This is a genomic window from Polaromonas sp. P4_H1, assembly GCF_056400945.1.
In genome coordinates, this window is record NZ_JBFUKG010000001.1 from 1 (window position 1) to 56,104 (window position 56,104).

A 56,104-nucleotide genomic window follows, 5' to 3' on the forward strand; every position below is an offset into this window, starting at 1 on the left:
TCCATGGCGAGCTTGGCGGAGCCGTGGATGATGGGGGTCTTGTCGCCGGGGAAATCGTACTTGTCGAGCAGCTCGCGCACTTCCATTTCGACGAGTTCGAGCAGCTCGGCGTCGTCGACCATGTCGCACTTGTTCAGGAACACGATGATGTAAGGCACGCCGACCTGGCGGGCCAGCAGGATGTGCTCGCGGGTCTGGGGCATGGGGCCGTCAGCGGCCGAACAAACGAGAATGGCGCCGTCCATCTGGGCCGCGCCGGTGATCATGTTTTTGACGTAGTCGGCGTGGCCGGGGCAGTCGACGTGGGCGTAGTGGCGGTTGGCCGTCTCGTACTCGACGTGGGCGGTGTTGATGGTGATGCCGCGGGCCTTTTCTTCGGGGGCCGCGTCAATCTGGTCGTAACCTTTGGCTTCGCCGCCGAACTTGGATGCCAGCACGGTCGTGATCGCCGCCGTCAGGGTCGTCTTGCCATGGTCCACGTGGCCAATCGTGCCGACGTTGACGTGCGGCTTGGTCCGCTCAAATTTGCCTTTTGCCATTTTCAACTCCGAAAAGTTACAAAACCAGTTACTACTACGACCGGCAACAGCACACAGCGCGCCGCGCCAGCTCAAAAATGTGGTGCCCTTTGCGGGAATCGGACCCGCGACCTCTCCCTTACCAAGGGAGTGCTCTACCACTGAGCCAAAAGGGCTGAATTCAATCCATCCATCACTGCAACTTGCTACAACTTGCCGCAAAACCGACCTGCAGAACCATAAAAAGCTTTATGGAGCGGGAGACGGGAATCGAACCCGCGTCATTAGCTTGGAAGGCTAGGGTTCTACCATTGAACTACTCCCGCGCAGCTCTGCCAAATCGACTCGCACTCAACAACTCAAGCAACTTGCAACAAATTCCACAACACAAAGCCTGCTTTACAGCACCGCCCTGCATCGGCCGCTTACCCAAAATCAACAAAAATCTGGTGGATGAGGCTGGATTCGAACCAGCGTAGGCGTTAGCCAACAGATTTACAGTCTGCCCCCTTTAGCCACTCGGGCACCCATCCATTAAGCGAACCTCGGATTATGCCACGGTTTTATGTCATCGGGAATGCCGGGTGACTGCAAAAACCTTTAAAAAGCATAGACCGCCCCACCTTCGCAAGCGCCTGCAGGTCGCGGGCCAACAGCGCCCACGCTCCCTCAAACGACCACGGCGATGCAGGTTGACGAAGGTCAGAACGTCCAACAGACAGTGTGCACTAACTTATAAAACCCCATCCGCGAGTGGCCGTAGCCGGCCGGGCGGTTTTCAGGACTGCTGGCTCTTGTCCCGCCACTCGCGCGCCTGCGAAAAATGCCCGCAGCCGATAAAAGGCAGGGGCGGCCGCAGCGCCGACAACGGTGACGGGTGGTTGGCCACCAGCACCTTGTGCCGGTCGACGTCGATCAGCGCACGCTTGCTTTGGGCATGCGCCCCCCACAGCATGAACACCACCGGATGGTCGCCCTGCGAAACCTGCCGGATCACCGCATCCGTCAAGACCTCCCAGCCGCGCCCGGCATGGCTGGCCGGCAAGCCCTCCTCGACCGTCAGGCAGGTGTTGAGCAGCAGCACGCCGTCAGTCGCCCAACGCACCAGGCTGCCGCCGGGCACCGGAAACGCTGGCGGTGGCGTGCCCAAGTCGCGCTGCAGCTCCTTGAAGATATTGCGTAATGACGGTGGCAGGGGCACGCCTGGCGCCACTGAAAAGGCCAACCCTTCCGCCTGGCCGCGGCCGTGATAGGGATCCTGGCCGAGGATGACCACGCGCACCTGCTCCGGCGAAGTGAGTTCCAGCGCGCGCAGTGGCCGGGGGGGGAAGATCACGGCGCCGTCCGCCAGCCGGCCACGCAGAAAATCCAGCAGTTTCTGGCCGGTCGGGCTGGAAAAAAATTCTGCCGTGACAGCCACCCAACCGGGCGCTACCGGCCAGGCCGACGGGTCTGCGCTGGTCAGGTGGTCCGCCGCGCCCGCGGCTGACGCACTGTCCAGGAACAGGTCGTTCATGGCCGGAACTATTCCTCGCCAAAAAGCTGCGCCAGGGCGACACCCGGGTCGTCTGCCCGCATGAAAGCCTCACCGACCAGGAAGGCGTTGACCTTGGCCTCACGCAGGCGCTTGACGTCGGCCGGGGTGGAAATGCCGGATTCCGTGACCAGCAGGCGGTCTGCCGGCACTTTGCCAAGCAGGCCCAGGGTCGTGTCCAGCGAGACCTCAAAGGTCTTGAGGTTGCGGTTGTTGATGCCGATCAGCGGCGTCCTGAGCTTCAGCGCCCGCTCCAGCTCGGCCTCGTCGTGCACTTCGACCAGCACCGCCATGTCCAGCGAGAAGGCCAGCGCCTCCAGCGCCTTCATCTGCGCGTCGTCCAGGCAGGCGGCAATCAGCAAAATGCAATCGGCCCCCATCACACGCGCCTCATACACCTGGTAGGCGTCGACCATGAAGTCCTTGCGCAGCACCGGCAGGGCGCACGAGGCCCGGGCCTGTTTCAGGTAGTCCACACTGCCCTGGAAAAACTGCCGGTCGGTGAGCACGGACAGGCAGGCCGCGCCATGCTCCGCATAGCTTTGCGCAATGTCGGCCGGAATGAAGTCGGCCCGCAGCACGCCCTTGGACGGGCTGGCCTTTTTGACTTCGGCAATCACCGCCGGCTTGCCCGCCGAGATTTTGGCGCGCAGCGCGCCGACAAAGTCCCGCGTGAGCACACGCGATTCGGCGTCTTCACGCATCACGGCCAGCGGCTTGCGTTTGATGGCTTCCGCGATTTCTTCGCGCTTGACGGCAATGATTTGGTTCAGGATGTCAGACATTGGCTTATTGTTGCAGATGCGCACCGGCGTCGGTGCCGGGGCCAGGCTCAGCCCATGCGAACCACTTGCCCGCTGCGCAGGGACTGGGCCGCCGCATCGGCAAGTTTTTGCGCCGCCACGCCATCAGCCACCGTGGTGCGAAACGCGGCGCCGGATTGCAGGCACTCAAAAAAATGCACCAGTTCCAGTCGATAGGCCTCGCGGTAGCGTTGCAGGAAGAAGTTTTCAGGGGTGTCGGACCGCACGCCATGGGCATCCGATTGCACGACCTCACTGGGCCTGTGGTTGCCGCACTGCAGCATGCCGGTGGAGCCCAGCACTTCAAAGCGCTGGTCGTAGCCGTAAGCAGCGCGGCGCGAGGTGTTGATCTGTGCCAGGCGGCCTTTTTGGGTGCGGATGGTGACGGCCGCGCAGTCGATGTCGCCGATGAGGGCAATTTCTGGGTCGATCAGGCAGGAACCTGTGGCATGCAGGGTGTCGGCCTCGTCGCCATCAGCGCACAGTATCCAGCGAAAGATGTCGAAATCGTGAATCAGCATGTCCCGAAAAATCCCGCCCGAGGCCTTCAGGTAGTTGGCCGGCGGCGCGCCGGGGTCGCGGCTGGTGACGACCAGCATCTCCGGATTGCCGATGTCGCCCCGGTCCATGCGGCTGCGTGCCTCATTAAAGGTGGGGTCGAAGCGGCGCTGAAAACCAATCATGCAGGCCACGCCCGCCGCCTGCACGGCATCGGCGCAAGCCTGTGCACGGGCCACCGACAGATCTACCGGTTTTTCGCAGAAGATGTGTTTGCCGGCCTGGGCGGCGCGGGTGATCAGGTCGCTGTGGGTGTCGGTGGAGGAAGCGATGGCCACCACGTCGATGGACGGGTCGGCGAACACCGCGTCAGGGGTGGCCACTTGCGCGCCATGTTGCTGCGCCAGTTCGGCAGCAGCTGCGCCCATCGGGTCACAGACATACTTGAGTCGGACACCCGGCAACGCGGCCAGGTTGGACGAGTGGATGCGGCCGATTCGGCCGGCACCAAAAATGGCGACATTTTTCATGGCTGAACTATACTGGCGCCGTCAAATTTTGGAAACAAAATTCCACTACATTTGATATTGAAAGTTTTATTTCGAGAAACCGGCCTGAGTCCCGTTCTTTCACTTGGCATCGTCTTGTCCAACGCGCAGCCCATGACCCAGAAACTCCAGCTCGCCGTCAACCGCATCAGTGCCAGGGCGCTACCCTTTGCCGCTTTTGCGGCGATGGTGCAACGCCTGGGCGTGCAGGCCATTGAAATTCGCAACGACCTGCCCGACATTGAGCTGGCCGATGAGACACCGGCACACGAAATCGCCGCGGCGGCCTCGGCCCACGGGCTCACCATACTCTCGATCAACGCCTTGCAGCGTTTCGAGCAATACGACGACGCCCGCGAGGCGCAGGCCCTGGCGTTGATGCGTTACGCGGTCGACTCTGGTGCCCAGGCGCTGGTGTTATGCCCGACCAACAGCCGAAACGACCTGCGCAGCGCAGAGCAACGCCATGCCGATCTGGTGCATGCGCTGCGCAAACTGCAGCCCCTGCTGTCAAACCATGGCCTCACCGGTCTGGTGGAACCGCTCGGCTTCGAGGAATGTGCCCTGCGCCGCAAGTCACAAGCCGTACGCGCGATCCGGGAAGTCGGCGGCGACAACACTTTTGCGCTGGTGCACGACACGTTTCACCACCACCTTGCAGGTGAAGAACTGTACTTTCCCGAGGTGACCGGGCTGATCCACCTCTCTGGCGTGGAAGACCGCTCGCTCGACGTGTCCCGGATGCGCGACGAGCACCGGGTGCTGCCAGGCCCGGCCGACCGTCTGGGCAACATCGCCCAGCTGCGCACGCTGCTGGGGGCCGGTTACCGCGCTTATGCGTCGTTTGAACCGTTCGCGGCCGGCATCACGACGGCAGCGGATATTGAACAGCGCCTCGCCCGTAGCATGGCTTATCTGTCTGCCGCCGTGGCGGCGTCCGACGGCGCATAAAGCAGTTCGGCCCGGTACGCCAGCGCAATAAACAGACTTTGCGCCAGGCACATCGTATTGGTGAGGGAGCGAAAACCAAAGGTGCTGCTTTCGTGCACCACCAAGGTGGCAGCGGCCAGGGCCGCCGCCGGGCTCATCTGGCTGTCCGTGATCGCGATCAGCCGCGCGCCGCGCGCCACCGCGACACGAGCACATTGCAGCGACTCTTCGGCATAAGGCGCAAAACTCACGACAATCATCACGTCGCCCGGTGCAAGGCCGCGCATCTGCCCCTCGTTCATGCCGCCCAGCCCGGACAGCAACTCCACGCGTTTGTCGGCGTGCTGCAGCGCATAGGTCAGGTAGGAGGCCACCGGGAAAGAGCGGCGCGTGCCGACAACCCAGATCGTGGGCGTGTCCGCCAGCAAGGCCACCGCCTCATCAAACACGGTGCTGTGCAGGTCGCGCTGGAGCGCCTGCATCCCCGCAATGCTGCCGCCAATGAACTCGTGCGCAATGTCAGCGCTGGACAACTGACCCTGGGCGGCCTCGATCAGGCTGCGGATGCGGCCCTGGTAGTCGCGGTTCGGCGCAATCTGTTTGACGATGCCGTCACGAAAAATCTTTTGCATTTCGGTGTAGCCCGAAAAGCCGAAATGTTTGGCAAACCGGATGACGGCGGAAGGCTGGACGCCGCAGCGCCGTGCCACGTCCTGAATGCGTTCCAGGCCGATGTGGTCGCGATGCTGCTCGATGTGGCGCGCGATCAGCTTGAGCTGCCGACTTAATGTTTCAAATTCAGCGGTGACGCGCTTGAGCAACTGATCCGCGCTGTCTTGCGGTGCCAGGGGAGTCGACGGACTGGATGCGGCAACAGGCTTGTTCATGGGGAATGACGAGAATCGTCAGGAAAGCAAAATGGAAAATATATTCTAATAGTTTCTACCAATGCAATTTATTCTCCGACTCCTAGAATCGAGCGCAACCATGCAACATCCACGCCGCGCCGGTCATGAACACGCTCATTGCACCTGAAGGTCGCCGCTACGATTTGGTCTGCCTGGGGCGGCTGGCGGTTGACCTGTACGCGCAGCAAGTGGGGGCTCGCCTGGAGGATGTTTCCAGTTTTGCCAAATACCTGGGCGGCAGCTCCGCCAACATCGCTTTTGGCGTGGCGCGCCTGGGTTTGCGCGCCGCCATGATCTCGCGTGTGGGTAACGAGCAGATGGGACGGTTTTTGACGGAGACGCTGCAGCGGGAGGGCTGCGACATCTCGCAAGTCCAGATCGACCCGCAGCGCCTGACCGGCCTGGTCTTGCTGGGCCTGAAAGACCGCGACACGTTTCCACTGTTGTTCTACCGTGAAAACTGCGCCGACATGGCACTGGACGCGGCGGCCATCGACGAGCCGTTCATCGCCCAGTGCCGCGCCCTGCTGATCACCGGCACCCATCTGAGCGCGCCGGCGGTACGTGCCGCCTCGACCACCGCACTGGGTTTTGCCCAAAAACACGGCGTGCTGCGGGTGCTGGACATTGACTACCGGCCGGTATTGTGGGGGCTGACCGCGCGCGGCGAGGGCGCCACGCGCTTTGTGGCCGACGCCGGCGTCACGGCCCAGTTGCAGGCGCTGTTGCCGGCCTTCGATGTGCTGATCGGCACCGAGGAAGAGTTTCTGATCGCCGGCGGTGTCCCCGATGATCTGCTGGCTTCCTTGCGGGCCGTGCGGGCCGTCACCGCCGCCGCCTTGGTCGTCAAGCTGGGCGCCGCCGGATGCTGTTTTATTCCGGCCGAGGTGCCTTCTCATATCAGTGGCGCGCTCACCGTACAGGGCGAACGCATCGAGGTGATGAATGTGCTGGGCGCAGGCGATGCCTTCGCCGCCGGCCTGATGACCGGCCTTTTGCGCGGCCAGGGCTTCGAGGAAGCGGCCCGTCTGGCCAATGCCTGTGGCGCCATCGTGGTGTCGCGCCACGCCTGCGCGCCCGCCATGCCGACCCCGGCCGAGCTGCAGCACTGGTTCAGCGGCAGCCGCAAGCCCAGGGTGGATGCCGATATGCAATTGGCGCACCTGCACCGGACCACAGCGGCCCGCGCCGACTGGCGCGAACTCAACGTCATGGCATTTGACCATCGCAGCCAGTTTTTCGACATGGCCCGCGCGGCCGGGGCCAGCGAGGCGCGCATTCCCGTGCTCAAGAAACTGCTGGTTCAGGCCTTTGACAAGGGCGCGGACAGCCGCCAGCTGCAAGGCCAGGGCGGCGTGCTGATCGATGGCGGCAGCTACGGGGCCGACGCACTGGCCAGCGCCACCGGCCGTGGCTGGTGGGTCGGCCGTCCGGTCGAGTTGCCTGGGTCACGGCCCTTGCGGTTTGACGGCACCTGGTCCATCGGCAGCGTCCTGCACCACTGGCCGTCCGAGCAGGTGGTGAAATGCCTGGTGCATTACCACCCCGACGATGCGCACGAGTTGCGGCTGGAGCAGGAGCTCAAGCTGCGCGAGTTGTGGGAAGCGACACGCGAAAGCGGCCACGAACTGCTGCTCGAAATCCTCTGCCCGGGCGCGCTGACACAGGCCGGCGCCGAAGACGCGGTGGTGCTGCGCGCCATCCGGCGCCTGTACAACCTGGGCATCCGGCCTGAATGGTGGAAACTGGCGGCGATGCGTGAAACCGGCTGGTCTGCGTTGGCAAGCCTGATTGCCGCGCGCGACCCGCAATGCCGCGGCGCCGTCATTTTGGGCCTGAACCAGCCGCTGCACGAACTGGTCGAGAGCTTTCGCCAGGCCACGCACCCGGTCGTCAAGGGTTTTATGGTGGGCAGGTCTCTGTGGGCCTCGGCCTCACTGCGCTGGTTGCAAAACAGCCTTGACGATGCCGCCCTGGTCGACGAGGTGGCCGGGAATTTCGGGCAGCTGGTGGATGCGTGGCGCGCCCGCAGCGCCCCGGCACAGGCAACAACCTCATGAAAACCCAACGCCTCACCATGGCGCAGGCGCTCATCAAGCACCTGGCCGCGCTCCAGATCAGAAAGGACGATGGCACGCTGCAGCCCTACTGCGGTGGTGTTTTTTCCATCTTCGGGCATGGCAATGTGGCCGGCCTGGGCGAAGCGCTGTGGGCCGAGAGGGCAACACTGCCCACCCACCGCGCGCACAACGAGCAGGCCATGGCCCATGCGGCCATTGCCTACAGCAAGGCACAGTTTCGCCAGCGCATCATGGCGGTCACCACCTCCATCGGCCCGGGTGCCACCAATTTGCTGACCGCGGCGGCCCTGGCCCATGTGAACCGCCTGCCCGTGCTGCTGCTGCCGGGCGACACCTTCGCTTCCCGCGCGCCTGACCCGGTGCTGCAGCAGCTGGAGGACTTCCAGCAAGGCGACGTGAGCGTGAACGATGCGTTTCGGCCCGTGACCCGGTATTTCGACCGCATCACGCGGGCCGAGCAGATTCTCACCGCCCTGCCACGCGCCATCCAGGTCATGACCGACCCTGCCGCTTGCGGTCCGGTGTGCCTGGCCTTGCCGCAGGACGTGCAAACCCACGCCTTCGATTGCCCCGAGGATTTCCTGCGGCCCGCCGTCATCCAGGTACGCCGCCCGCCCGCCGATGCGCATGAGCTGGCACAGGCCGGCGCGCTGCTGCGCAATGCCCGGCAGCCGATGATCGTGGCCGGTGGCGGCGTGCTCTACAGCCAGGCTTGGGACGCACTGCGCGACTTCGCCCAGGCGCACGGCATTCCGGTGGCCGAAACACAAGCCGGCAAAAGCAGCCTTGCGTGGGACCACCCCTTAAACCTTGGCGCCATTGGCGTGACCGGCTCGCCCGCCGCCAATGCGCTGGCCAGCCAGGCGGATGTGGTGCTGGCCATTGGCACGCGGCTGCAGGATTTCACCACCGGCTCGCACAGCCTGTTTGCGAACGCCAGGCTACTGAACCTGAATGTGCAGGGCCTGGATGCCGGCAAATGGCATGGCACGGCGCTGCTGGTCGATGCCCGCACCGGTTTGCATCAGTTGTCCGCCACCCTGGCCGATTGGCGGGCCCAAGCCGCCTGGACCCAGCGCGCCACCGCACTGGCGCAGCAATGGCGTGAGCGCGTCACCGCGCTGACGACGGCAGACCCTGACCCCGAAAAAACCGGCGCGCTGCCCTATGACGCTGACGTGATCGGCGCGGTGCGCGATTCGGCAGCCGACAGCGACCAGCATGACATCGTGGTCTGCGCGGCAGGCACCCTGCCGGCCGAGCTGCACAAGCTGTGGCGTGCCGCGCAACCGGGCAACTACCACGTGGAATACGGCTACTCCTGCATGGGCTACGAGATCGCCGGCGGGCTGGGCGTGAAGATGGCAAGGCCGCAGCAAGAGGTCATCGTGATGGTAGGCGACGGCTCCTACCTGATGCTGAACTCCGAAATCGCCACCTCCGTCATGCTGGGCTGCAAACTCATCATCGTGGTGCTGGACAACCGCGGTTACGGTTGCATCCAGCGCCTGCAGGCCGCATCGGGCGGCGCCGGCTTCAACAACCTGCTGGCCGATTGCGGCGCCCAAGGCGCCGCAGCACCCGCCATCGACTTCGCCCTGCACGCGCGCAGCCTGGGCGCAAGCGCTGTGCATGTGGCCAACCTGGCGGCGCTCAAAACCGCCATGACAGAGGCGCGTGCCGCCCTCAGCACCCAGGTCATCGTGATCGACACCACGCACACGCGAACCACCGACGATGGTGGCTGCTGGTGGGAGGTGGCGATCCCCGAGATCTCCGAACGGCCCGAGGTGCTGGCCGCACACACCCGCTACCTGGTGGCCAAAAAAGACCAACGCCCCTGATCATGACTGAGCAACCAGGACCTGCCCCATGAACTGGAATGTACGCATCGGTATCAACCCCTTGAGCTGGATGAACGACGACCTGCCTTCGCTGGGCGGTGAGACCCCGCTGGAAACCGCGCTGGCCGAGGGCAGGGAGATTGGCTACGAAGGTTTCGAGCTGGGCAACAAGTTCCCCCAGGAGGGGGCCGCACTGAAGGCCAAGCTGGACGCGTTCGGCCTGGCCTGCGTGTCGGGCTGGTACAGCGGTTTTCTGGCCGAGGACACGCTGGCCGCCGAGATCCAGCGTTGCCAGGCCCACATGGCCAAGCTGCAGTACAACAACGCCCGGGTGGTGGTGTACGGCGAATGCGCCGGCACCATCCAGGGCGACATGGACACCCCGCTGGCCAGGCGGCCGCGTTTTGCCAGTGAAGCGCTGTGGAAGGCTTACGCCGCGCGCCTCAATGCCTTTGGTGCGCACCTGCAAGCCACGTATGGCATCACGCTGGCCTACCACCACCACATGGGTGCCTACGTGGAGTCGCCCGACGACGTGGACCGCCTGATGGCGCTGACCGATGCGGACAAGGTGGGCCTGTTGTACGACACCGGTCATGCCTATTTCGGGGGCGCCACCGACCCCAACGAACTGCTGAAGAAACACGTGGCGCGTGTGGTGCATGTGCATTGCAAGGACGTGCGCCCCGAGGTCATCGCGCAGGCGCGCAACGACGGCTGGAGCTTCCTGAGCGGGGTGCTTTATGGCACGTTCACGGTGCCGGGAGACGGCGTGATCGATTACGACGCCCTGCTGTCCACCCTGCATCAGGCAGGCTACCAGGGCTGGCTGGTGGTTGAGGCCGAGCAGGACCCGGCCGTCGCGCCCAGCTACGCCTACGCCCAAAAGGGCTACCAGACACTGCGCGCCATCGTGGACCGCCTCAACCTGGCGCGAGGGGCCTGAGATGGTCAGCCCCCTTCTTGTCAAAGCCGCCGCCCAGGGCCGCGAGATTGTGAACATCACGCCGGAATGCGCGGGCTGGACCTATGTCGGCTTTCGGGCGCTGCGCCTGAAAGCCGGCGAAACCGAAACGCTGACCACGGGCGCGCGCGAGTTATGCCTGGTGGTGCTGACGGGCACTGTCGATGTAACGGTGCAGGCGCAAACCTTCAGCCATCTGGGCACGCGCGACAGCGTGTTTGACCAGATCTCCCCCGCAGCCGTTTATGTGCCTGGCGGGCAGTCCGTTACTGTGCGGGCCGTGCGCGATGCCGAAATTGCCCTGTGTACCGCGCCAGTCGGCGCCCAGGCCGATCAAGGGCCTGCTGCCCGTCAAGTCCGCGTGATCGATCCGGCCGGCATGCGGCGCAGTGTGCGCGGCACCGGCAGCAACACCCGCTACATCTGCGACATCCTGCCGCACGACGACCCGACCGCCGACCATCTGCTGGTGGTGGAAGTCATCACCCCGGCCGGGCACTCATCGAGTTACCCGCCGCACAAACATGACAGCGAGACGCCGCCCACCGAAACTCAACTGGAAGAAACCTATTACCACCGGCTCAACCCGCCGCAGGGTTTTGCGTTTCAGCGGGTGTACACCGACGACCGCAGCCTGGACGAGGCCTGCGCCGTGGAAAACCATGACGTGGTGATGGTGCCGCGCGGCTACCACCCGGTGGTGGCACCCCATGGCTACGATCTTTATTACCTCAACGTGATGGCCGGCCCGCACCGCCTCTGGGTGTTCAAAAACGACCCGGCGCACGAATGGATGCTGGCGAAATAAACCTTTGAACCACTAGCCATGAACACACTGACCCAAGCCATTGAAGAAATTGCCCGTGCCGCCGGCAGCATGATGCGCGACGCCTTCAACGACCCCGACAAACCCGCCTACTCGCTCAAAGGCCGGCAGGACTACCTGACCGTGACCGACGGGGCGGTCGAGCGTTTTGTACGCGCCGAAATCGAGCGGCGCTTTCCCGGCGATGCTGTGCTCGGCGAAGAAGATGGCGGCGCAGTGAACGCCCAGCGGCTCTGGATTGTTGACCCGATCGATGGCACGGCGAATTTCGCGCGCCAAATTCCGCACTTCTGCATTTCCCTGGGCCTGCTGGTCGAGGGGCGGCTTGAAGCCGGTGCGATTTATGAACCCATGCACGATGAGCTGTTCATCGCCCAGCGCGGCCAGGGCGCATGGTGCAACGGCGAACGCATGCATGTGAGCGAGCTGGCGGAACTGCCGGCCGCCACGATGGAAATTGGCTGGTCAGCCCGGCTGCCCGCCGCGCCCTACCTGGCACTGGTTCTGCGCGGCATGGAAGCCGGTTGCTCGGTGCGCCGGGCCGGCTCCGGCGCCCTGGGCCTGGCCTATGTGGCGGCGGGGCGCAGCGAGGCCTATGCCGAGGCGCACATCAATGCCTGGGACGTGGCCGCCGGCCTGCTGCTGGTCGAAGAAGCCGGTGGCCGCGTCAATGACTTCTGGACGCCGGAGGCGCTGAGCCAGGGCAATCCGGTACTGGCCACCAACCAGCGGCTGGCGGCCGAACTAAGCGTTTTAACGGGCATCGACTTGAAGTGATGCTTGTTAACCTGCGTTCATCACCTGGTGTGGGTGACAGACGTGTCCCTTCGAACGATAAAGAGGCAAAACCATGAAAACTTCCGGATTAAAATCATTGGCACTGGCTGCGATGGCCGTCGGCTTTTTCACCACCCCAGGCGCCCATGCGGCGGACGAACTGGTGGTGTATTGCAATGTGCAGGAAGAGTGGTGCCGGCCCATGGTCGCAGCCTTCGAGAAGGCCTCCGGCATCAAGGTGTCCATGACACGCAAGAGCTCCGGCGAAACCTATGCCCAGATCAAGGCCGAAGCCGCCAACCCGCGCGGCGACATCTGGTGGGGCGGCACCGGTGACCCGCACCTGCAGGCGGCAGAAGAAGGCCTGACCGAAGCCTACCGTTCGCCCAAGCTGGCCGACCTGCACCCCTGGGCCGTGCGCCAGGCCGAAGCCGCCAAATACCGCACCGTGGGCGTTTACGCCGGTGCGCTCGGCTACAGCTTCAACACCGTCGAGCTGGCCAAACGCAAACTGCCCGAGCCCAAGTGCTGGGCCGACCTGATCAAGCCCGAATTCAAGGGCGAGGTGCAGGTAGCCAATCCCAATTCCTCGGGAACGTCTTACACCATGCTGGCCACGCTGGTGCAAATCATGGGCGAAGACAAAGCTTTTGACTACATGAAAGCCTTGCACCGCAACATCAACCAGTACACCAAGTCGGGCGCCGCACCAGCGCGTGCCGCCGCCACCGGCGAGAGCATCGTCGGCATCACCTTTCTGCATGACGCGGTGACCAATGCCGTGGCCGGCGCGCCGGTGAAGGTGGTGGCACCGTGCGAAGGCACCGGCTACGAAATCGGCAGCATGAGCATCATCAAGGGCGCCAAAAACATGGAAAACGCCAAGAAGTGGTACGACTGGGCACTGACACCGGAAGCCCAGGCAATTGGCGGCGCGGCCCACTCCTACCAGGTGCCGTCCCACAAAAATGCGGCCTTGCCGCCCCAGGCGCCCAAGCTGACGGACATCAAACTGATCGACTACAACTTTGCCAAGTACGGCGCGTCGGCCGAACGCTCACGCCTGCTGACCAAATGGGACAAGGAAGTCGGGGCCTTGCCTAAATAAACCCGGTCAATCCATCGCAATGATTGATGCCCCCATGAAACGCTGCCCTTGAACACCCTCGTTCTCCCCCCTGCGGCAAAACCGAAAACTTTTGCCGACCCCTATGGCTGGCTGCTGGCCGTGCTCGCCACCGGTACCGCCATTCTGTTGATGCCCTGGACCCTGGCCTCCGGCTATGTGGCCGTAGGCTGCCTGCTGGCCGGCCTGGCCAGCTGGGTTGCCACGCGGGCCGGTGCCTTCAAGAGCGACTCCACCATCTCGGCCACCGTCTGCGTGGTCTCGCTGCTGCTGCTCATTTTTGTGGTGTACCCCATCGGCCGCATGCTGCTGGCAGCCTTCATCGACAACAAAGGGCAGTGGGTGGTGCAGAACGCAATGGCGCGGTTCTTCAGCGACGACGTGTGGGGGGCGGGCTGCATCGCCGGCAATGTGCGCTGCGGTGTGGCCATCAACTCGATGGTGCTGGCGATTCTGGCCGGGCTCGGCAGCACTTTTTTCGGCTTTGCGCTGGCCTTGCTGGCCGAGCGCGGCGGGCGCCGCTTTCAAGCCGGGCTGCGCGTGCTGTCCATCCTGCCGGTCGTCACGCCGCCTTTTGTCATTGGCCTGGCCATCATCATCCTGTTTGGCCGCACCGGCATCGCCACGCAACTGCTGAGCGACTGGTTCGATGTACCACGCTCACGCTGGATCTACGGGCTGCCGGGTGTGCTGCTGGCGCAGGTGATCTGTTTTACGCCGCTGGCTTTTTTGCTCATCAGCGGAGCGCTGCGGCTGGTGAGCCCGACGCTGGAAGAAGCCGGGCAGGTGCTGCGCGGCTCGCGCTGGCATGTGTTTCGCACCGTGACCTGGCCGCTGGTGCGCCCGGCGATTGCCAACGCCTTCCTGCTCGGCTTTGTCGAAAGCCTGGCGGACTTCGCCAACCCACTGGTGCTGTCGGGCAACTTCGAAGTGTTGTCCACCAAGATTTTCTTTGCCATCGCCGGCGCGCAGCACGATGCCTCACGCGCGGCGATTCTGGCGCTCACGCTGCTGCTGCTGACCGTGGCCGTGTTCGCGCTGCAGCAGCGCTGGCTCGGCAACGCGTCCTACACCTCGGTAGGTGGCAAAGGTGACAGCGGTTTTCCTGCGGCGCTGCCCACAGGTGTGAAATGGGGCGCGATTGCGCTGGTGCTGCCCTGGACTGTGCTCACCGTGGTTTGCTACGGCATTATTTTGCTGGGCGGAGTGGTGAAAGACATTGGCCGCTTTGACCTCACGCCCTCGCTCGCGCACTTTGCGACCGGCTTTGGCATCGACTGGGGCGTGCGCGGCCTGGTCTTTACGGGTTCTGCGTGGGACAGCCTGTTCACCACGCTGGGCGTGGCGGCCGTGGCCGCGCCGGTGACCACGGCGCTGGGCGTTCTGGCCGGCTATGTGGTGAGCCGCCATGCGTTCAAGGGCAGGCGCACCTTTGAATTCCTCACGATGGTGAATTTTGCCGTGCCGGGCACAGTGATTGGCGTGGCCTACATCGTGGCCTTCAACGTCCCCCCGCTGGAGTTCACCGGCACCTTTGCCATCATCGTGCTGTGCCTGACCTTTCGCAACATGCCCGTCGGTGTGCGGGCCACGGTGGCGGCCCTGTCGCAGCTGGACCGCTCGCTGGACGAGGCATCGGCCACCCTGCGTGCCAGTACCTCGCGCACGTTTTTGCGCGTCATCCTGCCCTTGTTGCGTCCGGCCATCATCGCCAGCCTGGTGTTCAGCTTTACCCATGCCATCACGGCGGTCAGCGCGGTGATTTTTCTGGCGACGGCCAGACACAACATGGCAACCGTCTATATTGCGGGCCGCGTGGAGATCGGGGAATACGCGCTGGCCATCGCCTACTCGTCGGTGCTGATGGCCATCATGCTGGCCTGTGTGCTGATGATCCAGCGTTTCGTGGGCAGCGCCGAACTGGGTCGGCGGCCGCTGATAGCAGCTTGAGTGTTAACGCTTAAAGGGGCGCAGGCCCCAGTTACAGGAACAACAACCATGGCCCAGTCATCCACCGCGGTGGAGTTCAAGCAGGTCGTCAAGCGTTTTGGCAAGGTCGTGGCCCTGCACCCGCTGGACCTGACCATTGCCAAAGGCGAGCTCGTGACCTTGCTGGGGCCGTCGGGCTGCGGCAAGACCACGCTGCTGCGCCTGATTGCCGGACTGGAGCTCCCTTCGGAAGGCACCATCCGCATCAATGGACGCAACGTCACCGGCAGCTCGGCCAACCAGCGCGATGTCAGCCTGGTGTTTCAGTCGTATGCGCTGTTCCCGCACATGAGTTCGCTGGAAAACGTGTGCTACGGCCTGCTGGCCTCGGGCATGAAGAAGACGCATGCGATTGAGCTGGCGCTGGCCAAAATGGAGCTGCTGGGCATCGCCGACCTGGGCGCACGGCTGTCATCGGAGCTTTCCGGCGGGCAGCAGCAGCGCGTGGCGGTGGCCCGCTCACTGGTGCTGGAGCCGGCCGTGCTGATGTTCGACGAACCGCTGTCCAACCTGGACGCGAAGCTGCGCCGCAAGGTGCGCCAGGACATCCGCGATTTGCAGCAGAACCTGAACCTGACCGTGGTCTATGTCACCCACGACCAGGAAGAAGCGCTGGCCGTGTCCGACCGGATTGTGGTGATGGAAAAAGGCCGCATCATCACCATCGGCAGCCCGCGCGAGCTGTATGAATCACCGGCCACACGTTTTGTGGCGGACTTCATTGGCGACGCCAACCTGATCGATGGGGAACTGACCAGCGCAGGCGGCCAGCGGGTTTTTCGTGCGGAGAATGTTGAAGTGCCCGTGCTGCCTCCGGCAGACATACCAGACGGCCCGGTGGCCCTGGCGATACGGCCGCACCGCATCCGCCTGGGCGCGGTCGCCGACGGCGTGCTCCGGGGCACCCTGCTGCGCCAGGCCTACCTGGGCAGCCGCATCGAAAGCCTGGTGGCCACGCCGCTTGGCGAGTTGCTGGTGTTTAGCGATGCCTTGCTGGCCGCCCCCGAACCCGGGGCCGCCGTGGGTGTGTACTTTGCGCCGGGTGATGCCCGTGTGACGGCGCGCGGCTAACTTACTGCGTTACTGAGGCTTATGCACCGCGGTTGCTTGCCGCCACCAGCTGCGCCAGTTTGGCTTTGGCCGCGCCAGATTCGATGGCGGCACGCGCCTTGACGATGCCTTCCTGCATCGAGGAAGCCACATTGGCCGCGTACAGCGCTGCCCCGGCGTTGAGAATGACAATGTCGCGCGCCGCGCCCGGCTGGTTGTCCAGCACGCCCAGCAGCATGGCTTTGGACTGCTCCGGCGTTTCGACGCGCAGCGCGCGGTTGCTGGCCATGGTCATGCCGAAGTCCTCGGGGTGGATTTCGTATTCGGTGATCTCGCCGTTTTTCAGCTCCCCCACGATGGTGGCGGCACCCAGGCTGACCTCGTCCATGCCGTCCTTGCCATACACCACCAGCGCATGCTCGGCGCCCAGGCGCTGCAGCGCACGGATCTGGATGCCCACCAGGTCGGGGTGGAACACGCCCATCAGGATGTTCGGGGCGCTGGCCGGGTTGGTGAGCGGCCCGAGGATGTTGAAAATGGTGCGCACGCCCAGCTCCTTGCGGATGGGCGCGACGTTTTTCATGGCCGGGTGGTGGTTGGGAGCAAACATGAAACCCACGCCGGCTTCTTCAATGCAGCGGGCAATCGCTTCGGGCGACAGGTTGATATTGATGCCCAGGGATTCCATGACATCGGCACTGCCCGACTTGCTGCTGACGCTGCGCCCGCCGTGCTTGCTGACCTTGGCGCCCGCCGCCGCCGCCACAAACATGGAACAGGTCGAGATGTTGAAGGTGTGCGAGCCGTCGCCACCCGTGCCGACGATGTCCACCAGATGGGTCTTGTCGGCCACATTGACCTTGGTCGAAAACTCGCGCATCACCTGCGCGGCGGCCGTGATCTCACCGATGGTTTCCTTCTTGACGCGCAGGCCGGTGATCAGCGCCGCCATCATGACCGGCGACATCTCGCCGCTCATGATCAGCCGCATGATGTGCAGCATCTCGTCGTGAAAGATCTCGCGGTGCTCGATGGTGCGTTGCAGGGCTTCCTGCGGGGTGATTTTGTGGGTGTGCGGCATGAGGGTCTCCTTACTTGCTCGGATTGTCGGACAAAGCCAGCTTCAGGCCAAAGCCGATGAACATGCAGGCAGCGACCCGGTCCAGCCAGTGCATGCCGCGCTGCACGGCATCGCGCCGGGCCATCCAGGCGGCGGCCAGGGCCCAGCCCGAATTGACCGGGATGGCGTTGAGGTTGAACAGCAAGCCCAGCAGCACAAAGGCCAGGGCCTTGTTGTCAGCATCCGGCGCAATGAACTGCGGCACAAAGGCCAGGAAGAAAATCGCCACTTTGGGGTTGAGTACGTTGGTCAGAAAGCCGCCCCGGAAAATCGCTTTCAGGCTGAGCGGTTTCTCAGCGGCGGCCGCAGCGATCAAGTCCGGCGCGGCCTGCGGTGCCTTGGCCAGCAAAATCTTGATGCCCATCCACAGCAGGTAAGCCGCCCCGATGTACTTGAGCACAGTGAACGCGGTGGCCGAAGTCGCGAGCAGCGCGCTCACGCCCAGGGCCGCTGCGAAGATATGGACGAAGCAGCCGGCCGTGATGCCGAGTCCGGCCACCACGCCCACGCGGGCACCGGAGCGCAGCGAATTCGTCACGATGTAGAGTACATCGGGCCCCGGCGTCAGGTTCAGCAGCCAGCCGGCCGCGATGAACAACAACAGGTGCTGAAAGTCAGGCATGGCAAAGCGTCCTTATGCGTTGAAAAACTGACGGATGGCCGCCACCGCGCGGTCCACCCCTGCCGCGTCTACATCGAGATGCGTGACAAAGCGCAGCCGGTACAGGCCCGTCGCCTGAATGCCGTGATCAAGCAGGTGCTTGAGCAGGGCTGCAGATTTGTCCCGCGCCGCGCCGGTCAAGTCCACAAACAGGATATTGGTCTCGGGCGCTTCCACCTGCAAGCCCTCAATGCCAGTCAAGCCATCGGCCAGGCGCTTCGCCAGCGCGTGGTCCTGCGCGAGCCGCTCGATGTGGTGGTCCAGCGCATGCGATGCAGCCGAAGCCAGCACACCCGCCTGGCGCATGCCGCCCCCCGCCATCTTCCGGATGCGGTGGGCCCGCGCAATGAAATCCCGCGAGCCGCACAGCGCCGAGCCCACGGGCGCACCCAGCCCCTTGCTGAAACACACCGACACGCTGTCAAAACACCGCGCGATGCGGCGCGCTTCAGTTTGGGCGTCGCTGCCGGTCAGCGCGGCTTGCGCCACGGCGGCGTTAAACAGCCGTGCGCCGTCCAGGTGACGGGCCAGGCCGTGCTTTTCCGCCAGCCCGGTGGCCTGCTGCAGATAGTCAAAAGGCAACAGCTTGCCGCCCAGCGTGTTTTCCAGTGCCAGCAGGCGGGTACGCGCAAAATGCGGGTCGTCGGGCTTGATGGCGGCTTCGATGTCAGCCAGCGCCAGCGTACCGTCGGGCTGGTGGTTCAGCGGCTGTGGCTGCACGCTGCCAAACACCGCGGCCCCGCCACCTTCCCAGCGGTAGCAGTGCGCCATCTGGCCGACGAGGTACTCGTCGCCGCGCTGGCAGTGGCTCAAAATCGCGCAGAGGTTGCTTTGCGTGCCGGTGGGCACGAACAGCGCGGCTTCAAAGCCCAGCATGCCGGCAATTTTTTCCTGCAGCGCATTGACGCTGGGGTCGTCGCCAAACACATCGTCGCCCAGCGGCGCGGCCTGCATGGCTGCGCGCATGGCGGGGGTGGGCTGAGTGACAGTGTCACTGCGAAGATCAACAGTCATTTCAGCCTTTCGCCAAGTTAGAACGGGGACTAACAGCTATCAAATATATAGCTGACGAGGTCATGCCCGCTGCACCAGGAAGTTCTTCAGCATCGCATGGCCGTGCTCGGTCAGGATGGATTCGGGGTGGAACTGCACGCCTTGAATAGGCAGTTCCTTGTGGCGCACGCCCATGATCTCGCCGTCGTCCGTCCACGCAGTGACAGCCAGCACGTCCGGGCAGGACGACTTTTCAATGGCCAGCGAGTGGTAGCGATTCACGACAAACTGCTCCGGCAGGTCGGCAAACACACCCTCTTGCGTAGTGGTGATCACGCTGGTCTTGCCGTGCATGAGCTGCTGGGCCCGGATGATCTTGCCGCCGAAGGCCGCGCCTATCGCCTGGTGGCCCAGGCAGACACCCAGGATGGGCAGCTTGCCGGCGAAGTGCTGGATCGCCGCCACCGAAATGCCGGCCTCGGCCGGCGAGCAAGGCCCCGGCGAAACCACCAGGAGATCAGGCGCGCGCGCGGCGATGCCCTCCAGCGTGATCTCGTCGTTGCGAAAGACTTCAACCTCGGCGCCCAGCTCACCAAAGTACTGGACGATGTTGTAGGTGAAGCTGTCGTAGTTGTCGATCATCAGGAGTTTCATGATCCTGCCCCTTCTTTCAGGCGCGCGAATTCGCCATGCTCAAACTCGATAAACGCGGCAATCATGGCGCGGTAGGTCGCCTCCATGACGGCCTCGGGAGCGCCGGCCTGCCTGGCCTGCGCACGCACGCGGTCGATGATGAAATCGATGCGCGCCTGGTCGTAGACCTGGTCCGAGCGCTGCTTGATGCGCGCGGCCTGGGCCACATAGCCGCTGCGCTCGGCCAGCAGGGCCACGATGCGGTCATCGAGCGCATCGATGTGCCGGCGCACGTCGGCCATGGTGTCGCAGTGCTGGACAGTTATCTTGCTCATTCCAGACCCTCCTCAACCAGTTCGGAAGCCCGCAGCAGCGCGCGCGCCTTGGCTTCGGTTTCTTTCCATTCCAGCTCGGGGACCGAGTCGGCCACCACGCCGGCCGCAGCCTGCACATACAGGGTCTGGTCCTTGATGATGCCGGTGCGGATCGCGATGGCCACGTCCATGTCGCCCGCATAACTGAGGTAGCCGCAGGCGCCGCCATACAGGCCGCGCTTGGTGGGCTCCAGCTGGTCGATCAGTTCCATCGCGTGCACCTTGGGCGCGCCGGTCAGCGTGCCGGCCGGAAAGGTCGCCTTGAGCACATCCATGCTGGTCATGCCATCGAGCAGCACGCCTTCGACGTTGCTCACGATGTGCATCACATGGCTGTAGCGCTCGACCGCAAAGGCTTCGGTCACCTTGACAGTGCCGGTTTTGGCGATGCGGCCGATGTCGTTGCGCGCCAGGTCGATCAGCATCACGTGCTCGGCGCGCTCTTTCGGGTCATTGACCAACTCCTGCTCGACCGCCTTGTCGGCCTCGGGCGAGGAGGCGCGCGGACGGGTGCCGGCCAGCGGACGGATGGTGATTTTCTGCTCGAACATGGCCCCCACGCTTGCCACTGCGTGTGCTGCGCTGCCCCCCGAGGGGGCCGTGCCTTGCTCGGGGCGGCCCTTCGCGGCGGCCGCCGCCAGGGGAACCTGCTCCTGCCGCACCAGAATCTCGGGCGACGCCCCCACCACATGGAAATCACCGAAGTGGTAGTAATACATGTAGGGCGAGGGGTTGAGCGCGCGCAGCGCGCGGTACAGCGAGAGCGGCGACTCGGTGTAGCGCTTCTTGATGCGCTGGCCGACCTGCACCTGCATGAAATCGCCGGCCTCGATCAGCCGCTTGGCGCGCTCCACCGCGGCAATGTAGTCGGCCTTGGCAAAATCCCGCTCGGCCGGATAGCCCTGCGAGGGCTTGACGACCGGCGCGCTGACGGAGTATTTGAGCTGCTCCCTGAGTTCGCGCAGGCGTTTCTTGGCGTTGGCATAAGCCTCGGGCTGGGCCGGGTCCGCGTACACGATCAGGTAGAGCTTGCCCGAGAGGTTGTCGATCACGGCCAGTTCTTCGCACTGCAGCAGCATGATGTCGGGGCAGCCCAGCGTGTCCGGCGGGCAGGAGGCTTCGAGTTTTTTCTCGATGTAGCGCACCGTGTCATAGCCAAAGTAACCGGCCAGCCCGCCGCAAAAGCGCGGCAGGCCGGGCCGAAGCGCGACCTTGAACCGTTTTTGGTAGTCGCTGATGAAGTCCAGCGGATTGTCCCGCGAGGTTTCAATGACCTGGCCGTCCTTCACCACCTCGGTGAGCATGTCGGCCCCGAAGCCCGAGCAGCGTATCAGCGTTCGCGCGGGCAGGCCAATAAAGCTGTAGCGGCCAAAACGCTCGCCACCCACCACCGACTCCAGCAAGAAGCTGAACTTGCCCCCGTCTTTGGCATTGGCGAGCTTGAGGTAGAGCGACAGCGGGGTTTCGAGATCGGCAAACGCCTCCAGCATGAGCGGAATGCGGTTGTAGCCCTGGCTGGCCAGGCTTTTAAATTCGAGTTCAGTAATCACAGTGGGTCCTTCATCAGGGCGGCGCGTTGTGGGCGCCTGCGCCTGTCATTCAAAACGCCCCGAAGTCCGGGGCCGGGATGCTCGTTGCGTGGCGCACGAGCGCATCAATTCAGGAGGGCGCGGGGACTGCAGCAAATGCACGGTCAGGCGGTACGGCTGACACGTGTACGCCTCAGGCGTGCGCGAGATGACAGGTACGCCAGGGCCAGGCTCCCCGGCCTGCACAACCTGTTTGAATGATGCGATGAATGAACATGTAGCCCAAAGTGTAGCAAAGAAGACCCTGACCGAAAGGGCCATCGTGGCAATTCGGAGAGTCCGGGAAATTCCGGTAAATGGGCAGACTCCCCTAATCAGCGGCAGGTAGCCCCATCCATCTGGCAAACCCTATAGCCGCCAGCGCGTCGCGGGCTTGAAAATAGCCCCACGAAAAAGAACGATCGTTCTATTTAACCCCGCTGGAGACTTTCATGACTTTGTCTTTGCCTTTGTCTTTGTATAAGCAGTGCATCACCGGCCTGGCCGGGCTGATGCTGTCACTTGGCGTGCTGGCCGCGCCGGTGGAGATTTCGGGGGTCAAACTGGATGATCCGGTGGACCTGCATGGCACGAAACTCCAGCTCAATGGCGCCGGCGTCCGCTACAAGGCGGTGTTCAAGGTGTATGTGGCGGGCCTGTATCTGGGCAAGAAGGCCGCCACGCCGGAAGAGGTGTACGCGGCACCGGGCCCCAAGCGCCTGAGCATCACGCTGCTGCGCGAAATTGACTCCAACGAGCTCGGCAAGGCATTCACCAAAGGCTTTGAAGAAAACACGCCCAAAGGCGAGATGTCCAGGCTGATCCCGGGCCTGATCAGGATGGGCCAGATCTTTGCCGACCAGAAAAAGCTGCTGCCCGGCGAAAACTTCACCATTGACTGGATCCCCGGCACGGGCACCGTACTCACCGTCAAGGGCAAGCAGCAGGGCGAGCCGTTCAGGGAAATTGAGTTTTTCAATGCCCTGATGCGCATCTGGCTGGGCCCGCAGCCCGCAGACTGGAGGCTCAAGGACGCCTTGCTGAGTAAAAGCTAAAGCTCAAGCGATTGAAGGGTGCATCGGACTGCGCACACCAGGGGCGGGCCGCCAGACCACCTGCCTCCAGCCGGCGGCAGCCCGCCAGCTGGAGGCACTGCGCTTATATCGCGACGCCCGCGGTGCTCGCCAGGTATTTCTCCAGCACGCCCAGTTCTTCCGCTGTGGGCGCGCCTTTGCCGCTGATGACGGCATAGATGTTTCCCCGGAAGCCATCGCGCGGGTAGTAGCTGAGGTAACCCCAGCCGATCAGCATCTGGTTGAAGGCGCTTGGCGAAAAACTTGCGCTCGCGCCCGCCACCAGGGCAGAGTTCACACGCAGCTTTTGCGACCCTGGCGCGCAGGTGAAGGACACCACGGAGGGCACATTGACGGGCAGCTTCGTCGAGCTGGCCAGTTGCACGGTCTGGCCGCTGGCATCCACCCATTTCGCGCCAGGGCAGCTGTTGGTGAAATTGAGCTCTGACGTGAAGCGGGCCTCGGCCTGTGACGCCTGAAACAACACACCGGTGTTGTACTGGCCGGGCACGCTCACCGCCGCGATGGCAAAGTGCGAATCCTCCAGGTTGTACGGCACCCGGTTTCTGGGATTGGGCTGTATGCCGGGCATCTTGAGCGACTTCTTGCACCAGAAGCCCCAGGTGTTGTAGACCGCATGGTCCGAGTTCTTTTTGCCGTTGGTCACGCGCATCACGGGCACCGACATCGTGCCCATTCCACCATTGGCCTTGTTGACCCAGTTGATCATTTCCAGGGCGTTGCCGGCGCTGGAGCCAAAGCCGGAGTCGGAGATGGCGCGCACCGGCTCGCCGGCGGCGGCGGGAGCACCCTGCAGGTAGTCGGTGTACCCGTCGGCGAGATCCCATTTGGCGGCGTTGTATTTTGCGAGGATCGCCATCGCGGCACCCGGCAGGCTGGTGGCTGCATAGGCGACCGGGTCATTGAGCGAATAGATCTTGCGCTGGGGCGGCACCTGGCCTGACAGCTGGCCATCGCTGGTATAGGTCAGCGTCGCTATGCGGTTGGACTCGGGCACGTAGGTGAATGTGTCCTGGCCGTTCGCGCCGGCGGGAATGGTCAGCACCGTTTTGCTGAACGTGCCGCCGTTGTTCGAGGACACCCCAATGCTCACGGGCGCCGCCAGATTGCCGCGGGCATAGACCGTGATGGTGATGGGCGTGCCCGCCAGCGCATAACCTGGGCCGTCGTCAAACAGCACGGCTTTGGCGATCCCGGCGGATGCCTTCATCGGGCCCGAGACCGACGGCTCCAGCGTCTTGTTCTGGTGCCAGCCCGGCACATGGTTGATCGCGTAATTGCGGATGGGCCAGTGGTTGCCACCCATCCAGCTGTAGATTTCGCAACCGGCTGCGCGTGCATAGCTGACGGCCCTGGAGAACATGGCCTGCCACCGCAGGTCATCGATCGGCATGCCGGTTTCGGTCAGCGCCAGCTTCACACCGTTGGCCTTGGCCCAGTCCGTGGCAATCTTGATGCGGTCGGCGCCGGTCGACTCCGTGATGGAGCCCACGCCAAAGCCCGCGCTGTAGTTCTTGGCCACTTCGGTGTCATAGTCAAAGGCAGCGCCATTGCTGTAGGCATCCAGGTACATGTGGACTTCGTAGATGAGGTTGCTGCCCATCAGCGGGAAACCCGGATTTTTGCTTCCGACAAACATGGCCGAATCCCACAGGTTCCCGGCAACATAGATGGGATTGCCAGCGTCGATGGTGCGAATCGCGTTGATGGCGGCCTGCGCAAAGACCGGCCAGATCGTCAGGTCTTCGGCGGTTTTGACGGCGTCTTCATTCCACGCAACGATGCCGCCCGGCTGGGGCATATCGTGCGGTTCGTTCATCAGGCCGTAGCCGCCAAAACCGGGGTGGCTGCCCCACTTGGCCGCAACACGTGTCCAGAAATCCGTGAAATGGGCTTGCGTGAGCGTGGCGCCTGCGGCCAGTGCAAAAATCCGCGTGCGCACCTGCGTGTTGTCCGTTGTGTAGGGCCTGATCAGCGGATCCGACGGGACCGTCAGGCCAATCACGGAGCCGTCAGCCTGGTACTTGAAGTCCTGGTAGCGGCAGTAGTTGTGGTTGTCGATGATGCACTTGGTACCCGCCGCCGCATGTGCGTCGAGCACGCCGGTGATGTAAGACTCGTAACCCGGATGAAATGCGCCCGGGCTGCCGATGGCAGCGATGGCCGCAGCATTGGCATAGGTACCGGGCAGCATGGGCTGCAACAACTCCCACTGGATGGGCAGGCGGTTCTTGGCGTAGCCATTGGCCGCCAGGTAAGCGACGTCCTGCGCGCGCGGCACGGTGAAGTTCAGGTTGGGCGCCGTGCTCATGCCGAAGCGCAAACCGGGCTTGGCCCACTCCATGCCGGAAAGATTGGTGCCCATGGGCACGCCCGAAATCGTGGGCGCTGGGGGGGGCGTGGTGGTACCGCCCGGGATCGTCTTGATGGGGCGCCCGGCCGAGGCCACGCCCAAGCCACCGAGAGCGGCCGCCGCAACGGCCGCCTTTGAAAATTCACGTCTTTGCATGGGGAATCCTTCAATTTGCAGGTGGGCGCTTCCTGCGCCAGGGGCCGGCCTGACAAAAAAAGAACAAGTCGGCAAATTCACGCTTGTTACAGCGGCGGGTGTACTGTGAAGCGACTCGCGCAAGCTCGGCAGCTGTGTGTGCTGGCGCACACTATTTGTAAGAATTCACCTACGTGCATTAAGGTGGTTTTGACATTGGCGAAATGCCAGGTTGTAGGAAGACTCCTACGGCCAATTTGAAGCTTTCGTGCTCGTTTTACCGTCACAAGCCTTCTTCCACGCACCACAAAGTTTGCGGATTTCAGAAAATTGTTTGTAGGCGCATTCCTACAAGCCACGTTGTACCGCAAAGATTGAAACGAGACCATGAATGTAGGACGAGGCTTACAGCAGGCGAGCCGCAGCAAGCTCGACAATAAAGTCGTGAAAAACGAGCCAAATGCGGGAAGGCAAACCCCGATGGCGGTCGGAAGCAACAGGAAAAATGTTAAAAATATCCCGTAGTCGAAACACAAAGTAATGCATTGATTACAGATTTTTAACCTTTTCACCCCACCCTGACCACTTTCCGGGGTCGATGGCGCGCACCGGGAGAGGCTTCCATCAAGCAAGGCTTCAACGAGGGGCAGAATGCCCAAGAATGTGCCACCCGTTCAGGCGCATAGCCCGCCCGAAGGACAGCCGGGGGCACGCGCTGTTGGCGCGCCCGTTCAGGCCGAGGCAGCACCCGTCATGGCTGCCATCGCTATTGCCATTGCAACTGCGCCAGCGAGTCGATAAACCCGTCGGCATCCACGGCACGCACCGGCTCGCCGTGGTTGTAGCCGTAAGTGACCAGCACCACGGGACAACCGGCCGCGCGGGCAGCCTGGGCATCATTGCTGGAGTCGCCAATCATCAAGGTGCGGCCCGGTCGGGTTCCCAGGGCCTCGCAGGTTTTCAGCAGCGGCAGCGGGTCAGGTTTCTTGCGCTCGAACGAATCCCCGCCAAACACCTCGGCAAAAAAATCCTCCAGCCCCTTGAGCTTGAGCAGCGGGCGCGCAAAGGCCGCCGGCTTGTTGGTCACGCAGGCCAGCTTGAGCCCGGCCCGCTGCAAGCCCCGCAGCCCTTCCGGAACACCCGGATAAACCACCGAATGCAGGCCACTGATGCGGTCATAGTGCCGTTGATATCCCGCATAGGCCCGATCGTAATTGGCTGCTGAATTAATAGCTGGAGATGCCTGACCTTCCTGGACCCGAAGGTGATTCAATACTGAGCGGACCAAATGCTCTGAGCCCTTCCCGACCATGCGGCCCACCGTGGCGGCATCCAGCGGACGCGCCTTGAAGCCCTCCCCGGAAAGATCCGCCAGCATCAGGTTGAGCGCGGCCACGAAGTCCCCCACTGTGTCCACCATGGTTCCATCCAGATCGACAATGGCCGCGTCAAAGGCGCCCGGGTTCAGATGAGGGAAATTGTCACCCATCAATGAGAGTCCTTCCATTGGCGGGCACGCCCGCTCCTGACGGCCCGGCGCAGGCAGTCGAGCATGTGCTGTTCATCGAGCGGCTTTTCCAGCCAGTCGGAAATCTCCAGCGACAGCCGCTCGGCGCGCACTTGATCCTCCTCCGGTGTCACCGACAACACCACGACAGGCAGGCCGGCGGTGCGTTTGTCCTTGCGCAGCTCGGCAATCAGGTCGAGTCCGTTTTCATGGGGTAGCTTGATGTCGACGGTCATGGCCGCATAGGACTCCATCTTGAGGTAGTCGCGGGCCTGCGCCGCCGTATGGGCCACATCCGCATCAAAACCGCCTTTGTCCAGCATCATGCCAATCAGCTGCGCGACATCCGGATCGTCCTCGCACACCAGAATCCGGGGCCGGGCAACCGCATAGAGGCTCATCGGGGCCGTCACGGGCGGGGCCTCCTTCCATTGCGGCAATTCGAAAAAGAAAGTCGTTCCGACGTTCTGCTCCGTCGTGAAGCCAATGCTTCCCTCCATGCGTTCCACAATGGCTTTGGAAATGTTGAGGCCCAGCCCTGTTCCGCCCCGCTGCCGCGTGTCAGACGCGTCGGCCTGGGAAAACTTCTGGAAAATGTGTTTTCGAAATTCTTCAGGTATGCCGGGGCCCTTGTCGCGGATCTCGACGCGCACGCGCTCCGCCTCGCCGCGCAGCAGAATCTGCACCGTCCCTTCCGCCGGGGAGAATTTGATGGCGTTTGACAGCAGGTTCGTCGCCACCTGAATCAGGCGGTCGCTGTCCGCGTAGACACTCACGGGATGGCGGCCGGCACGCAGCACCAGCTTCACCTGATGCTGGGCTGCAAAACCCTCGTTCGCGGCGAGCACCTGCTCCATCAGGGGCTCCAGTTCCACCGGCTGCATCTCAAAGCGCATTTTGCCGGACTCGATTTTTTCGCTGTCAAGGATGTCGTTGATCAGGCGGATGAGCCGTTCACAGTTGTTTTTGGCAATGCCCACCAGCGCTTTCGCCTTCTCTGGCAACTCGCCGGTGACGCCGCCCCAGACAAGTCCCAGCGAGCCGCGTATGGACGTGAGGGGGGTCCGCAATTCGTGGCTGACGGTGGACACGAACTCGCTCTTCATGCGGTCAACGCGCTTGAGCTCGGTGACGTCGTTGCCCAGCGCGAAAAATCCGATGGCCTGGTCCCACTCCTTGCCCTCGCCATAGCGCGGGAAATAATCCATCACGTATTCGCGGCGCCGGCCGGAAGCGCTCACCTGCTCGCGTTCATACCGCACCGAATAGCCCCCAAGCGCTTCCGCGACGTGGTCTTTCACCCCTGCGTAAAACTCCGCCCCCATCACCTCCAGCAGGGTTTTCTGGTGAATTTGCTCGTGCGACAGGCCAAACGCCTCTTCATAGGCCTTGTTGTGGAACTGGAGGCGCTGGTCTTTGTCAACGTAGGCAATCAGCGCGGGAACGGTATCCGTGAGCTGGCGCAGCTGCGCTTCGCTGTCGCGCAATGCCTGGCTGATCCGTTTGCTTTCGGTGATGTCGCGAATGATGGCCGTGAACAGCCGCTGTCCGCCCACATGGACGTCCCCGAAAGACACGTGGACCGGAAATTCGGTGCCGTCGCGGCGCACCCCGCGGACCTCGGTGCCGGCCTCCCTGAAATCGCGGGGGCGGCGGGCCAGGGCCTCATAAAATGCGGTGAAATTCGCCCGGTAGCGCGCCGGCAACAAAGTAGCCACCTGGCGGCCGACCAGGTCTTCAAGCGTGTAGCCGAAGAGGGACCGCGCGGCGCTGTTGGCGCCGACAATAATGCCTTCCGGGGTGGCCGTCACCACCCCTTCTGCCATGCTCTCGGTCACGGCCCGGCTCATGGCTTCGCTGTCGGAAAGCCGCGCCTCCACAAGGCGGCGCTGGGCCTGAAAGCGGCTGATCATCAGGAGGGCCCATGCCAATACGGCAAGCGAGAGCACGCCGCCTGACAAAATCAGCCGCTTGACGGTCTGGGCGCTCTGCCGGGTCTCTTCCTTTGAGCGCTCCAGCGCCAGCGTTTCAGCGCTTTTGATGCGATGGGCCAACGCGTCAATCTCCTGGTGAAGCTGACGGTTCGGGCCACTGCCGACCAGGGCCGCGGCAGCCTCCAGCCCCGCCTGCTGCCGGGCCGCGACGGTCTGCTCCATCAGTTCAACCCGCCGGGTGATCAGGTCTTTCAGCGCAAGCAACGCCTGCGACGTGTCGGTTGGCGTTTGCGCGCCGGACACGTGCAGCAGCGCCTGTTGCAACCGTGCCCGGCCTTGCCGGTACGCCGTCAGGTCATTTGCCGTATGGGTGAGGAGGTAGCGCCGCTGCAGGGACTCCGTGGTGTTGAACTGGGAAACGATTTCCTCCAGAAGCTGTACCGTTTCCCGGGTTTTCGTCTCCTGCTGTGCATCGCTGATCAATGCATTGATCGTGATGTACGACGCGGCCGTACTCAGGACGATCAGGGCCAGCCCCATGCACAGGGCCAGGTTGACAGTGGCGCGAAAGGGTAGCTTCATGGTGGCTTGGGGTTTGGACCTCGTGACCTCGTCTTGGGGCTCAATGTGCCAGGGGCCGGTGACCGCAGATGCCCCGAACCGGCTCATCCAGGGAGCGTGATGGTGCGTGCGGGCCGGATACGCCACAGCGGCATGCCCTGCCCGAGTGATTTATGCACGGGTTGGCAGGCGGTCCATCGCCCGGGGCCTGCATCACTGCTGCCCGACCACCGTCCGCACTGCCTCCAGCAGGGAATCGATCTCGACGGGCTTGGTGATATAGCCATTGGCGCCCCCCGCCAGGCCTTTCAACACAGACTCCCGGGTTGCCTTGGCAGTCAGCATGATGACGGGCACATCCTTAAGTGCCGGGTGCGCACGCATTCTGAGCAGAATGTCAAAGCCATCGGCATCGGGAAGCATCACATCGAGAAGAACGAGATCGGGCCTCGGGGGTTTACGAAACTCGGCCACGACCTCGGCACGGGACCCGGCGACTCGCACATCAAACCCTTCAAAAATCAGATACTGGCTCAGGAAACTGGCCAGAAGCGGGTCGTCATCCACAACAATGGCCGATAAGCGCTGCCCCGGAGTACGCGTGGGATGCACCGCGCGCTTGTGCGCAATCCGGACGTAGTAGCTGGAGTTCTTGAGTGACGCGGCACAGGCATCGGCTTCAGCGTTGGCCTGGGTCAACGCCATGGCACTGAACTGGAACTGCAGCGACGCGGCAAAGGAATCCGGATGGACCACCGCCGCAAGGTTCTTGAAGACCAGATTCCGGAGCGTCTCATCGAATGTTTCGAGAGCCGCTGCACTCATGCTCTGCCGAATCTGCGCCAGCGTCAAAACACCGTCAAGTCGCACCAGCAATTCGACCTCGGGCGGTGAAATGGTGGTGACCGAACCGCGCAACTCCTGTTCGCCGTTCGAAGTAACCCCGTAAACATCGGTGTAGTCCAAGGTATTGGCTCCTCTCGTGACGTGCGGCGTGACATGCGCCCGGTTGCTGTCAAATTCCGGTGCTTGAGGGTCGGCTCATCCGCAAGCACCTCCCCAAAATATACCCGCAGATTCTGGCGCACCAGCCTCTGCATATTACCCCGACCCCGGCTCAGAAAGATCAAGGCGCAGCGGCTTCGGGCGGCAAGCCTGCATCCAGCGCGCCGATCAGTTCGCCCAGGGACACCTCCAGCGCTGCCAGCCGCCCGTCAATGGCTTCACGCGACAGGCTTTCACTGAGGGTCAGCTCCAGCGCTTCTGCGTCATGTGGTACACGCGTTGCACCAATCTGCCCCGCGATACCCCGCAAGGAATGGCTCAGCATCTCAGCCGTTTTCAGCTCACCTTCCGCCAGGGCCTGGCGGATGCGCGCGATCGTTTGCGGGTGGCTTTGCTGGAAGCGGCGGAGCATCGAGACGTACAGCGGGTTGAGCCCCATCGCGCGAGACAGTCCCAACGCCAGGTCCAGGCCCGCCACGTGGTCGGGCAATAAAGCATTGGCTGAATCCACCTTCACCTCCACCGCCCCGGCCTCGGGGGCAGCGTCAGCTTCAACTTCAGGGACAGGCACGGCGGTGGCAGCCACCGGCGCCTCCAGGCGCTCAAGCGCCTTGCGAAGCTGGGCAGCGGCTTGCGCCCGCTCCGCATCCGTCAGCCGGCCCAGGTCGATGTCCATGCGCAGTCCCGGCCTGTCACTCTGGATGATGCCGGCATCACCTGCCGGGGCGAGGGCCGTGTTACGAACGGCATAGATGGCGATGGGCTCGGAAAAGCCCTTGGCCAGCAGGGGCTCCCGCGCATCAGCGAGGATTTCGCCCTGCACCAGGGCATGGGTTTCGCTGGAGATCAGGATCCCGCCGGGCTCGGCTGCCTGCTCAAGCCGGGCAGCGAGGTTCACCTCACGCCCGATGATGGTGTATTCCATGCGCAGCGCACTGCCGAAATTGCCCACATCGCAGAAGCCGGAATTGATACCGATACGTATCTCGAACGCCTTGCTGATGCCCATGCTGCGCCAGCGCCGCTGCAAATCCTGCATGCGCTTTTGCATCGCCATCGCCATCCTCACGCACTGCAATGCATCCTGGCGCGGCCCCAGGCTGTGGGGGTCACCAAAAAATATGACGATGGCGTCGCCGATGAATTTGTCCAGCGTCGCGCCGTATTCCGCCGCGATCTGCGACATCTCCGCGAAATAGCTGTTCAGCAGCAGTGTGACTTCTTCGGGTTGCCATTGCGCCGTCGAGGCGGTGAAATCCTTGATGTCGGAGAAAAACACGGTCAGCCGCTTGCGTTGCGTCTGAATTTCGGCGTGGCGGGAACCGTCGAACAGCGACTGGTAGACCTGTGGCGCCAGGTAGCGCGACAGCTGCTCGGACAAATCCTTCAGGCGTTTGGCATTGGCGCTGCGTTCCAGATGGAGCCTGACGCGGGCCAGCAAAATGGGCGGGCTGATCGGCTTGGTGATGTAGTCCGTGGCCCCCAGATCCAGCCCTTTTTGTTCATCCGCCACGCTGCCGAGGGCGGTGAGGAAAATGACCGGGATATCGGCCGTGCGCGGGTCCCTTGCCAGCCGGCGCATGACCTCATAGCCATCCATGGCGGGCATCATGACGTCCAGCAGGATGAGCCCGGGGCGCGGATTGCCCTTTGCCAATTGCAGGCCGGCCTCGCCATCGCCAGCCACCAGCACCTCGTATCGCTCCCGCAGCAAGGCCTCGAGGAAATAGCGGATATCCGCCGTATCGTCAATCACCAGAACGCGGGGCCGGTGCGGCTGCACCGGGGCAGTCATGGCACCAGCACCCGGATGGAGCAGCTCGCCCGCTCCCGGCCTCGCTACGTTATGCATGGTCCGGCTCCTCCATTAAAACCAGAGGCACTTTTTTGCGCCCCGGCGCGCCGCCTCAGTTCGCCAATGCGGCCCGCATCGCGTCAATCACCGCCTTGTAGTCGGGTTTGCCAAAAATGGCGCTGCCTGCCACAAAGGTATCCGCGCCGGCGGCGGCCACACGCGCGATGTTGTCGGTCTTGATGCCGCCGTCGACTTCCAGGCGGATGTCCTTGCCCGAGGCATCAATGCGTTTTCGCGCCTGCTCGATCTTGCGCAGCGCCGAGTCGATGAAGCTCTGCCCGCCAAAGCCGGGGTTGACGCTCATGATCAGGATCAGGTCTATGTCGTCTATGACCCAGTCCAGCACCTCCATGGACGAGGCCGGATTGAACACCAGCCCGGCCTTGCATCCCTTGGCTTTGATGGCCTGCACGCTGCGGTGCACGTGGCCGGACGCCTCGGGATGGAAGCTGATCAGGTCGGCGCCCGCATCGGCAAACGCGGCAGCCAGCGCATCGACGGGCTGCACCATCAGGTGCACATCAATCGGTACCGGCGAGCCATCGGATTTTCTGGCGTGGGGTTTCAGCGCCTGGCAAATCATGGGCCCGAAAGTCAGGTTGGGCACGTAGTGGTTGTCCATCACATCAAAGTGGATCCAGTCGGCCCCCGCCGCAATGACGGCCTCAAGTTCAGCACCGAGGCGGGCGAAGTCGGCGGACAAAATGGACGGAGCAATCCGGTAGGTGGGCGGCGTGGTTTTACTCATGGGGCGATTGTCGCAGCAAGCCGCCCCCGCTGCCGGGGGGGCCGTTACACCGGCACGGGTTGAGGCGGTTAATATGGACGCCCACAGTTTTTCCAGCCATGTCCAAATACCATTTTTCCTGCGAAGTCGTCCCCCAGTACCAACCTGACCAGTCAGCGCCCGAAGACCTGATTTACGGGTTTTCCTATACCGTCACGCTCACCAATACCGGCGATGTGGCCGCCCAGCTGATCTCCCGCCACTGGATCATCAGTGACGCGAACGGCCACACCGAAGAAGTCAAGGGGCTGGGCGTGGTGGGCCACCAGCCGCTGCTCAAGCCGGGCGAGTCCTTCCAGTACACCAGCGGCTCACGCCTGCGCACGCCGACCGGCACCATGCACGGCAGTTATTTTTGTGTGGCGGAAGACGGCACGCGCTTCGAAGTGGCCATCCCGATGTTTGTGCTTGAGGCGCACCAGGGGGGCAATCCGGCCGGCCGCGTCCTGCATTGACCCGGCCGATGAAAGACCTGCCCACCCTGCTCCGGGCGCTGAACCCCGATGCCGACCTGACCGGGCGCCATGTGTGGCTGATCAGGTTGTTCGCTTGGATTCGCGGCGACCAGACCTCGGTCCAGGCCGCCGTGGCGCGGGTACAGGCTTTCCTGGAGGCCGCCGAGGCGCAGCCGGACGTTCAGCGCCGCCTGCAGGCCTGGTGGCAGCAGCTGATACAGACGGTCGACATCACCACCTTGCTGGCGGACTTTGGCTTTGCACCCCGCACGGCTTTTGTCAGCGAACTCGGCGAACGCCTGCGCCGCAAGATGCTGCCGGGCACGCCCGAAACCACCGATGCGTCGGAGTTGTTCCCGCTGGTGGCGCCGAGGCGTTTCGATGCCCAATGGATGGGCGCCCTGGAAGAGCCGCAGATCGACCAGCTGGCCTGCCTGCTGTCACCCCATGGCCAGCTGGACACCCTGCACTGGCAGTACAGCCTGGTGGACGCACTGACCTACTGCACGGCCCAAATCCGTGCCACCGGTTTCGCGCCGGAGTTGCGGCTGCGCATGGACCGGGCCACGCCCCACGCGCGGGCATTTCACGCCCTGCCGTCCGACATCGAAGAACTTCGCAGCATTTTCTTCAACCCCGAACGTGACGAGGCGCAGCTTCAGGCCGCCGTCACGCAGTACCGCGGGCGGCTTGACGCCTGTCGCCAGGCGGTCAACAGCGTCTATGCGCACATCGAGGAAAACGGCATTTCGGTCGGCATGGTGTTCCGCCTGCGCCAGCTGCGCGAGCGCATGATGCGTGTGCGGGAACTGCTGGACGCCCTGCTCTCACCCAAACCGGCCATGGCCGCACTCAAGCTGCTGGTGCGGCGGGTGGTCATCGGACACGATAGTAAAAGTATCGGCGCGCTGATCAGCGCCAACTCCACCCTGCTGTCGGCCAAGATGGCCGAGCGCAGCGCCGAAACCGGCGAGCGCTACATCACCCGCAACCGCGAGGAATACCGCGACATGCTGGGCAAGGCCATGGGCGGCGGTGCGGTCACGGCCTTCACCACGCTGCTCAAATTCATCGTGGTGGGCATCGGACTGTCGGCTTTCTGGAGCGGCTTCTGGGCCAGCGTGGCCTACGCCGGCACCTTCGTCATGATCCAGCTGCTGCATTTCACGCTGGCCACCAAGCAACCGGCGATGACGGCGCCCGCCATGGCGGCCAAGCTCAAGGACATCGGATCGGCCGAGGCCACGAATGCCGTGGAGGATTTTGTCGATGAGGTGACGCACCTGGTGCGCTCGCAGGTGGCGGCCGTGTTCGGCAACGTGTTCATGGTCGTGCCGGCCGTGCTGCTGATCAACGCGCTGATCCTGCTGCTGCTGGGGCATCCGATGATCAGCCACGAGGAAGCCCGCCATATCCTGGCCACGCTGACGCTGCTGGGCCCGACGCTGCTCTGGGCAGCCTTCACCGGCGTTCTGCTGTTTTCCGCCAGCATGATCGCCGGGTGGGCCGAGAACTGGTTTGTGCTGCACCGGCTTGATTCGGCCATGCGCTACAACCCGCGCTTTACCAGCGCCCTGGGAAGTGAACGGGCGGCGCGCTGGTCAGCCTTCATGCGCGAAAACATTTCCGGCTTTGCCTCCAACATTGCCCTGGGCTTCATGCTGGGCCTGATCCCGGCGTTCACCGGCTTCTTCGGCATCGAACTCGAAGCACGCCACGTCACGCTGTCGACAGGGCAACTCGCTGCGGCCGGCGCCTCGCTCGGTTTTGAGGCTTTCCGGCACCCGGCGATCTGGTGGTGCATGGCCGCGATTCCCCTCATTGGGGCGCTGAACCTGGGTGTGAGTTTTTACCTCGCGTTCCGTTTAGCCCTGCAGGCCCACAACGTCAGCGGGGTGGACCGCGCCCGCATTCGCGCAGCCATCTGGGCCCGCTGGCGCACCCAAGCACGCAGCTTCTTCATGCCGGCGTAGTGCCGTCACGGCGGACCGCTGTCCGGCCATCAGGTGGTTTCAGTTATTGTCCTACAGGGCGGGCGCCATGACACCTGTAAATTAGTGCAACGCATCGTCGCTTCTCGAGTGACGGCCGGGCTTCAAGCTATAACTGCTGGCCAACCAAAAGCGCACCCGCCTTTGCCTCTCCCCCGCGGCAGGCGTGGCTGCAGAGTCCTGACCAGAGTGGAGAGCCTCCTGCATGAATGAAATCCTGGCCATCTGGGCCGAGTGGATCAAGCCATCGGCAGGGTTGCCTACGGTGCAGTGGTCCATCCTGCTGGCCCTGGCAGCCGCTTCCGGCCATCTGGTGAACCGTTACACCGGCCTGCCCAAGGTCATCGGCTATTCGGCCCTCGGGGGCATAGCCGGTCTGGCCGGATTCACGGGCGCTGCCTGGCCGTTGCAGGGTATCGGGCTCTTCCTGCTGGAACTGGGCGTCGCGGTCGTGCTGTTTGAGGCGGGCGGCCGTATTCCGCTGCGCTGGTTTCGCCACAACCCCATGGTGCTGGTGCAAAGCCTGGCCGAATCCACGCTGACCTTCTTCCTGGTGCGCTGGGCGCTGGACTATATGGGCGTGCGCGAAGTCGTCGCCGAATCCCTGGCCCTGCTGGCCATCGCCGCATCGCCCGCCGTGCTGGCTCGCGTGGCCATCGACACGCGGGCTGCGGGCCCCGTCACTGAGCGGGCGCAGGTGCTGTCCACCCTCAGCACCTTGTATGCCCTGACGCTTTGCAGCGCCCGCGCGGGGATGATGCCGCGGGGCGAAGCCGAGCTGACGAACTCGCTCTATCCGGTGTTGGTGGTGCTCGGGCTGTCGGTGGTGGTCGGCGCCGTGCTGGCACTCACGCTGCGCACCGCACTGCGCGTGATGAGCCCCACCAGTGAGAACACCGCCATCCTGCTGCTCGCGCTGATTGCGGCCGGCGCCGCGCTGGCCGCCAACTTTGGCGGTTCCGCGCCGCTGGCGGCACTGCTGGGCGGCATGCTGCTCAAGCAGCTCAATCCGCGCCCCTGGTCCTGGCCGCGGCAAATGGGCACGGCCTCATCCATGCTCACCATGCTGATGTTTGTGCTGGTGTCGGTGGTGGCAGCCCAGGCCGACTGGAGCGGCCCGGTAGCGGGCCTGGTGCTGGCACTGGTCGTGGCACGCATGCTGGCCAAGATTATCGGCGTGGCGCTGGGCAATGTTGGCAGTGGTGCCAGCTGGAAGCAGGCGCTGTGGGTCGGCTGCGCCATGTCCCCGATGTCGTCGGTGACGCTGCTGCTGGTGTCGCAGTTTGTGGCCGCTTCCGGCGCGCTGGGGCGGCAGATTGCCGGGGTGGCGTTGCCGGCCATTTTGCTGATGGGGGTGCTCGGTGCCATTTTGGCCACGGTGGCCATCTACCGCGCCGGCGAAAGTTCAACCCCCTGGCCGCCGCTGCGGCGCAACCCCCCTGCAGGACCCCGTCATGAGTCTTGAAACCTTCCATAAATCTGCCGCCTTGTCATTGGGCGTGGAGCTTGAGCTGCAGCTGGTGAACACGCATGACTATGACCTGGCCCCCTATGCCGAGGACATGCTGCGCCTGATGCACAAAATCCCGTTGCCCGGTGCGGTGGTGCCCGAGATGACCTCGAGCATGATTGAAATCTCCACCGGGGTCTGCAACTCGTCGTCGGAAGTGCTGGGCCAGCTCTCGCAGATCCGCGATGCGCTCGTGAAAAGCGCCGACAAACTCAATATTGCCGTGGTCGGCGGCGGCACGCACCCGTTCCAGCAGTGGCACGAACGCCGCATTTACGACAAGCCGCGCTTTCGCGAGCTGTCCGAGCTCTACGGTTACCTCTCCAAGCAGTTCACGATTTTCGGCCAGCATGTGCATGTGGGCTGCCCGAATGCAGACAGCGCGCTGCTGACGCTGCACCGCATGTCACGCTACATCCCCCATTTCATCGCGCTGTCGGCCTCGTCGCCCTATGTGCAGGGTCAGGACACGGCGTTTGACTCGGCGCGACTCAACTCGGTGTTTGCCTTTCCGCTGTCGGGCCGCGCCCCGTTTGCGCTGACCTGGGACGACTTCACCGTGTACTTCGACAAGATGACGCGCACCGGTGTGGTCAAGAGCATGAAGGACTTTTACTGGGACATCCGGCCCAAACCGGAATTCGGCACCATCGAGATCCGGGTGTTCGACACACCGCTCACGGTGGAGCGTGCCACGGCGCTGGCGGGCTTCGTGCAGTCGCTGGCCTCGTGGTTCATGAACGAGCAGCCCTTCATGCCGACGGAAGACGACTACCTCGTCTACACCTACAACCGCTTCCAGGCCTGCCGCTTCGGCCTGGACGCCGTCTATGTGGACCCGGCCACCGGCGGCCACATGCCGCTGCGCGAACACATCCTGATGACCATGGAGCAGATTGCTCGCCATGCCGGCGCGGTGGGCGCCGGCGCCTCGCTGCACCTGCTGCAGACCAGCGTGGAGCGGAGCGACAACGACGCCCGCTGGCTGCGCGAGAAACAGGGCGAGGAGCGCCTGCTGGCCGAAGTCATCCGGCAGGCGGCGCAACGCTTTCGCGGCGGCGTGACGCATACCCAGCTGCCCTGACCGGGCAGGCGCACTGCCTGTATGCTTGGCCCCATGGGTGAGTTTGATCTGATCGCGCGCTACTTCACACGTCCTGCACGCCGTGCCGTGCTCGGCGTGGGCGACGACTGCGCGCTGCTGCAGCCGACGCCGGGCACGCAACTGGCCATCTCCAGCGACATGCTGGTCGAGGGACGGCATTTTTTTCCGGATGTCGATCCTTTCGCGCTGGGTCACAAGGCACTGGCGGTCAACCTGAGCGACCTGGCCGCCTGCGGCGCGACACCGCTGGCCTTCACGCTGGCGCTCGCCCTGCCGCGCGCCGACGAGGCTTGGCTGGAGCCCTTCTCGCGCGGCCTGCTGCACCTGGCCGATGCGCACGGCTGCGAGCTGGTCGGCGGCGATACGACGCAGGGGCCGCTCAATATCTGCATCACCGTGTTCGGCGAGGTCCCTGTGGTGGGCGGCAGGAGCCAGGCCCTGCTGCGCTCGGGCGCGCGGGCGGGCGATGACCTGTATGTGAGCGGCACGCTGGGCGATGCGCGGCTGGCGCTGGAGGCCCTGCGCAGCACCCTGCAGCTGCCCGCCGAGGCACTGGCGCAAGCCCGCACCCGCCTGGAGCAGCCCACGCCCCGGGTGGCGCTGGGCCAGGCCTTGCGCGGCGTGGCGAGCGCCGCGATCGACGTGAGCGACGGGCTGCTGGGCGACCTGCGCCATATCCTCACGGCCTCCCGCGTCGGTGCCACCATCCACACCGAACTCGCTATGGATTTGGCCGCTGCCGGCTCACGTCTGGCCGTGGAGAGGGCCGCTATTTCCCAAGAAAAACAGCTTGAATTCGTGCTCTCGGGCGGCGACGATTACGAATTGGCCTTCACGGCGCCCATGTCCGCCCGTGATGCCGTGCGGGCCGCCTCGCAGCTGGCACAAACGCCGGTCACACGCATTGGCAGTATCGAGAGCGAGACCGGCTTGCGGCTGGTCGATGCCCAGGGGCAGTTCATGCCCGGCGGGTTCTCGTCATTCGACCACTTTGCCTGACACGGCAGCAGCCATTATTTGCGCCCCCATAGCTGCCGCCTGACTCTCCGGGGCAGCAAGCAGGCGCTACCGCGCCCCCCGCCCCGCCTCGCCTCACCTCACAGTTACTTCACCTCCACCAGCGCACGAATGTCCAGCAGGGTCAGCTCGTTGTCATCGGGCTTGCCGATCACACGGCCTGACGAGTACGGGAAGTTGTTGTCATTGACCAGCACAATGTGCGTGGCATCGACAATCGCCAGCCCTTCGGGGCCCAGGTGCGGCAGCACAAAATTGGCTTCATTCGGACCCAGGCGGGCAAGCCGATTCGGGTTGGCGATACGGGTCAGGTCAATGTAGGCGACCTTGCGCACCAAGCCGTCGGCATCCACAGCCGACAAATCAATCTTGTAAACACGCTTGAAACGTGCCGGGCGGGTAAAGCAGTCGGTGCGCGCTTCGTTGGGGCAAGCCGGCGCCTGGCCTTCGGTGGCATCGTCGCGCTCAATCACCAGGCCGGTCGTGGCGTCCAGCATCTGGAAATCAGCGGCGACGTTGCCCACTTCTTCCAGCAGGTATTTCCACTGCTTGCCGGTGTAGCGGCGCGAGGCCACATCGACTTCATTGATGCGTACATAGGTTTTGTCGCCCAGCTTCTCCACGCCCCTGGTGGCCGCATCGAACAGCGGGCCTTCAAACATCGGGTAGAGCTTGCTGCCATCGGGCGACTTGGCCATGGCTTCAAAACCATTGGAGCGGCGCACTTCAAACAATGCCTCGCCGGGCAGGTTGGGTAGGCGGCCCTGCATGTAGTGATCAGGGGAAGCCAGCAGCTTGCCATTGACGACCGTCTCGATCACACCCAGCACGCGGCCCTGAAAGTCGGTGCGCAGGATGTAGGGACCGAACTCGTCGCCAATCCACCATTCATTGCCCACCACCTGGATCGACTCGGGGTCGAAATCGATGCCGGTGAGGTAGCGGCGCTGCGTGTTTTCGTTCTGGATGTGAAAGGGCACGCGTTTATGGGGGTCGCTCAAAAAGATGGTGCCGCGGCGCACCACTTGACCCTTGCTCCAGTTCACCGACATCCGGTGCACCATCAGCAGCGCATCCTGCGAATTGACCTTGTTGCCAAAACCGTTGTCGGTCAGCACCAGAAATTCACCCTTCCCCACCGACACGATGCCGGAAAAGCCCTGCACCGACTGGCCTTTCATCGGCAGCGTGCCGCCCGAGGTGCGCGGGTATTTGGCATCCCCCACAAAGGTGTTGGCCGCCTCAGAGCCCAGTTGCTCGTTGCGCTGGCGCCTGGCATTGGCGAATTTGCCGGCCGTGGCAAAAAAAGCACCGGCATCGCCCGGCGCTTTCACGGCGCCGGTGGCGGGGAGGGTGGCATGGCCCGCCAGGACGGCCTCCACCGCTGGCGCCGGCGCAAGCTCGGCACGGCTGCCGCCCGAGGCCAGGCACAGTGCACAGGCGGCCGCAATGGTCAACGCATTCATTTGTTTCAACACCGACATGCTCATCCTCCATTTAGTGGCTGAACTGTGCCGGGTCTGTGTGAAACCGGTATGACAAAAGGGCAACCAGCATCACGCCTGGTGAGGGTCCCGAAAGCAAGGGTTGGTCTTTCAGGCCTCGTGCCGGTGCTCGGGCGCGACGCGACGCAGCAGCCACCAGGCGCTACGGCGCGCAGCTTGCAGCACCCGCACGGCGGCCCGGCCTGTCCCGCTCCAGAATTCCTCGCTCGCCTGGCGCCGCAACTGCCGAGCCTGAAGTTTGGCCGCATCCATCAGGCGGCCGTATTCGGCTGGATTGATCTTGCTGTTCATGACGCTTCCTTTCGTTGCGATGGGGATGAAGCCACTTTAGGCAAGGGCTGCCACGCCGGAAACGGCAGGTGGCGCAAATGGGTTTTGCATCCACTGCAAAGCCGCTGGAAGCGTGCTGGTTACCATTGGCCCATGCGCCACCTCGACTTCGACGACATGCACCTGTTCGCCCGCGTGGCCGAGCTGGGCACGCTCTCGGCCGTGGCGCGCGAGCGCGAAGTGCCAGTCAGCCAGGTCTCGCGCACCTTGGCGCGCATTGAAAAAGCCTGCGGCGCGCGGCTGATCCACCGCTCCACCCACGGCCTGGCGCCCACGGCCGAGGGTGAAACTTTTTTGCAGTACTGCCGCCGCATGATGGGCACGCTCGACGAGCTGGAAGGCGAATTTGCCCAGCAGACCCGGCAAGCCAGCGGCTGGGTGCGCGTGGCCGCCAGCACCGTGATCGCCGAATACCTGCTGGTGCCCAGCCTCGCAAGCCTGCACCAGTGCCACCCGCGGCTGTGCGTGGAATTCCAGGTGGAAGACCGGCTGGTGGACATGGCGCACGACGGCATCGATATCGCCATCCGCACCGGTGTGCCACCCACTGACACCGTGGTAGCGCGGCAAATCGGCGCGCTGGGCCGCCGGCTGTATGCCACGCCGGGCTACCTGCAGGCGCATGGCACGCCCAGGCATCCCGACGAGCTGCGCCGCCACAAGCTGATCACGAACAGCGCCGTGCCCATGCTCAATCGCTGGCCGTTCCAGAGCAAGGGCCAATCCAGCATGATCGCGGCCGAAGCCTGCTGGCGCTCGGACAGCACGGGCATCACCACCAAGCTCGCCCTGCATGGCCTGGGCATCTCGCGCATGGCCACCCTGGTGGCCGAGCCACTGGTGCGCCAGGGCCTGCTGGTGCCGGTGCTGGCGGACTTCGTCGATGACCAGCCCAGCCCCGTTTACGCGGTTACGCTTACCAGCCGCCACCGCCTGCCCAAAATCAGGGCCTGCATCGACCATTGGACCGAATGGTTTGAAAAAACCAGAACTACCCCATGACCACCATGAGCGATTCCCCCCCTCCGCCAGAGCCCCTCAACCCGCCCGGAACCCGGCCCAACGCCCGGTTTCTGCTGGCGCATCCGGCGCATTTCATCGCCCTGGGTTTTGGCTCTGGCCTCAGCCCGGTGGCACCCGGCACGGCCGGCACCCTGTGGGCCTGGCTGTCATTTCTGGTGCTGCAGCACTGGCTGGCGCCGGCAGAGATGGGCTGGCTGATTGCCGCCTCTGCGCTGGTGGGCTGGTGGGCCTGTACCGTCACGGCAAAAAACATGCGGGTGCTGGACCCCGGCAGCATCGTCTGGGACGAAGTGGTGGCTTTCTGGCTGGTGCTGTGGCTGGTGATGCCTGCGGGCTTCTGGGGCCAGCTGGTGGCATTTGGCCTGTTCCGTTTTTTTGATGCGGTCAAGCCGGGGCCCGTGGCCTGGGCCGACCGGCACTTCAAGGGCCTGGGTGCCCGTGGCGGCTTTGGCATCCTGTTCGACGACATCGTCGCCGCGTTCTGCACCCTGCTGGTGATCGCCCTCTGGAGAATCTGGTGAGCACTCAATTGCCATCCATGGGCGAGCGATCTACCCCGGAACTTGTTGGGCTGGTGGCTGATTTTCTTCAGAAAAAACAATGGATGATGGCCACCGCCGAAAGCTGCACCGGCGGCATGATCTCTGCCGCCTGCACGGATCTTTCCGGCTCCAGCAACTGGTTTGAACGCGGCTTTGTGACCTATTCCGACGCCGCCAAGACCGAGTTGCTCGGGGTGGACGCTGCGCTCATCAAGAAACACGGCGCCGTCAGCGAGGCAGTGGCCTGCGCCATGGCCACGGGGGCCCTGAGCCGTTCGCCGGCGCAGGTGTCGGTTGCCGTCACCGGCGTGGCCGGTCCGACGGGCGGTAGTGCGGCCAAGCCGGTGGGTACGGTATGGTTTGGTTTTGCGCTGCCGGGCCAGGTGGTTTCAGAAGTCCGGCGTTTTGACGGAGACCGGGCCGCCGTGCGGGCAGCCACGGTACGGCATGCGCTGCAGCGTCTGGTGGAGTTATTGCAACCCACCCCCTGACAGGCGCGGCGCAGAGGGACACAACTCGCGGGCAACGCCGAGGCGGTGGCGGTCGCGCTCCGGTGCAGGCCCGGTGCGGCCAAGAAAATGACCAGAGACCCGTCAGTCATCCAAGGAGTCGCATGCACCCGAACCAGAGCCAGCTTGAAAGCTTCTATGCAGCCTTTGCCCGCCTCGACGCGGAGGCCATGGCCGCCTGTTATGCGCCGGATGCGCAATTTGACGACGAGGTGTTTTCCCTGCGCGGCCACCCACAGGTCACCGGAATGTGGCGCATGCTCTGTGACGTGACCCGGGCCAAGGGGGCAGATGTCTGGAAGCTGGCGTACAGTGGCATTGAAGCCGATGCGCGCAGCGGCAAGGCCCACTGGGAGGCCGACTACCGTTTCAGCACAACGGGGCGTATGGTGCACAACATGATCGACGGGGTATTTGAATTCAATGAGCAGGGCCTGATCACCCGTCACCGCGACCGCTTTGATTTCTGGGCCTGGTCGCGCCAGGCCCTGGGCCTGCCCGGCCTGCTGCTGGGCTGGACACCGTTTTTGCGACAAAAAGTCAGGGCGCAGGCGGCGGCAAATCTGCAAAAATACCTGACATCACACGGGAGTTGAATAATGACCTGGTTTGACGGCTTTGAGTCGCGCAGCTTCGAGGTCAATGGGGCCTCCATCCAAACGCGCTTTTCCAAAGTGGCGCTCGGCGATGCGCCGCGCCCGGCCCTGCTGCTGATCCACGGCTTCCCGCAGTCGCATGTGATGTGGCACCGGGTCGCGGAGCGCCTCGCCCAGCACTACTTCCTGGTGATGCCCGACCTGCGCGGCTATGGCGACTCATCCAAAACACCGGGCCTGCCGGACCACAGCAACTACAGCAAGCGCAACATGGCCCACGACATGGTGGCGGTGATGAGCGCCCTCGGTGTGGACCGCTTTTTTCTGTGCGGCCACGACCGCGGCGCGCGGGTGTCACACCGGCTGGCGCTGGACCATGCAGCCCGCGTGATAAAACTCTGCGTCATCGACGTTGCCCCGACGCTGGACATGTACGAGGGGCGCGGCATGACCGAGCCCTACATGGCGTTTGCCCAGGCCTACTACCACTGGTTTCACATGCTGCAGCCGGCCCCGCTGCCGGAAATCATGATGGGCGCCAACCACCTGGAGACGGCCAAAGCCTATCTGCATGCCAAACTGGGCGGCTGGGGCAGCTCCGGACTCGGCTACATAGAACCGCAGGCGCTGGCCGAGTACGAGCGGTGCTTCTGCAATGCCGAAGCACTGCACACGGCCTGCGAAGACTACCGCGCGAGCGCCCGCATCGACCTGGAGCACGACCGTGAAAGCCGCGCGCACGGCCTCAAGGTGGGCTGCGACATGCTAGTGCTCAGCGGTGAGCGCGGCGTGGTGCACCGGCTCTTCAACCCGATGGCGTTGTGGCAGGAACAATGCAGCGGCATCGTGGCGGGGCATACCATGCCGGCGGGGCATTTCATTCCCGAAGAGCAGCCCCAGGCGGTGGCGCAGGCCCTGCTGGAGTTCTTTGCTTTGCCTGAGCTGGATCGGGTTTGAACATGGCTCGCTACACCGCAGAAGTTTTATGGCTGCGCAACGACGGCGACTTTCTGGGCAACCACTACAGCCGCCGCCATTTGCTGCTGTTTGACGGTGGCCTGCAGGTGCCGGGCTCCTCGTCGCCGCACGTGGTGCCGCTGCCGATGTCGGATGCGTCGGCGCTGGATCCCGAGGAAGCCTTTGTGGCCTCGCTGTCCAGCTGCCACATGCTCTGGTTTTTGTCGATTGCCGCGAAACGAAAGTTTTGCGTCGACCGCTACTTCGACGCGGCCACCGGCGTCATGGAAAGAAATGCCGACGGGAAGATGGCCATGACCGTCGTCACGCTGAAGCCCGATGTTGCGTTTTCGGGCGAGCGCCTGCCCACACGCGAAGAGCTGGACAAGCTGCACCACGAGGCGCATGAGGCCTGCTTCATTGCCAACTCGGTCAAGACCGAGGTGCGCTGCGAGCCGGTCTACCCCGGTTAGCCTGATTTGCTCCTTCACCCATTGGGGGAAGGCTGGGATGGGGGCTAGCAGCGCGTGATTTGCTAGCTGATGGAACCCGCTTGAATTCCTGAGAAACAGAGCCAAGAGGCCGGTCTTTGTTGAAGAGAGCAGGTGCCCTTCACGACCAAGCCGGGGGGAGCCCGGCGGCTCGTCACTTTATTTTGTTTCGCCAAAATAAAGTAACCAAACAAAAGGCGACCCTGCTGTCTGCGTCCCTCCGCTTCGCTGCGGGCAGCCTGCGGTGCTCGGTCCAGGCGGGGTCTCGCTCAACTCGCTGCGCTCAAACAATCGCGATCCCTGATCCGCCTGGCCCTGCGCTCCTCGGCGCAGACAGAAGGGGTGGACCAGAAACACCAAACAGCCAAATACCAGAACCCGAATACCTAAAACCACAAGGACACGCCACGGCGTGTCCTTGTTGGTCTTGGTATTTTCTTTGTGTATTCGGTATTGCTGTCTGTTCCCCACCCGTGTGGCTGGGCCGAGCAGCGCAGATGCAGGCGGGATCAGGGCCGCAGTTGTTTGAGCGAAGTGCAACGTAGCGAGTTCTGCGGACCCCCGCCGGAGTCGAGCAGCGCAGGTTGCCCGTAGCGCAGCGAAGGGACCCAGACTTCGGGTCGCCTTCTCTTTGCTTACTTTTCTCTTGGCGACGCAAGAGAAAGTAAGTCGCCCGCCGGGGCGAGTCCCGGCATGCTCGCCAAGAACATGGCGCTCAAATCTATGAAGGCTTCGACAAGTTCCTAGCAGACGCCTAATTCAAACGTTGAGCGGCGCTGTCTTGCTTGAAAGGTCAAAAAACTCTTTTGACCATCAAATCAACCACAAGCCCTCTAGATGCGATCACCATCCGCTACAAAGTCAGAAGCACTCAGCCCCGCTCTTCAGGCTCTCACCATCACCCCGCGCCATGGCACTTCTTGTATTTCTTCCCGCTACCGCAGTAGCAAAGATCATTGCGTCCAGGCGTGACCTCCTTGCGCACCGTCTCCACCTTGGGGCCCAAGGTCTGCCACAGCTCACGCAGGTCATACACCGCCCAGATCGCCTCGCCAAACGCATTGAGCCGGGCAATGCTGGTGCTGGGCGCGCCGTCTTCGCTCAGGGGTGACACTTCCGGTGCGGCCTCGTCGTCTTCGGTCATGGCCACCACGGCCTGCAGGGCGCCGTCCAGCCATTTGGCGGCGTCCTTGTCGCGCGGTGCGGCCCATTCCTCGGGCCAGCTTTCCACGGCAAACATGAAACCCAGTGCCCAGACCTGGGCAAACGCGGGCAGCTCTTCGCCCTTGAAGGCGGCTCGCTCCTCGGGCGGCATGTCGGCCACGGCACCCCGAACGTCCATCACTTCAGGGTGGTAGCAGTTGTCGTCTTCGAGCGAGTCCACTTCCGAATCAAGCGCCGTGGCCACTTCGTTCCAGCGCTGGTTCCAGAGCGTGAGAAAGCGTTCGCGTTGCGCCTCGTTGGCAAATGAGCCGCCTTCGGCGTCGGGCGCTTCGCCCTCGGCCGGCGTGGCCAGCAACACCGGCAGGTATTCATCTGCGTCAATCGGGCGGCGCGAACAAATCACCGCGGCCATGAAGCCTTCACAAAACTCCCACTGCGGTGTTTCGTCATAGCGGGTGCGCAGGTCATCCAGGATGGTGTCGAGTTCGTCAAACGCCTCGGTTTCCATCCAGGGCGTGGCGGGCGACGAGGAAACAGGCGTTGTGGAGGCAGGGGATGCGGAGGGGGTCTTCATGAAAAAATCCTGAACTAGATGGGGCTCTTATGACGCAAAGTGTATCTGCCGCGTCGCGGTGGGTATCGCGAATTGCGTCCTTATCTTTGGCTGGAATCCGATTGATCTTGAGTCTCTGCGTGCAGGAAACTGGCATCGGACCCATCTTACTTAACAACTTGACATGTACGTATTTTGTACGGAAAATAACCAAACACTTCACAAACCCATGCCCCATGAATGCATCCACCCGAGCCGAACGCATTGAAATACGCGCCACGGCAGAACTCAAAGCCGCGCTGGAGAAAGCAGCCCAGCTGCAGGACCAGTCCCTGAGCGCTTTTGTGTTGAACGCGTCGCGTGATGCAGCCACACGCGTGTTGGGTGATCAAACCCGATTCACGCTGACCGAGCGTCAAATGAAGGCTCTCAACCAGGCACTGGATGCCCCGGCTCGGGAGTTGCCTGGGCTCAAACGGCTGTTTGCCAAGCCCGGCGTATTTGCTTGATGCCAGGGCCATCCGCGCAGGCCCTGGTCTTCAGCCAGCCCGAGCTGCTCACGGCAGAGCACGACACCCAGGCTTTTGATTGCGGCGCGGCGGCACTCAATCAGTTTTTGCAACGCTACGCACTGGCCAACCAGGCCAACGGCAGCGCCCGAACGTTTGTCACCGTGGCACAGGGACAGGTGTTTGGCTACTACAGCCTGGCGGCCGCATCGGTTGAACATACGGCAGTTCCGCAACGCGTGAGCAAGGGCTTGGCGCGCCATCCCATTCCCATGCTGCTGCTGGCACGGCTGGCGGTGGATGCACGTACGCAAGGCCAAGGCGTGGGACGCAGCCTGCTGCAAAGTGCGTTATTGAAATACCTGCAGGCCTGCGAAGTCATTGGTTGCCGCGCGCTGATGGTGCATGCCAAGGACGAGGCTGCCGTGCGCTTTTACCAAGGCTACGGTTTTGAGCCTTCGCCAATTGATGCCGCCCATCTGTATTTGCTGACCAAGGATATTCGCAAGACGCTTGCATGAGCTTGCAGCGACAGCGCTGGGGAGTTGGAGCCTGACTCCCTTGGTGATGGGCTCGCAGTTGCGCGTCATACTTCGGATTAAATAGCTGCTTGCGCAAGTACACCGTGGGTCAGAAGCCGTTTTGCCATTGAAGTTACTGCCCTGTCTTTGCTCAACAACTGCGCTTGGTGGCTCACAGCCAAGTCGATAAATTTCTGGTCATCGGGGTCGCTGCAGGTCACGCTGGCTTTGGGGGCGACCTCGGTTATGCGCGCATGCCGGTCAAAGGCGGCCAGCACGTCGTCGGCGCTCAATTGGTAAAACGCCAGGCGCGGCACGATTTGCGGGTAGGCCAGCACACGCGCCAGCTCGTCGCGCATGGCTTGCGTGGCCAGCCAGTCGAGCTCGCCGGCTTCCAGCGCCTGCCTGACCGGAAGCGCCGCCGCGTCGTTGAAGACAAACACATCGAGAACGATGTTGGTGTCCAGGACGATGGGTTGAGTGCTCATGCGCTGAAGGCCATGGCGTGCCTGCAGGCAAGCCGGTGATGCACCACCCTCACCCCTGCCCTCTCCCGGTGGGAGAGGGAGCAAGACCGGGAGTGGATGTAGATGCAGGTGCGGGCTTGCCGCGCGCCGAGCCGGCCACCATGTCAAAGCGGAACAGCCGGCATTCGATCGGGCCATTCCACATGGGCACGCGGCGCGATTCCTTCAGGCGCATCTTGCCGGGCAACTTCAGGTCGGGCGTGAGCACATGGGCCGTCCAACCGGCGTAGTTCTTCTTCCAGTGCGTGGCCAACCGGGGAAAGAAGTCGGAGGCTTCTTCGCCGGTTTCCGTCTGTGCCTGCTCGCGCCCCGGGTTGGCCGAACGGTCGCGCGGAGCGTCGGCCAGGCCGGCTTCGGACGCATCGCGCGGCAGCGGCTGGCCAAACTCGTCGATGGCCTGGGTGCCGTCCCAGGAGCCGCTGACGCCATGGCCCTGCTGGCGCCGCTGGTCGCGACCCTGCACGCCGGTGATGCCGGCCACGCCGGCCACGTCAATGCGCTCGCCATAGGGGGGGTTCACCAGCATCACGCCCGACGGCGCGGGCGGCATGCGCTGCAGCGCGTCGCCGCCGCGCAGCTGCACGGCGTTGGCCACGCCCGCGCGCTCGGCATTACGCTCGGCAAAATCCACCATGCGGAACGACACATCGCTGCCAAACACCGGTGCCGTCGGCTCCGTGATGGCCGCCTCGGCCTGGTCGAGCAGTCCCTCCCACACGTGAGCCTGGAAGGGCAAATATTTCTGAAAGGCAAAGCGGCGGTTGATGCCGGGCGCGATGTTGCAGGCAATCTGCGCCGCCTCGATCACGATGGTGCCGGAGCCGCAGCACGGGTCGTACAGCGGCACGCCCTCTTTGCACTGCTGGTCCCAGCCGCTGGCGGCAATCATGGCGGCGGCCAGTGTTTCCTTCAGGGGGGCGTCTCCCTTGTCTTCGCGCCAGCCGCGCTTGAAGAGCGGCTCGCCCGAGGTGTCGATATAGATGGTCGCCGTGTCGGTCGTCAGGTGCACATACACGCGTACGTCGGGCCAACGCGTGTCCACATCGGGGCGCACCTCGTACTTGGCACGGAAGCGGTCGGCAATGGCGTCCTTGACCTTGAGCGCCGCAAAGTTCAGGCTGGTCAGCGGGCTGTGCTGCGCGGTGATCTCGACCTTGAAGGTCTGCTTGGGCGTGAACCAGATTTCCCACGCAACGCTGGCTGCCGCGTTGTAGAGGTCCTGCTCGCTGCGGTACTGGTTGTGCTGCAGCTCGATCAGCACCCGCTGGGCCAGGCGGCTGTGCAGGTTGAGTTGCAGGGCATCACGCCAGGAGCCCTGCAACTGCACGCCGGCGCGCCAGGCCTTGCCTTCGATGCCGGTGATGCGTTTGACCTCGCTGGCCAGCAAGGCCTCGACGCCGGCGGCGCAGGGTAAAAAGAGTTGAAGTTGGTTCATGAATGAAGACTCACGGCTGGCTGGGTGACGGTTCTTTTTCAAGCAGGGGCCGCGGAACCGGCTTTGCCGGGCCGCAGGCGCAGCGGCCCCCTCGGGGGGCAGGGAGCCACACGCAGTGGGCGACCGTGGGGGCTACTTTCAAAGCGACTTTCGCAGGTTGGCAGGCGCGATGCGCAAAGCCTCGCGGTACTTGGCCACGGTGCGGCGCGCGCATTCAATGCCCTGCTCCTTGAGCATTTCGGAAATCTGGTTGTCGCTGAGCGGCTTTTTCAGGCTCTCGGACGAGACAAACTGCTTGATGAGGGCGCGCACCGCCGTGCTGGACGCGTTGCCACCGGTCTCGGTGCCCAGCGCCGAGCCAAAAAAGTACTTGAGCTCGAAGGTGCCGAACGGCGTGCTCATGTACTTGGCCGTGGTGACGCGCGAGATGGTGGACTCGTGCAGGCCCAGTTCGTCGGCAATTTCGCGCAGCACCAGCGGACGCATGGCCAGCTCGCCGTGGGTGAAGAAATTCTTTTGCCGCTCCACAATCGCACTGCTCACGCGCAGGATGGTGTCAAAGCGCTGCTGGATGTTTTTGATGAACCAGCGTGCCTCCTGCAAGCGCTGCTGCAAGGCCTGCCCGTTCTGGCCCTTGTGCTGCTTCAGCGCATTGGCATAGATGTCGTGCACGCGCAGGCGGGGCATGACCTCGCTGTTGAGGGAGACCTTGAAGCCGCGGCCCGACTTGACGACGATCACGTCGGGCACGATGAGGTTGCGCTCGACGTTGACAAACCGCCGCCCGGGCTTGGGATCCAGCCGGCCGATCACGGCGATGGCGCCCCGGATCACGCTTTCCGGAAATCCGCACAGGTAGGACAGGCGCTTCATATCCCGCTTGGCCAGCAGCTCCATGGGCTGCTTGCACATGGCGATCGCTGCGCGGGTCTCGTCGCAGTCCTTGCAGTCGAGCAGTTGCAGGCCGAGACACTCGGCCAGGTTGCGGGCACCGACGCCGGCGGGCTCCATGTGCTGCAGCAGCTTCAGGGCCATGGCAAAGTGCTGTTCCAGCTCTTCCGCCTGCTCAAGGTCGTCGCCCGCCAGACCGGCGGCCAGTGACGCGAGACTGTCTTCGAGGTAGCCGTCGTCATTGAGCGACTCGATCAGGAAATGCAACGCCGCCTGGTCTTCCTCCGACAGGCGCAGGCTGAGCGACTGGCGGTGCAAATGGTCCTGCAGCGACTCATGGCTGCGGGCCAGGTCGGAAGCCTCGGCCTCGCTGTCGTCCGCATTATTGTTTTTGCGGGCCGGCGCGTCGCCGCCCCATTCGCTGTCGTCAGGCGAGGACTCCACCGAGCCGTCGCCCTCCCAGCTTTCCTCCAGCTTGGCCTCGGAACTGACCTCGGGCCCTGTATCTACATCATTTTGGCTTGCAGCTTTTGATTCATCAGGGCTTCCTGCTATTGAATCACCAGCAAACTCAAATTCCCGGCTATCCTGGCTGACCGGTGTGTCGGCATTCTCCAGGCCAAATTCCTCGCGCGGTGCGGCTTCTTCCGACACTTCCAGGAACGGATTTTCATCGAGCATCTGCTCGACTTCCTGGCTCAGCTCAAGGGTGGACAGCTGCAGCAGGCGGATCGACTGCTGCAGTTGCGGCGTCAGCGCCAGGTGCTGCGAGACCCTGAGGGAAAGGCCTTGTTTCATGACATCCCTAAGCGCACGACAAAGCGAGTTGGGATGTATTAACCAAGCGGGGGCCGCGCAACCGGCTTTGCCGGGGCGCAGGCGCCGCCCCCTGCAGGGGGGAGGGAGCTACACGCAGTGAGCGACAACGGGGGGGAGCCATCACATTCTGAAGTGTTCACCGAGATAAACGCGGCGTACATCGGCATTGTTCACAATCTCGGAAGGGGTGCCGGTCGCCAGCACGTGGCCGTCACTGATGATGTAGGCATGGTCGCAAATGCCCAGCGTTTCGCGGACATTGTGGTCGGTGATCAGCACGCCAATGCCGCGCGACTTCAGGAAACCGATGATGCGCTGGATTTCGATCACGGCGATCGGGTCAATGCCGGCAAAAGGCTCGTCGAGCAGGATGAACCGCGGCTGCGTCGCCAGGGCGCGCGCAATCTCGACGCGGCGGCGCTCGCCCCCTGACAGCGCCGGCGCCGGCGAGTCACGCAGATGATCGACCCGCAAATCCTGCAGCAGCGCTTCGAGCCGCTTTTCAAGGTCTGCGCGGCCCAGCGGCTTGCCGCTGGCGTCCAGCTGCAGTTCCAGCACGGCGCGCACATTTTCTTCCACGGTGAGCTTGCGGAAAATCGACGCTTCCTGCGGCAGGTAGCTCAACCCGAGGCGGGCGCGCAGGTGAATCGGCATGTGCTCGACCGACTGGCCGTCGATGGAGATCTCGCCCGCATCGGCACGCACCAGCCCCACGATCATGTAGAACGACGTGGTTTTTCCCGCGCCATTGGGGCCCAGCAGGCCCACCACCTCGCCTTTTTGCACGGACAGCGAGACATCCTGCACCACCTTGCGGCTGCCATAGGATTTCTGCAGCCCCTGGGCCACCAGACGGCTCGGCGGTGCGGTGCTGGCCGCCGGAGTATTGGCTGCCGGGGTATTGACCGACGATGTGTCAGTCACCGCATCCACGGGTTGATTGTCCGTTCTGTCCATTTTTCGGCTTTCCGTCATGGCCCCAGCGTGGTGCCGGGACGCAAACGGAGCGCGGGTCCGGCCGGCGGCTGCGGTGCCGATGCGGCGCCGCGCGGCGACAGCATGGCGCGAATCCGCCCCGTGGGATTGGTGGCCGTGCGGTTTTGCGCGCCCCCATCCACAGTGAACACATCGGTGTTGTTGTCATAAACAATCAGGGAGCCGGTCGTTTCATCGACCAGGGTCGCGCCGTTGTAGCGCCGCACCACGGCCTGCTTGATGAATTTGACGGTGTCGGCACGGCTGTCGTATTCGATCCGCTCGCCTTCCCCTTCGATGTACTCGTCCACGCCATCGCGCTTTTTCCGGTAAAAGGCCAGCTTGCCCGGCGCCGCCACGGCCAGGGCCTGCTGGTAGCCCTGGGGATCCTGGCTGACATCCACCCGTTCGCCCCGGACAATGGTGGTGCCCTTGGTGATCACCACATTGCCGGTGAACACGCTGGTTTGTTTCAGGTCGTCGTAACGCAGGGCATCGGCCTCCGCATTCATCGGCTTGTCGCGGTCAGCCCGCTCGGCCGCGGCGGGAAACACGGCCCCGGCCGCCAGTGCGGCCAGCACGATCAAGGGAAAAATGGGGTGTTTCATAAAGGCACGAATCTTGCTGCTTGTTTTGAGTGATTGTAGCCATGCCAGCTCCGGGAATGGCGGCCAGGGCCAAATTGGGCCCATAAAAAAACCCGCCACGGGTGGGCGGGTTTTCGGGCCAACGCCGGGCGCCGGCGTGTGACTTGCCGACTTGCCGCGCGCTTATTTGGCCTTGCGCGATTGCGCGATCAGGTAATCGGTGACCTGCAGGGCCCTGTCCATGTTCTGGGCCAGCTGGCCAGACGTGTAGTAACGCCCGCCGACGCCCAGGGCCGGCACGCCGTCGACCGCGTAGGTGTCCTGCAACTGGGTGGCCTTGCGCGCCTTGGTGCTGACGGAAAACGAGTTGTACAGCTCGACAAACTTGGCCTTGTTCAGGCCCTGCTTCTCCGCCCAGGCCGCCACCTGATCCGCCGTGTTCAGCGCCTGACGCTCGATATGGATCGCATTGAACACCTTTTTGTGCAGCTCATTGAGCTTGTCCATGGCTTCCAGCACATAAAAAAGACGCTGCTGCGGCTCAAAATCGGGACGAAAGGCTACCGGCACGCGCCTGACGGTCACGTCTTTGGGCGCTTTCTGGATCCAGGCCTCGAGTTGCGGCTCAAAGGCGTTGCAATGCGGGCAGCTGTACCAGAAGAATTCCACCACTTCGACCTGGCCGGCAGGCACGTCGGTGGGAGCGGGTTTGCCCAGCGTCAAATAATCCGTTCCCTCCTTGAAGGCGCGGGCCTGAGCCTGCGCGGCTGTGGGCAGCGCAACGCCTCCCCAAGTGGCGGCGGCTGCCACGGTAGCGGCTGAAAGCGAAAACTCACGTCGTTGCATCAATTTTTCTCCTGGTTTCCTGGTCTGTGGGTCTGTGTGGGGGTATTTTGCAAAGCGGCCACTTACTTATTCAGTGAAAAAAACAAGCCGGCCGGCCGTTTCGTACAGGGGTTGGTACACCCCGGCCCATAAAAGTTCACCACACTCTAGCGCTGCACCCTGACGAGGGCTGTTTCTATCGAGTTGCCGTCCAGCCGCTCCTTGACCTTGTCGGCGTCTTCTTTTCTGTCAAAGGGGCCGACGCGCACGCGGTACACCGTTCGGCCCGACTGTTCGCGCTCACTCACCTTGGCTTGCACGCCCAGCAGCATGAGCTTGGCGCGCTGCTGCTCCGCGTCTTCCGGCGTACGGAATGCGCCAGCCTGGACAAAATAACTGAACGGGTCAACGCCCGAAACGGCGGGCGCGGCGTCCGCCCTGGCCTTGGCGAGATCGCCCAGCGGATCCGCGGAGGTGGCGGGCTTCGCCGGGGGCGCGGGAGCTGCCTTGGGCGCGGTCGCCGTGGCGGGGGCCGGCACAGTGCCCACTTCGCCGGAAGTGCCGGAAGCGCTGGAAGCAGAAGGGAGCGGCTTCACAGGCGTTTTGCCCGCCAGCGGGGCATTCGGGTTCCAGTCCCGGTTCTTTTTGGCTTCCGCGGCGTCGCTGTCGGGATTGCGCGACTGGCTCTTGTTCATGAAAGGCACCGGCACCTTGGTGATGTAGACCGCCACGGCCAGCGCGGCGCCCAGGCCGATCAGCGCGCCAATAACCAGACCCAGCAGGGTTCCGCCTCGTTGTTTTCTCATACCTTGCCCAATTTTCTTGCCTGCCTCTGAATCCCGCTCTGAATTTCGCTTTGAATTCCGCTGTGTGTGCTTCATGGTTGCCTACATTTTGTGGGGCGCACTGACGCCCAGCACCTTGAGGCCATTGTGCAATACCTGCGCCGTCGCGGCGACCAGCGCCAGGCGTGCCAGCTTGACGGCTTCGTCGTCCACCAGAATCCGCTCGACGTCGTAATAGCTGTGGTAGCAGGCGGCCAGCTCGCGCAGGTAAAAGGCCACGTCGTGCGGCGCCAGACCGGCGGCCGCATTGCTGAGCATGTCGGGGTATTTGGCCAGCAGCAGCATCAGGGCCTGGGCCTGCGGGCTGACCAGTGCCGACAGGTCCACGCTTTTCAGCTGGCTCTGATCGCCGCTCTGCGCGGCCCAAGTGCCGAGAATCGAGCATATGCGCGCATGGGCGTATTGCACGTAGTACACCGGGTTTTCATTGTTTTTGGCCAGAGCCAGGTCAATGTCAAAGACGTACTCGGTGTCGGGTTTGCGGCTGAGCAAAAAGAAGCGCACGGCGTCCGCGCTGGTCCATTCGATCAGGTCGCGCAGCGTGACATAGCTGCCGGCGCGCTTGGAGATCTTCACCTCTTCGCCATGGCGCACGACGCGCACCATGGTGTGCAGCACGTAGTCGGGGTAGCCCTGCGGAATGCCGGCGCTGGCGGCCTGCAGCCCGGCGCGCACGCGGGCAATCGTGCCGTGGTGGTCCATGCCCTGAATGTTGATGGCCTTGCTGAAACCGCGCTCCCATTTGGCCAGGTGGTAGGCCACGTCCGGCACAAAGTAGGTGTAGCTGCCGTCGCCCTTTTTCATCACGCGGTCTTTGTCGTCGCCGTAGTCGGTCGACTTGAGCCACAGCGCGCCGTCCTGCTCGTAGGTTTTACCGGCGTCCTTGAGCTTTTGCACCGCGCTGTCGACACGGCCCGAGCTGTACAGGCTGGACTCCAGGTAATAGTTGTCAAACCTGACCGAGAAGGCCCGCAGGTCCAGGTCCTGCTCATGGCGCAGGTATGCCACGGCAAACTGGCGGATCGCGTCCAGGTCTTCGACGTCACCGCTGGCGGTGAACTCCCGATCGTCGGATTTGACGGTCTTTTTGGCCAGAAAGTCATTGGCGATGTCGCCAATGTAGTCACCGTTGTAGGCGGGCTCGGGCCAGCCGGCATCGCCCGGCTTGAGGCCTTTGGCGCGCGCCTGCGTGCTAGTGGCCAGGGTCTGGATCTGCACGCCGGCGTCGTTGTAATAAAACTCGCGCCACACATCCCAGCCCTGCGTGTCAAACAGGTTGCAAATCGCATCGCCCAGCGCCGCCTGGCGGCCGTGGCCCACATGCAGCGGCCCGGTCGGGTTGGCCGAGACGAACTCCACAATCATGCGGTGCGGGCTGTCGGCCAATTGCATGCCGTACTGGTCTGCCCCTTGCAACACTTCCCGCACCACTTGCTGCTTGGCTTC

The 56,104-nt window shown here is 63.5% G+C and carries 51 protein-coding genes and 3 tRNA genes (1 of these 54 cut by a window edge); 23 read left to right on the forward strand and 31 right to left on the reverse strand.

Annotation, left to right across the window (positions count from 1 at the left end):
• From AC1DS5_RS00005 to iolG, 7 genes are all read right to left on the reverse strand, one after another.
• Positions 1 to 539 (reverse strand): GTP-binding protein (locus tag AC1DS5_RS00005; RefSeq protein ID WP_477716197.1); only part of this gene is annotated, 539 nt, incomplete at its 3' end.
• A gap of 80 nt (positions 540 to 619) precedes the next feature.
• A tRNA-Thr gene (locus AC1DS5_RS00010) sits at positions 620 to 694 on the reverse strand.
• 76 nt (positions 695 to 770) lie between these two features.
• Positions 771 to 844: transfer RNA gene (locus AC1DS5_RS00015), tRNA-Gly, on the reverse strand.
• Between the two features lie 121 nt (positions 845 to 965).
• A tRNA-Tyr gene (locus AC1DS5_RS00020) sits at positions 966 to 1,051 on the reverse strand.
• 245 nt (positions 1,052 to 1,296) lie between these two features.
• The gene (locus AC1DS5_RS00025) at positions 1,297 to 2,034 is read right to left on the reverse strand and encodes a uracil-DNA glycosylase (protein ID WP_477716198.1); all 738 of its coding nucleotides are present in this window, start codon (positions 2,032 to 2,034) and stop codon (positions 1,297 to 1,299) included.
• Positions 2,035 to 2,042: 8 nt separating this feature from the next.
• Positions 2,043 to 2,837 (reverse strand): indole-3-glycerol phosphate synthase TrpC, encoded by a 795-nt coding sequence (gene trpC / locus AC1DS5_RS00030; protein ID WP_477716199.1) that lies wholly within the window; start codon positions 2,835 to 2,837, stop codon positions 2,043 to 2,045.
• Between the two features lie 47 nt (positions 2,838 to 2,884).
• Positions 2,885 to 3,883, reverse strand: coding sequence for an inositol 2-dehydrogenase (iolG, locus tag AC1DS5_RS00035; RefSeq protein WP_477716200.1), 999 nt, complete (start codon positions 3,881 to 3,883; stop codon positions 2,885 to 2,887).
• Between the two features lie 132 nt (positions 3,884 to 4,015).
• On the opposite strand from iolG, the gene AC1DS5_RS00040 reads away from it, so the two are divergent.
• Positions 4,016 to 4,852 (forward strand): TIM barrel protein, encoded by an 837-nt coding sequence (locus AC1DS5_RS00040; protein WP_477716201.1) that lies wholly within the window; start codon positions 4,016 to 4,018, stop codon positions 4,850 to 4,852.
• Here AC1DS5_RS00040 and AC1DS5_RS00045 read toward each other — a convergent pair.
• Positions 4,813 to 5,718 (reverse strand): MurR/RpiR family transcriptional regulator, encoded by a 906-nt coding sequence (locus AC1DS5_RS00045; RefSeq protein ID WP_477716202.1) that lies wholly within the window; start codon positions 5,716 to 5,718, stop codon positions 4,813 to 4,815. The genes AC1DS5_RS00040 and AC1DS5_RS00045 overlap by 40 nt on opposite strands.
• 125 nt (positions 5,719 to 5,843) lie before the next feature.
• Between AC1DS5_RS00045 and AC1DS5_RS00050 the strand changes: the two genes are divergently transcribed.
• The 8 genes from AC1DS5_RS00050 (at position 5,844) to AC1DS5_RS00085 (ending at position 16,417) form a co-directional block, all read left to right on the forward strand.
• Positions 5,844 to 7,799, forward strand: a complete 1,956-nt coding sequence (locus AC1DS5_RS00050; RefSeq protein WP_477716203.1) for a bifunctional 5-dehydro-2-deoxygluconokinase/5-dehydro-2-deoxyphosphogluconate aldolase — start codon at positions 5,844 to 5,846, stop codon at positions 7,797 to 7,799.
• Positions 7,796 to 9,664, forward strand: coding sequence for a 3D-(3,5/4)-trihydroxycyclohexane-1,2-dione acylhydrolase (decyclizing) (iolD, locus tag AC1DS5_RS00055; RefSeq protein WP_477716204.1), 1,869 nt, complete (start codon positions 7,796 to 7,798; stop codon positions 9,662 to 9,664). Before AC1DS5_RS00050 ends, iolD begins: the two co-directional genes overlap by 4 nt.
• A gap of 28 nt (positions 9,665 to 9,692) precedes the next feature.
• A complete protein-coding gene (iolE, locus tag AC1DS5_RS00060; protein WP_477716205.1) occupies positions 9,693 to 10,610 on the forward strand; it encodes a myo-inosose-2 dehydratase in 918 nt (305 codons plus the stop codon).
• A gap of 1 nt (position 10,611) precedes the next feature.
• On the forward strand, positions 10,612 to 11,436 hold the full coding sequence (iolB, locus tag AC1DS5_RS00065) for a 5-deoxy-glucuronate isomerase (protein WP_477716206.1): 825 nt from the start codon (positions 10,612 to 10,614) through the stop codon (positions 11,434 to 11,436).
• An 18-nt stretch (positions 11,437 to 11,454) separates the two neighbouring features.
• On the forward strand, positions 11,455 to 12,231 hold the full coding sequence (locus tag AC1DS5_RS00070) for an inositol monophosphatase family protein (RefSeq protein ID WP_477716207.1): 777 nt from the start codon (positions 11,455 to 11,457) through the stop codon (positions 12,229 to 12,231).
• A 73-nt stretch (positions 12,232 to 12,304) separates the two neighbouring features.
• Positions 12,305 to 13,339, forward strand: a complete 1,035-nt coding sequence (locus tag AC1DS5_RS00075; protein WP_477716208.1) for an ABC transporter substrate-binding protein — start codon at positions 12,305 to 12,307, stop codon at positions 13,337 to 13,339.
• A gap of 48 nt (positions 13,340 to 13,387) precedes the next feature.
• Positions 13,388 to 15,307, forward strand: a complete 1,920-nt coding sequence (locus AC1DS5_RS00080; RefSeq protein ID WP_477716209.1) for an ABC transporter permease — start codon at positions 13,388 to 13,390, stop codon at positions 15,305 to 15,307.
• A 48-nt stretch (positions 15,308 to 15,355) separates the two neighbouring features.
• Positions 15,356 to 16,417, forward strand: coding sequence for an ABC transporter ATP-binding protein (locus AC1DS5_RS00085; RefSeq protein WP_477716210.1), 1,062 nt, complete (start codon positions 15,356 to 15,358; stop codon positions 16,415 to 16,417).
• 19 nt (positions 16,418 to 16,436) lie between these two features.
• Here AC1DS5_RS00085 and trpD read toward each other — a convergent pair whose 3' ends face one another.
• The 6 genes from trpD to AC1DS5_RS00115 are packed head-to-tail and all read right to left on the reverse strand — an operon-like array spanning position 16,437 to position 21,727.
• The gene (trpD, locus tag AC1DS5_RS00090) at positions 16,437 to 17,477 is read right to left on the reverse strand and encodes an anthranilate phosphoribosyltransferase (protein ID WP_477716211.1); all 1,041 of its coding nucleotides are present in this window, start codon (positions 17,475 to 17,477) and stop codon (positions 16,437 to 16,439) included.
• A 10-nt stretch (positions 17,478 to 17,487) separates the two neighbouring features.
• On the reverse strand, positions 17,488 to 18,138 hold the full coding sequence (locus tag AC1DS5_RS00095) for a LysE family translocator (protein WP_477716212.1): 651 nt from the start codon (positions 18,136 to 18,138) through the stop codon (positions 17,488 to 17,490).
• Between the two features lie 12 nt (positions 18,139 to 18,150).
• A complete protein-coding gene (gene ltaE, locus AC1DS5_RS00100; RefSeq protein ID WP_477716213.1) occupies positions 18,151 to 19,191 on the reverse strand; it encodes a low-specificity L-threonine aldolase in 1,041 nt (346 codons plus the stop codon).
• A gap of 60 nt (positions 19,192 to 19,251) precedes the next feature.
• Entirely contained in the window at positions 19,252 to 19,824 is a 573-nt protein-coding gene (locus AC1DS5_RS00105) for an aminodeoxychorismate/anthranilate synthase component II (protein WP_477716214.1), read from the reverse strand.
• Complete coding sequence (locus tag AC1DS5_RS00110) at positions 19,821 to 20,138, reverse strand: chorismate mutase (protein ID WP_477716215.1); 318 nt, start codon at positions 20,136 to 20,138, stop codon at positions 19,821 to 19,823. Before AC1DS5_RS00110 ends, AC1DS5_RS00105 begins: the two co-directional genes overlap by 4 nt.
• Positions 20,135 to 21,727, reverse strand: coding sequence for an anthranilate synthase component I family protein (locus tag AC1DS5_RS00115; protein WP_477716216.1), 1,593 nt, complete (start codon positions 21,725 to 21,727; stop codon positions 20,135 to 20,137). The genes AC1DS5_RS00110 and AC1DS5_RS00115 overlap by 4 nt, the downstream gene beginning before the upstream one ends.
• Before the next feature lie 470 nt (positions 21,728 to 22,197).
• On the opposite strand from AC1DS5_RS00115, the gene AC1DS5_RS00120 reads away from it, so the two are divergent.
• Complete coding sequence (locus AC1DS5_RS00120) at positions 22,198 to 22,800, forward strand: chalcone isomerase family protein (RefSeq protein ID WP_477716217.1); 603 nt, start codon at positions 22,198 to 22,200, stop codon at positions 22,798 to 22,800.
• Between the two features lie 103 nt (positions 22,801 to 22,903).
• Here the strand turns inward: AC1DS5_RS00120 and AC1DS5_RS00125 are convergent, their stop codons facing one another.
• The 6 genes from AC1DS5_RS00125 to rpe form a co-directional block, all read right to left on the reverse strand.
• The gene (locus AC1DS5_RS00125) at positions 22,904 to 25,348 is read right to left on the reverse strand and encodes a glycoside hydrolase family 5 protein (RefSeq protein WP_477716218.1); all 2,445 of its coding nucleotides are present in this window, start codon (positions 25,346 to 25,348) and stop codon (positions 22,904 to 22,906) included.
• A 745-nt stretch (positions 25,349 to 26,093) separates the two neighbouring features.
• Entirely contained in the window at positions 26,094 to 26,816 is a 723-nt protein-coding gene (gph, locus tag AC1DS5_RS00130; protein ID WP_477716219.1) for a phosphoglycolate phosphatase, read from the reverse strand.
• Entirely contained in the window at positions 26,816 to 29,350 is a 2,535-nt protein-coding gene (locus AC1DS5_RS00135; protein WP_477716220.1) for a PAS domain S-box protein, read from the reverse strand. Before AC1DS5_RS00135 ends, gph begins: the two co-directional genes overlap by 1 nt.
• 192 nt (positions 29,351 to 29,542) lie before the next feature.
• Complete coding sequence (locus tag AC1DS5_RS00140; protein ID WP_477716221.1) at positions 29,543 to 30,295, reverse strand: response regulator transcription factor; 753 nt, start codon at positions 30,293 to 30,295, stop codon at positions 29,543 to 29,545.
• A gap of 160 nt (positions 30,296 to 30,455) precedes the next feature.
• Complete coding sequence (locus AC1DS5_RS00145; protein ID WP_477716222.1) at positions 30,456 to 32,186, reverse strand: adenylate/guanylate cyclase domain-containing protein; 1,731 nt, start codon at positions 32,184 to 32,186, stop codon at positions 30,456 to 30,458.
• Positions 32,187 to 32,241: 55 nt separating this feature from the next.
• Positions 32,242 to 32,937 carry a ribulose-phosphate 3-epimerase gene (rpe, locus tag AC1DS5_RS00150; RefSeq protein WP_477716223.1) on the reverse strand — a complete coding sequence of 232 codons (696 nt, stop codon included), beginning with the start codon at positions 32,935 to 32,937 and terminating at the stop codon, positions 32,242 to 32,244.
• Between the two features lie 98 nt (positions 32,938 to 33,035).
• Here rpe and apaG point away from each other — a divergent pair, with 98 nt between their 5' ends.
• The 5 genes from apaG (at position 33,036) to thiL (ending at position 39,036) form a co-directional block, all read left to right on the forward strand.
• Positions 33,036 to 33,431 carry a Co2+/Mg2+ efflux protein ApaG gene (apaG, locus tag AC1DS5_RS00155; RefSeq protein ID WP_477716224.1) on the forward strand — a complete coding sequence of 132 codons (396 nt, stop codon included), beginning with the start codon at positions 33,036 to 33,038 and terminating at the stop codon, positions 33,429 to 33,431.
• A gap of 8 nt (positions 33,432 to 33,439) precedes the next feature.
• Entirely contained in the window at positions 33,440 to 35,404 is a 1,965-nt protein-coding gene (locus tag AC1DS5_RS00160) for a site-specific recombinase (RefSeq protein ID WP_477716225.1), read from the forward strand.
• A 223-nt stretch (positions 35,405 to 35,627) separates the two neighbouring features.
• Positions 35,628 to 36,887 (forward strand): cation:proton antiporter domain-containing protein, encoded by a 1,260-nt coding sequence (locus AC1DS5_RS00165; protein ID WP_477716226.1) that lies wholly within the window; start codon positions 35,628 to 35,630, stop codon positions 36,885 to 36,887.
• Positions 36,877 to 38,016 carry a YbdK family carboxylate-amine ligase gene (locus AC1DS5_RS00170; protein ID WP_477716227.1) on the forward strand — a complete coding sequence of 380 codons (1,140 nt, stop codon included), beginning with the start codon at positions 36,877 to 36,879 and terminating at the stop codon, positions 38,014 to 38,016. The genes AC1DS5_RS00165 and AC1DS5_RS00170 overlap by 11 nt, the downstream gene beginning before the upstream one ends.
• Before the next feature lie 33 nt (positions 38,017 to 38,049).
• A complete protein-coding gene (gene thiL / locus AC1DS5_RS00175) occupies positions 38,050 to 39,036 on the forward strand; it encodes a thiamine-phosphate kinase (protein ID WP_477716228.1) in 987 nt (328 codons plus the stop codon).
• A gap of 104 nt (positions 39,037 to 39,140) precedes the next feature.
• Here thiL and AC1DS5_RS00180 read toward each other — a convergent pair whose 3' ends face one another.
• Both AC1DS5_RS00180 and AC1DS5_RS00185 read right to left on the reverse strand, forming a co-directional pair.
• Complete coding sequence (locus tag AC1DS5_RS00180; protein ID WP_477716229.1) at positions 39,141 to 40,538, reverse strand: esterase-like activity of phytase family protein; 1,398 nt, start codon at positions 40,536 to 40,538, stop codon at positions 39,141 to 39,143.
• A gap of 111 nt (positions 40,539 to 40,649) precedes the next feature.
• Positions 40,650 to 40,850, reverse strand: a complete 201-nt coding sequence (locus AC1DS5_RS00185; protein ID WP_477716230.1) for a hypothetical protein — start codon at positions 40,848 to 40,850, stop codon at positions 40,650 to 40,652.
• A gap of 132 nt (positions 40,851 to 40,982) precedes the next feature.
• Between AC1DS5_RS00185 and AC1DS5_RS00190 the strand changes: the two genes are divergently transcribed.
• The 6 genes from AC1DS5_RS00190 (at position 40,983) to AC1DS5_RS00215 (ending at position 44,989) form a co-directional block, all read left to right on the forward strand.
• Positions 40,983 to 41,891: a LysR family transcriptional regulator gene (locus AC1DS5_RS00190; RefSeq protein WP_477716231.1), complete on the forward strand. Its 909-nt coding sequence runs from the start codon at positions 40,983 to 40,985 to the stop codon at positions 41,889 to 41,891.
• On the forward strand, positions 41,888 to 42,433 hold the full coding sequence (locus AC1DS5_RS00195; RefSeq protein WP_477716232.1) for a phosphatidylglycerophosphatase A family protein: 546 nt from the start codon (positions 41,888 to 41,890) through the stop codon (positions 42,431 to 42,433). The genes AC1DS5_RS00190 and AC1DS5_RS00195 overlap by 4 nt, the downstream gene beginning before the upstream one ends.
• 17 nt (positions 42,434 to 42,450) lie before the next feature.
• Positions 42,451 to 42,945, forward strand: coding sequence for a CinA family protein (locus tag AC1DS5_RS00200; protein ID WP_477716725.1), 495 nt, complete (start codon positions 42,451 to 42,453; stop codon positions 42,943 to 42,945).
• 122 nt (positions 42,946 to 43,067) lie between these two features.
• Entirely contained in the window at positions 43,068 to 43,559 is a 492-nt protein-coding gene (locus AC1DS5_RS00205; protein ID WP_477716233.1) for a nuclear transport factor 2 family protein, read from the forward strand.
• 3 nt (positions 43,560 to 43,562) lie between these two features.
• A complete protein-coding gene (locus AC1DS5_RS00210) occupies positions 43,563 to 44,516 on the forward strand; it encodes an alpha/beta fold hydrolase (RefSeq protein ID WP_477716234.1) in 954 nt (317 codons plus the stop codon).
• Between the two features lie 2 nt (positions 44,517 to 44,518).
• Positions 44,519 to 44,989 (forward strand): OsmC family protein, encoded by a 471-nt coding sequence (locus AC1DS5_RS00215; RefSeq protein ID WP_477716235.1) that lies wholly within the window; start codon positions 44,519 to 44,521, stop codon positions 44,987 to 44,989.
• Between the two features lie 916 nt (positions 44,990 to 45,905).
• Here the strand turns inward: AC1DS5_RS00215 and AC1DS5_RS00220 are convergent.
• Positions 45,906 to 46,745 carry a UPF0149 family protein gene (locus AC1DS5_RS00220; protein ID WP_477716236.1) on the reverse strand — a complete coding sequence of 280 codons (840 nt, stop codon included), beginning with the start codon at positions 46,743 to 46,745 and terminating at the stop codon, positions 45,906 to 45,908.
• A gap of 215 nt (positions 46,746 to 46,960) precedes the next feature.
• On the opposite strand from AC1DS5_RS00220, the gene AC1DS5_RS00225 reads away from it, so the two are divergent.
• Positions 46,961 to 47,233 carry a type II toxin-antitoxin system TacA family antitoxin gene (locus AC1DS5_RS00225; protein WP_477716237.1) on the forward strand — a complete coding sequence of 91 codons (273 nt, stop codon included), beginning with the start codon at positions 46,961 to 46,963 and terminating at the stop codon, positions 47,231 to 47,233.
• Positions 47,233 to 47,754: a GNAT family N-acetyltransferase gene (locus tag AC1DS5_RS00230; protein ID WP_477716238.1), complete on the forward strand. Its 522-nt coding sequence runs from the start codon at positions 47,233 to 47,235 to the stop codon at positions 47,752 to 47,754. Before AC1DS5_RS00225 ends, AC1DS5_RS00230 begins: the two co-directional genes overlap by 1 nt.
• A 77-nt stretch (positions 47,755 to 47,831) precedes the next feature.
• Here AC1DS5_RS00230 and AC1DS5_RS00235 read toward each other — a convergent pair whose 3' ends face one another.
• The 8 genes from AC1DS5_RS00235 to argS form a co-directional block, all read right to left on the reverse strand.
• Positions 47,832 to 48,242: a putative toxin-antitoxin system toxin component, PIN family gene (locus tag AC1DS5_RS00235; protein WP_477716239.1), complete on the reverse strand. Its 411-nt coding sequence runs from the start codon at positions 48,240 to 48,242 to the stop codon at positions 47,832 to 47,834.
• A 49-nt stretch (positions 48,243 to 48,291) separates the two neighbouring features.
• Positions 48,292 to 49,716: a THUMP domain-containing class I SAM-dependent RNA methyltransferase gene (locus AC1DS5_RS00240; protein ID WP_477716240.1), complete on the reverse strand. Its 1,425-nt coding sequence runs from the start codon at positions 49,714 to 49,716 to the stop codon at positions 48,292 to 48,294.
• A gap of 138 nt (positions 49,717 to 49,854) precedes the next feature.
• On the reverse strand, positions 49,855 to 51,405 hold the full coding sequence (locus tag AC1DS5_RS00245; protein ID WP_477716241.1) for an RNA polymerase factor sigma-54: 1,551 nt from the start codon (positions 51,403 to 51,405) through the stop codon (positions 49,855 to 49,857).
• A 141-nt stretch (positions 51,406 to 51,546) separates the two neighbouring features.
• Positions 51,547 to 52,383 carry an LPS export ABC transporter ATP-binding protein gene (gene lptB, locus AC1DS5_RS00250; RefSeq protein ID WP_477716242.1) on the reverse strand — a complete coding sequence of 279 codons (837 nt, stop codon included), beginning with the start codon at positions 52,381 to 52,383 and terminating at the stop codon, positions 51,547 to 51,549.
• A 14-nt stretch (positions 52,384 to 52,397) separates the two neighbouring features.
• Positions 52,398 to 53,009, reverse strand: coding sequence for a lipopolysaccharide transport periplasmic protein LptA (gene lptA, locus AC1DS5_RS00255; RefSeq protein WP_477716243.1), 612 nt, complete (start codon positions 53,007 to 53,009; stop codon positions 52,398 to 52,400).
• 162 nt (positions 53,010 to 53,171) lie between these two features.
• Positions 53,172 to 53,834: a thiol:disulfide interchange protein DsbA/DsbL gene (locus tag AC1DS5_RS00260; protein WP_477716244.1), complete on the reverse strand. Its 663-nt coding sequence runs from the start codon at positions 53,832 to 53,834 to the stop codon at positions 53,172 to 53,174.
• 146 nt (positions 53,835 to 53,980) lie between these two features.
• Positions 53,981 to 54,619 (reverse strand): SPOR domain-containing protein, encoded by a 639-nt coding sequence (locus AC1DS5_RS00265; protein ID WP_477716245.1) that lies wholly within the window; start codon positions 54,617 to 54,619, stop codon positions 53,981 to 53,983.
• A gap of 81 nt (positions 54,620 to 54,700) precedes the next feature.
• Positions 54,701 to 56,104 carry the 3' portion of an arginine--tRNA ligase gene (argS, locus tag AC1DS5_RS00270; RefSeq protein ID WP_477716246.1) on the reverse strand. It continues 282 nt past the right edge of the window, so only the last 1,404 of its 1,686 coding nucleotides appear in the window; its start codon lies off the right edge, out of view; its stop codon occupies positions 54,701 to 54,703.

What these genes read in the sequence shown, in the direction of transcription:
- AC1DS5_RS00025 (WP_477716198.1), bottom strand. Translation starts at nt 2,034, where the DNA reads ATGAACGACCTGTTCCTGGACAGTGCGTCAGCCGCGGGCGCGGCGGAC.
- trpC (WP_477716199.1), bottom strand. Translation starts at nt 2,837, where the DNA reads ATGTCTGACATCCTGAACCAAATCATTGCCGTCAAGCGCGAAGAAATC.
- iolG (WP_477716200.1), bottom strand. Translation starts at nt 3,883, where the DNA reads ATGAAAAATGTCGCCATTTTTGGTGCCGGCCGAATCGGCCGCATCCAC.
- AC1DS5_RS00040 (WP_477716201.1), top strand. Translation starts at nt 4,016, where the DNA reads ATGACCCAGAAACTCCAGCTCGCCGTCAACCGCATCAGTGCCAGGGCG.
- AC1DS5_RS00045 (WP_477716202.1), bottom strand. Translation starts at nt 5,718, where the DNA reads ATGAACAAGCCTGTTGCCGCATCCAGTCCGTCGACTCCCCTGGCACCG.
- AC1DS5_RS00050 (WP_477716203.1), top strand. Translation starts at nt 5,844, where the DNA reads ATGAACACGCTCATTGCACCTGAAGGTCGCCGCTACGATTTGGTCTGC.
- iolD (WP_477716204.1), top strand. Translation starts at nt 7,796, where the DNA reads ATGAAAACCCAACGCCTCACCATGGCGCAGGCGCTCATCAAGCACCTG.
- iolE (WP_477716205.1), top strand. Translation starts at nt 9,693, where the DNA reads ATGAACTGGAATGTACGCATCGGTATCAACCCCTTGAGCTGGATGAAC.
- iolB (WP_477716206.1), top strand. Translation starts at nt 10,612, where the DNA reads ATGGTCAGCCCCCTTCTTGTCAAAGCCGCCGCCCAGGGCCGCGAGATT.
- AC1DS5_RS00070 (WP_477716207.1), top strand. Translation starts at nt 11,455, where the DNA reads ATGAACACACTGACCCAAGCCATTGAAGAAATTGCCCGTGCCGCCGGC.
- AC1DS5_RS00075 (WP_477716208.1), top strand. Translation starts at nt 12,305, where the DNA reads ATGAAAACTTCCGGATTAAAATCATTGGCACTGGCTGCGATGGCCGTC.
- AC1DS5_RS00085 (WP_477716210.1), top strand. Translation starts at nt 15,356, where the DNA reads ATGGCCCAGTCATCCACCGCGGTGGAGTTCAAGCAGGTCGTCAAGCGT.
- trpD (WP_477716211.1), bottom strand. Translation starts at nt 17,477, where the DNA reads ATGCCGCACACCCACAAAATCACCCCGCAGGAAGCCCTGCAACGCACC.
- AC1DS5_RS00095 (WP_477716212.1), bottom strand. Translation starts at nt 18,138, where the DNA reads ATGCCTGACTTTCAGCACCTGTTGTTGTTCATCGCGGCCGGCTGGCTG.
- ltaE (WP_477716213.1), bottom strand. Translation starts at nt 19,191, where the DNA reads ATGACTGTTGATCTTCGCAGTGACACTGTCACTCAGCCCACCCCCGCC.
- AC1DS5_RS00105 (WP_477716214.1), bottom strand. Translation starts at nt 19,824, where the DNA reads ATGAAACTCCTGATGATCGACAACTACGACAGCTTCACCTACAACATC.
- AC1DS5_RS00110 (WP_477716215.1), bottom strand. Translation starts at nt 20,138, where the DNA reads ATGAGCAAGATAACTGTCCAGCACTGCGACACCATGGCCGACGTGCGC.
- AC1DS5_RS00120 (WP_477716217.1), top strand. Translation starts at nt 22,198, where the DNA reads ATGACTTTGTCTTTGCCTTTGTCTTTGTATAAGCAGTGCATCACCGGC.
- AC1DS5_RS00125 (WP_477716218.1), bottom strand. Translation starts at nt 25,348, where the DNA reads ATGCAAAGACGTGAATTTTCAAAGGCGGCCGTTGCGGCGGCCGCTCTC.
- gph (WP_477716219.1), bottom strand. Translation starts at nt 26,816, where the DNA reads ATGGGTGACAATTTCCCTCATCTGAACCCGGGCGCCTTTGACGCGGCC.
- AC1DS5_RS00135 (WP_477716220.1), bottom strand. Translation starts at nt 29,350, where the DNA reads ATGAAGCTACCCTTTCGCGCCACTGTCAACCTGGCCCTGTGCATGGGG.
- AC1DS5_RS00145 (WP_477716222.1), bottom strand. Translation starts at nt 32,186, where the DNA reads ATGCATAACGTAGCGAGGCCGGGAGCGGGCGAGCTGCTCCATCCGGGT.
- rpe (WP_477716223.1), bottom strand. Translation starts at nt 32,937, where the DNA reads ATGAGTAAAACCACGCCGCCCACCTACCGGATTGCTCCGTCCATTTTG.
- apaG (WP_477716224.1), top strand. Translation starts at nt 33,036, where the DNA reads ATGTCCAAATACCATTTTTCCTGCGAAGTCGTCCCCCAGTACCAACCT.
- AC1DS5_RS00160 (WP_477716225.1), top strand. Translation starts at nt 33,440, where the DNA reads ATGAAAGACCTGCCCACCCTGCTCCGGGCGCTGAACCCCGATGCCGAC.
- AC1DS5_RS00165 (WP_477716226.1), top strand. Translation starts at nt 35,628, where the DNA reads ATGAATGAAATCCTGGCCATCTGGGCCGAGTGGATCAAGCCATCGGCA.
- AC1DS5_RS00170 (WP_477716227.1), top strand. Translation starts at nt 36,877, where the DNA reads ATGAGTCTTGAAACCTTCCATAAATCTGCCGCCTTGTCATTGGGCGTG.
- thiL (WP_477716228.1), top strand. Translation starts at nt 38,050, where the DNA reads ATGGGTGAGTTTGATCTGATCGCGCGCTACTTCACACGTCCTGCACGC.
- AC1DS5_RS00180 (WP_477716229.1), bottom strand. Translation starts at nt 40,538, where the DNA reads ATGTCGGTGTTGAAACAAATGAATGCGTTGACCATTGCGGCCGCCTGT.
- AC1DS5_RS00185 (WP_477716230.1), bottom strand. Translation starts at nt 40,850, where the DNA reads ATGAACAGCAAGATCAATCCAGCCGAATACGGCCGCCTGATGGATGCG.
- AC1DS5_RS00190 (WP_477716231.1), top strand. Translation starts at nt 40,983, where the DNA reads ATGCGCCACCTCGACTTCGACGACATGCACCTGTTCGCCCGCGTGGCC.
- AC1DS5_RS00195 (WP_477716232.1), top strand. Translation starts at nt 41,888, where the DNA reads ATGACCACCATGAGCGATTCCCCCCCTCCGCCAGAGCCCCTCAACCCG.
- AC1DS5_RS00200 (WP_477716725.1), top strand. Translation starts at nt 42,451, where the DNA reads ATGGGCGAGCGATCTACCCCGGAACTTGTTGGGCTGGTGGCTGATTTT.
- AC1DS5_RS00205 (WP_477716233.1), top strand. Translation starts at nt 43,068, where the DNA reads ATGCACCCGAACCAGAGCCAGCTTGAAAGCTTCTATGCAGCCTTTGCC.
- AC1DS5_RS00210 (WP_477716234.1), top strand. Translation starts at nt 43,563, where the DNA reads ATGACCTGGTTTGACGGCTTTGAGTCGCGCAGCTTCGAGGTCAATGGG.
- AC1DS5_RS00215 (WP_477716235.1), top strand. Translation starts at nt 44,519, where the DNA reads ATGGCTCGCTACACCGCAGAAGTTTTATGGCTGCGCAACGACGGCGAC.
- AC1DS5_RS00220 (WP_477716236.1), bottom strand. Translation starts at nt 46,745, where the DNA reads ATGAAGACCCCCTCCGCATCCCCTGCCTCCACAACGCCTGTTTCCTCG.
- AC1DS5_RS00225 (WP_477716237.1), top strand. Translation starts at nt 46,961, where the DNA reads ATGAATGCATCCACCCGAGCCGAACGCATTGAAATACGCGCCACGGCA.
- AC1DS5_RS00230 (WP_477716238.1), top strand. Translation starts at nt 47,233, where the DNA reads ATGCCAGGGCCATCCGCGCAGGCCCTGGTCTTCAGCCAGCCCGAGCTG.
- AC1DS5_RS00235 (WP_477716239.1), bottom strand. Translation starts at nt 48,242, where the DNA reads ATGAGCACTCAACCCATCGTCCTGGACACCAACATCGTTCTCGATGTG.
- AC1DS5_RS00240 (WP_477716240.1), bottom strand. Translation starts at nt 49,716, where the DNA reads ATGAACCAACTTCAACTCTTTTTACCCTGCGCCGCCGGCGTCGAGGCC.
- AC1DS5_RS00245 (WP_477716241.1), bottom strand. Translation starts at nt 51,405, where the DNA reads ATGAAACAAGGCCTTTCCCTCAGGGTCTCGCAGCACCTGGCGCTGACG.
- lptB (WP_477716242.1), bottom strand. Translation starts at nt 52,383, where the DNA reads ATGGACAGAACGGACAATCAACCCGTGGATGCGGTGACTGACACATCG.
- lptA (WP_477716243.1), bottom strand. Translation starts at nt 53,009, where the DNA reads ATGAAACACCCCATTTTTCCCTTGATCGTGCTGGCCGCACTGGCGGCC.
- AC1DS5_RS00260 (WP_477716244.1), bottom strand. Translation starts at nt 53,834, where the DNA reads ATGCAACGACGTGAGTTTTCGCTTTCAGCCGCTACCGTGGCAGCCGCC.
- AC1DS5_RS00265 (WP_477716245.1), bottom strand. Translation starts at nt 54,619, where the DNA reads ATGAGAAAACAACGAGGCGGAACCCTGCTGGGTCTGGTTATTGGCGCG.